Annotated in this window: 47 protein-coding genes and 2 pseudogenes (1 of these 49 running past the window's edge); 26 read left to right on the top strand and 23 right to left on the bottom strand. The window is 67.8% G+C overall.

Annotation, left to right across the window (positions count from 1 at the left end):
* Positions 1–344, bottom strand: partial view of an ABC transporter ATP-binding protein gene (locus TSH64_RS00580; RefSeq protein ID WP_146207962.1) — the beginning only. Its footprint begins 1510 nt before the window's first position; only the first 344 of its 1854 coding nucleotides appear in the window; it begins with the start codon at positions 342–344; its stop codon lies off the left edge, out of view.
* Positions 345–535: 191 nt separating this feature from the next.
* Between TSH64_RS00580 and TSH64_RS00575 the strand changes: the two genes are divergently transcribed.
* The 9 genes from TSH64_RS00575 to TSH64_RS00535 all read left to right on the top strand — a co-directional run bounded on the left by TSH64_RS00575 (position 536) and on the right by TSH64_RS00535 (position 11309).
* The gene (locus TSH64_RS00575; RefSeq protein ID WP_109095219.1) at positions 536–1204 is read left to right on the top strand and encodes a hypothetical protein; all 669 of its coding nucleotides are present in this window, start codon (positions 536–538) and stop codon (positions 1202–1204) included.
* Between the two features lie 106 nt (positions 1205–1310).
* A complete protein-coding gene (locus TSH64_RS00570; RefSeq protein WP_109095218.1) occupies positions 1311–2564 on the top strand; it encodes a glycosyltransferase family 4 protein in 1254 nt (417 codons plus the stop codon).
* 272 nt (positions 2565–2836) lie between these two features.
* A complete protein-coding gene (gene pseB / locus TSH64_RS00565) occupies positions 2837–3829 on the top strand; it encodes a UDP-N-acetylglucosamine 4,6-dehydratase (inverting) (RefSeq protein WP_348770315.1) in 993 nt (330 codons plus the stop codon).
* Entirely contained in the window at positions 3829–5076 is a 1248-nt protein-coding gene (locus tag TSH64_RS00560) for an aminotransferase class I/II-fold pyridoxal phosphate-dependent enzyme (protein WP_109095216.1), read from the top strand. The genes pseB and TSH64_RS00560 overlap by 1 nt, the downstream gene beginning before the upstream one ends.
* A gap of 220 nt (positions 5077–5296) precedes the next feature.
* Positions 5297–6862 (top strand): flippase, encoded by a 1566-nt coding sequence (locus TSH64_RS00555; protein WP_109095215.1) that lies wholly within the window; start codon positions 5297–5299, stop codon positions 6860–6862.
* Positions 6863–7003: 141 nt separating this feature from the next.
* On the top strand, positions 7004–7300 hold the full coding sequence (locus tag TSH64_RS00550; protein ID WP_109095214.1) for a hypothetical protein: 297 nt from the start codon (positions 7004–7006) through the stop codon (positions 7298–7300).
* A gap of 99 nt (positions 7301–7399) precedes the next feature.
* Positions 7400–9808 carry a calcium-binding protein gene (locus TSH64_RS00545; protein WP_109095213.1) on the top strand — a complete coding sequence of 803 codons (2409 nt, stop codon included), beginning with the start codon at positions 7400–7402 and terminating at the stop codon, positions 9806–9808.
* A gap of 16 nt (positions 9809–9824) precedes the next feature.
* The gene (locus TSH64_RS00540; RefSeq protein ID WP_109095212.1) at positions 9825–10418 is read left to right on the top strand and encodes a YigZ family protein; all 594 of its coding nucleotides are present in this window, start codon (positions 9825–9827) and stop codon (positions 10416–10418) included.
* A 165-nt stretch (positions 10419–10583) separates the two neighbouring features.
* Positions 10584–11309 (top strand): hypothetical protein, encoded by a 726-nt coding sequence (locus TSH64_RS00535; protein ID WP_109095211.1) that lies wholly within the window; start codon positions 10584–10586, stop codon positions 11307–11309.
* A 20-nt stretch (positions 11310–11329) separates the two neighbouring features.
* On the opposite strand, the gene TSH64_RS00530 is transcribed toward TSH64_RS00535, so the two are convergent.
* Complete coding sequence (locus tag TSH64_RS00530; protein WP_109095210.1) at positions 11330–11992, bottom strand: hypothetical protein; 663 nt, start codon at positions 11990–11992, stop codon at positions 11330–11332.
* A 571-nt stretch (positions 11993–12563) separates the two neighbouring features.
* Here TSH64_RS00530 and TSH64_RS35500 point away from each other — a divergent pair.
* The gene (locus tag TSH64_RS35500; protein WP_158285313.1) at positions 12564–17243 is read left to right on the top strand and encodes a DUF4347 domain-containing protein; all 4680 of its coding nucleotides are present in this window, start codon (positions 12564–12566) and stop codon (positions 17241–17243) included.
* A 237-nt stretch (positions 17244–17480) separates the two neighbouring features.
* Here TSH64_RS35500 and TSH64_RS00520 read toward each other — a convergent pair whose 3' ends face one another.
* The 3 genes from TSH64_RS00520 to TSH64_RS00510 all read right to left on the bottom strand — a co-directional run bounded on the left by TSH64_RS00520 (position 17481) and on the right by TSH64_RS00510 (position 21356).
* On the bottom strand, positions 17481–18719 hold the full coding sequence (locus TSH64_RS00520) for a glycosyltransferase (protein WP_109095209.1): 1239 nt from the start codon (positions 18717–18719) through the stop codon (positions 17481–17483).
* A 179-nt stretch (positions 18720–18898) separates the two neighbouring features.
* A complete protein-coding gene (locus TSH64_RS00515) occupies positions 18899–20155 on the bottom strand; it encodes an arabinose transporter (RefSeq protein ID WP_109095208.1) in 1257 nt (418 codons plus the stop codon).
* A gap of 223 nt (positions 20156–20378) precedes the next feature.
* Positions 20379–21356: a hypothetical protein gene (locus TSH64_RS00510; RefSeq protein WP_109095207.1), complete on the bottom strand. Its 978-nt coding sequence runs from the start codon at positions 21354–21356 to the stop codon at positions 20379–20381.
* 288 nt (positions 21357–21644) lie between these two features.
* On the opposite strand from TSH64_RS00510, the gene TSH64_RS00505 reads away from it, so the two are divergent.
* Both TSH64_RS00505 and TSH64_RS00500 read left to right on the top strand, forming a co-directional pair.
* Positions 21645–23936, top strand: coding sequence for a type I secretion system permease/ATPase (locus TSH64_RS00505; RefSeq protein WP_247872681.1), 2292 nt, complete (start codon positions 21645–21647; stop codon positions 23934–23936).
* 16 nt (positions 23937–23952) lie between these two features.
* Positions 23953–25467: an HlyD family type I secretion periplasmic adaptor subunit gene (locus TSH64_RS00500; protein WP_109095277.1), complete on the top strand. Its 1515-nt coding sequence runs from the start codon at positions 23953–23955 to the stop codon at positions 25465–25467.
* A gap of 68 nt (positions 25468–25535) precedes the next feature.
* Here TSH64_RS00500 and TSH64_RS36715 read toward each other — a convergent pair whose 3' ends face one another.
* The 3 genes from TSH64_RS36715 to TSH64_RS00485 all read right to left on the bottom strand — a co-directional run bounded on the left by TSH64_RS36715 (position 25536) and on the right by TSH64_RS00485 (position 27737).
* A complete protein-coding gene (locus TSH64_RS36715; RefSeq protein ID WP_348770314.1) occupies positions 25536–26975 on the bottom strand; it encodes a carbohydrate-binding domain-containing protein in 1440 nt (479 codons plus the stop codon).
* 146 nt (positions 26976–27121) lie between these two features.
* A complete protein-coding gene (locus tag TSH64_RS00490) occupies positions 27122–27490 on the bottom strand; it encodes a helix-turn-helix transcriptional regulator (protein WP_109095206.1) in 369 nt (122 codons plus the stop codon).
* Positions 27483–27737, bottom strand: coding sequence for a type II toxin-antitoxin system RelE/ParE family toxin (locus tag TSH64_RS00485; RefSeq protein WP_109095205.1), 255 nt, complete (start codon positions 27735–27737; stop codon positions 27483–27485). Before TSH64_RS00485 ends, TSH64_RS00490 begins: the two co-directional genes overlap by 8 nt.
* A gap of 128 nt (positions 27738–27865) precedes the next feature.
* Between TSH64_RS00485 and TSH64_RS00480 the strand changes: the two genes are divergently transcribed.
* Both TSH64_RS00480 and TSH64_RS00475 read left to right on the top strand, forming a co-directional pair.
* On the top strand, positions 27866–28918 hold the full coding sequence (locus TSH64_RS00480) for a M23 family metallopeptidase (RefSeq protein WP_109095204.1): 1053 nt from the start codon (positions 27866–27868) through the stop codon (positions 28916–28918).
* A 189-nt stretch (positions 28919–29107) separates the two neighbouring features.
* On the top strand, positions 29108–31714 hold the full coding sequence (locus tag TSH64_RS00475; protein ID WP_109095203.1) for a right-handed parallel beta-helix repeat-containing protein: 2607 nt from the start codon (positions 29108–29110) through the stop codon (positions 31712–31714).
* A 95-nt stretch (positions 31715–31809) separates the two neighbouring features.
* Here the strand turns inward: TSH64_RS00475 and TSH64_RS35180 are convergent, their stop codons facing one another.
* Entirely contained in the window at positions 31810–32163 is a 354-nt protein-coding gene (locus tag TSH64_RS35180; RefSeq protein WP_146207961.1) for a hypothetical protein, read from the bottom strand.
* On the opposite strand from TSH64_RS35180, the gene TSH64_RS00470 reads away from it, so the two are divergent.
* The 3 genes from TSH64_RS00470 (at position 32162) to TSH64_RS00460 (ending at position 35655) form a co-directional block, all read left to right on the top strand.
* The gene (locus TSH64_RS00470) at positions 32162–32818 is read left to right on the top strand and encodes a hypothetical protein (RefSeq protein ID WP_247872680.1); all 657 of its coding nucleotides are present in this window, start codon (positions 32162–32164) and stop codon (positions 32816–32818) included. The two genes, TSH64_RS35180 and TSH64_RS00470, sit on opposite strands and share 2 nt — an antisense overlap.
* A 129-nt stretch (positions 32819–32947) precedes the next feature.
* Positions 32948–34114, top strand: coding sequence for a lysylphosphatidylglycerol synthase transmembrane domain-containing protein (locus TSH64_RS00465; RefSeq protein WP_109095274.1), 1167 nt, complete (start codon positions 32948–32950; stop codon positions 34112–34114).
* Entirely contained in the window at positions 34111–35655 is a 1545-nt protein-coding gene (locus TSH64_RS00460) for a glycosyltransferase (protein ID WP_109095202.1), read from the top strand. Before TSH64_RS00465 ends, TSH64_RS00460 begins: the two co-directional genes overlap by 4 nt.
* A 4-nt stretch (positions 35656–35659) precedes the next feature.
* Here the strand turns inward: TSH64_RS00460 and TSH64_RS00455 are convergent, their stop codons facing one another.
* From TSH64_RS00455 to TSH64_RS00435, 5 genes are all read right to left on the bottom strand, one after another.
* Entirely contained in the window at positions 35660–35893 is a 234-nt protein-coding gene (locus tag TSH64_RS00455; RefSeq protein ID WP_109095201.1) for a hypothetical protein, read from the bottom strand.
* A 58-nt stretch (positions 35894–35951) separates the two neighbouring features.
* A complete protein-coding gene (locus tag TSH64_RS00450; protein WP_109095200.1) occupies positions 35952–36176 on the bottom strand; it encodes a hypothetical protein in 225 nt (74 codons plus the stop codon).
* 277 nt (positions 36177–36453) lie between these two features.
* Positions 36454–38382, bottom strand: coding sequence for an alkaline phosphatase PhoX (locus tag TSH64_RS00445; RefSeq protein WP_109095199.1), 1929 nt, complete (start codon positions 38380–38382; stop codon positions 36454–36456).
* A 136-nt stretch (positions 38383–38518) separates the two neighbouring features.
* Positions 38519–38812, bottom strand: coding sequence for a hypothetical protein (locus tag TSH64_RS00440; RefSeq protein ID WP_109095198.1), 294 nt, complete (start codon positions 38810–38812; stop codon positions 38519–38521).
* Between the two features lie 6 nt (positions 38813–38818).
* Positions 38819–39433 carry an NUDIX hydrolase gene (locus tag TSH64_RS00435; protein ID WP_109095197.1) on the bottom strand — a complete coding sequence of 205 codons (615 nt, stop codon included), beginning with the start codon at positions 39431–39433 and terminating at the stop codon, positions 38819–38821.
* Between the two features lie 295 nt (positions 39434–39728).
* Here TSH64_RS00435 and TSH64_RS00430 point away from each other — a divergent pair, with 295 nt between their 5' ends.
* From TSH64_RS00430 to TSH64_RS00415, 4 genes are all read left to right on the top strand, one after another.
* A complete protein-coding gene (locus TSH64_RS00430) occupies positions 39729–40880 on the top strand; it encodes a sialidase family protein (protein WP_247872679.1) in 1152 nt (383 codons plus the stop codon).
* 70 nt (positions 40881–40950) lie between these two features.
* Entirely contained in the window at positions 40951–42069 is a 1119-nt protein-coding gene (locus tag TSH64_RS00425) for an SRPBCC family protein (RefSeq protein WP_109095195.1), read from the top strand.
* Between the two features lie 111 nt (positions 42070–42180).
* On the top strand, positions 42181–43785 hold the full coding sequence (locus TSH64_RS00420; RefSeq protein ID WP_247872678.1) for a DUF1800 domain-containing protein: 1605 nt from the start codon (positions 42181–42183) through the stop codon (positions 43783–43785).
* A gap of 14 nt (positions 43786–43799) precedes the next feature.
* Positions 43800–45083: a DUF1501 domain-containing protein gene (locus TSH64_RS00415; protein ID WP_109095193.1), complete on the top strand. Its 1284-nt coding sequence runs from the start codon at positions 43800–43802 to the stop codon at positions 45081–45083.
* A gap of 139 nt (positions 45084–45222) precedes the next feature.
* Here the strand turns inward: TSH64_RS00415 and TSH64_RS00410 are convergent, their stop codons facing one another.
* The 6 genes from TSH64_RS00410 to TSH64_RS00385 all read right to left on the bottom strand — a co-directional run bounded on the left by TSH64_RS00410 (position 45223) and on the right by TSH64_RS00385 (position 48949).
* The gene (locus TSH64_RS00410; RefSeq protein WP_109095192.1) at positions 45223–45642 is read right to left on the bottom strand and encodes a type II toxin-antitoxin system VapC family toxin; all 420 of its coding nucleotides are present in this window, start codon (positions 45640–45642) and stop codon (positions 45223–45225) included.
* Positions 45642–45887, bottom strand: coding sequence for a plasmid stabilization protein (locus TSH64_RS00405; RefSeq protein WP_109095191.1), 246 nt, complete (start codon positions 45885–45887; stop codon positions 45642–45644). Before TSH64_RS00405 ends, TSH64_RS00410 begins: the two co-directional genes overlap by 1 nt.
* A gap of 73 nt (positions 45888–45960) precedes the next feature.
* Positions 45961–46524: a GNAT family protein gene (locus TSH64_RS00400; RefSeq protein WP_109095190.1), complete on the bottom strand. Its 564-nt coding sequence runs from the start codon at positions 46522–46524 to the stop codon at positions 45961–45963.
* Complete coding sequence (locus TSH64_RS00395; protein WP_109095189.1) at positions 46521–47510, bottom strand: RHO alpha subunit C-terminal catalytic domain-containing protein; 990 nt, start codon at positions 47508–47510, stop codon at positions 46521–46523. Before TSH64_RS00395 ends, TSH64_RS00400 begins: the two co-directional genes overlap by 4 nt.
* Positions 47507–48175: a Rieske 2Fe-2S domain-containing protein gene (locus TSH64_RS00390; RefSeq protein WP_109095188.1), complete on the bottom strand. Its 669-nt coding sequence runs from the start codon at positions 48173–48175 to the stop codon at positions 47507–47509. Before TSH64_RS00390 ends, TSH64_RS00395 begins: the two co-directional genes overlap by 4 nt.
* A 9-nt stretch (positions 48176–48184) precedes the next feature.
* Complete coding sequence (locus TSH64_RS00385; RefSeq protein WP_109095187.1) at positions 48185–48949, bottom strand: SDR family NAD(P)-dependent oxidoreductase; 765 nt, start codon at positions 48947–48949, stop codon at positions 48185–48187.
* A gap of 261 nt (positions 48950–49210) precedes the next feature.
* Here TSH64_RS00385 and TSH64_RS00380 point away from each other — a divergent pair, with 261 nt between their 5' ends.
* Positions 49211–50317 carry a ketoacyl-ACP synthase III gene (locus tag TSH64_RS00380; protein WP_109095186.1) on the top strand — a complete coding sequence of 369 codons (1107 nt, stop codon included), beginning with the start codon at positions 49211–49213 and terminating at the stop codon, positions 50315–50317.
* A gap of 70 nt (positions 50318–50387) precedes the next feature.
* On the opposite strand, the gene TSH64_RS00375 is transcribed toward TSH64_RS00380, so the two are convergent.
* Together TSH64_RS00375 and TSH64_RS00365 are read right to left on the bottom strand one after the other, a co-directional pair.
* Positions 50388–51533 carry an FkbM family methyltransferase gene (locus TSH64_RS00375; protein ID WP_109095185.1) on the bottom strand — a complete coding sequence of 382 codons (1146 nt, stop codon included), beginning with the start codon at positions 51531–51533 and terminating at the stop codon, positions 50388–50390.
* 276 nt (positions 51534–51809) lie between these two features.
* Positions 51810–52079 (bottom strand): annotated as a pseudogene (locus TSH64_RS00365) (transposase); the annotation flags it as partial.
* A gap of 70 nt (positions 52080–52149) precedes the next feature.
* Here TSH64_RS00365 and TSH64_RS00360 point away from each other — a divergent pair.
* Positions 52150–52907, top strand: a protein-coding gene (locus TSH64_RS00360) for an IS5 family transposase (protein WP_109095184.1) whose coding sequence is annotated in 2 segments (ribosomal slippage) — positions 52150–52483 and positions 52483–52907 — 759 coding nt in all. Because the reading frame shifts where the segments join, the coding sequence is not laid out codon by codon here.
* Positions 52908–53094: 187 nt separating this feature from the next.
* Here TSH64_RS00360 and TSH64_RS00350 read toward each other — a convergent pair.
* Positions 53095–53550: pseudogene (locus tag TSH64_RS00350) on the bottom strand (transposase); the annotation flags it as partial.
* A gap of 289 nt (positions 53551–53839) precedes the next feature.
* Between TSH64_RS00350 and TSH64_RS00345 the strand changes: the two are divergent.
* The 3 genes from TSH64_RS00345 to TSH64_RS00335 all read left to right on the top strand — a co-directional run bounded on the left by TSH64_RS00345 (position 53840) and on the right by TSH64_RS00335 (position 57400).
* Positions 53840–55057: a tetratricopeptide repeat protein gene (locus TSH64_RS00345; protein WP_109095182.1), complete on the top strand. Its 1218-nt coding sequence runs from the start codon at positions 53840–53842 to the stop codon at positions 55055–55057.
* Positions 55058–55373: 316 nt separating this feature from the next.
* Positions 55374–56849 (top strand): GSCFA domain-containing protein, encoded by a 1476-nt coding sequence (locus TSH64_RS00340; RefSeq protein ID WP_109095181.1) that lies wholly within the window; start codon positions 55374–55376, stop codon positions 56847–56849.
* Between the two features lie 164 nt (positions 56850–57013).
* Positions 57014–57400 carry an IS630 transposase-related protein gene (locus TSH64_RS00335; RefSeq protein WP_109095180.1) on the top strand — a complete coding sequence of 129 codons (387 nt, stop codon included), beginning with the start codon at positions 57014–57016 and terminating at the stop codon, positions 57398–57400.
* The last annotated feature ends 271 nt before the right edge of the window (positions 57401–57671 follow it).

The raw sequence follows: 57671 nt of genomic DNA, 5'->3' as shown, positions 1-57671 counted from the left end.
TGGATGGCATGGCGCAAGGCCGGCGAGGTGTGCAGGTCGACCAGTTCGCGCAGGCGGTTGAACAGGGCCGACGCGATCCACAGCCCGCCCAGCAGCAGGAACCAGCGCATCACCTCCGCCGTCCAGGCGGGGGAGCCGGAGGGCTGGCTCCCCGCCCCCGATAGTCCGGTGAGCGCATCGACCAGACCGCGCATCGCCACCGGCTCCATCCCCATCAGCCCGATCCCGCCGGCGGCGGCGAGGTTCAGCAGGATGGCGCGGCCGAGGAAACCGTTGCGCACGAACATCCACAGGAAACGCCAGGGCGAGGAGGGCAGGGAGGACGAGGGTCGGGAAGAGGGCAAGGGGCGTCGGCGCTCCGTCGCGCGATGGGCCGGGCAGCGCCGGCGGACAAGAGGACCTTATAGGCGCAAGGCGGCAGGGGGGAAACGGGTCCTTCCGGCGGACCCTGCTCCGGACGGTCCCTCTCCGGCCATTTCACGGCCTGTGTCTATGCCCTTGAGGCGGGTTGCCGGGTTCGCCTGTTGACGGTGGAATGGAAACCCTCGAACGCCTCAAGGCCCTGCAGGCGGTCCTCCGTCAGTCGTTGAAACGAAGGCGGTACCTGCTGGACCAGAGCCGTGAACGCCTGCGCCTGACCGAAAGGGCGCTGACGGCGTCCCATCGCCTGATGGAGGGTAAGCAGCATGCCCCGAATACACCTCCCCCCGGACCAGTCCCCCCAGGCCAGTCACCCCTGGAGCAAGCCGAGGGCCGGCGGACCGATGCCGAAGACTGGCGGCGGCGCAGCGAAACGCGCCGCAACAGGGGCGAGGAGGCCCGCTGTGCCGCCGAGCTGAGGCGCGAGAAGGCCGAAGAGGAGCGCAGTGCGGCGTTCGACCACCACATGGAGGCCGAGGGCGCCCGTCTGATGGTCGAGGAAGGGCGGATCACCGGCGAAGCGCAACGGCAGGAAGCCGAGGACTGGCGGATCGAGGACGAGGAGAGGCGGCGCTCGGGAGAGCAGGCGAGGTGTGAGGCGGAAGAGGCGCGCCAGGCCGAGGAGCGGGCGCGGCGCCTCCAGGAGGAGGCCCGTCTCTATGCCGAGCAGGCGCGGACCGAGGCGGAGCGGGCACGGGCGGCGGCCGAAGAGCAGCGCCTGCTGCTGGAGGAGATGCGGGAGACCGTCCGGCGCTATGAGGCCCTGCTGGTCCGCAGCCGTTAAGAAGGCGAAGCGCCCTGACTAAGCGGATGGTCTTAGCCATCGACAGCGGCGACGGATGGTTGCAGGCTGTCGCCCCGTTCCTCCGTTTTCCGGGCATTGTCTTTCCATGCGGATCCTGTTCGTCCACCAGAACACCCCCGGCCAGTACAAGCATCTCGTCCGCCATTTCGCGGCGGATCCGGCCCACCAGGTCGCCTTCATCGGCAAGGTCCGGCGCGAGTTGCCGGGCGGCGTGCAGATGGCGCTCTACCGGCCGACGCGCGAGGCGGGAGAAAACACCCACCCCTATATCCGCATGTTCGAGGGGCAGGTCCTGCATGGGCAGGGCGCCGTGCGCGCCGGGCTTGCCCTGCAGAAGGAGGGCTTCACCCCCGACGTGATCTGCGCCCATCCCGGCTGGGGCGAGGCCCTGTTCCTGAAGGACCTGTTCCCGGACGCCCGGCTGCTGCTCTATTGCGAGTTCTTCTACCGGGCCGACGGGTCGGATGTCGGCTTCGACCCGGAAAAGCCGGTGACGCTGGAGACCCGCTGCCGCATCCGCACCAAGAACGCCTCGCTGCTGACCGGGCTGGACGCGATGGACTGGGGCGTCAGCCCGACCCTGTGGCAGCGCCAGCAGCATCCCGAGCCCTTCCGCCCACGCATCTCGGTGATCCATGACGGGGTCGACACCGCGGTCTGCCGGCCGGATCCGGCCGCCACCGTCACCCTGCCCGACGGCCGCACCCTGTCGCGCGGGGACGAGGTGGTGACCTATGTCGCCCGCAACCTGGAACCCTACCGCGGCTTTCCCACCTTCATGCGGGCGGCGGCGGAGTTGCTGCGGCGCCGGCCGAAGCTGCACATCCTGATGGTGGGCGGCGACGAGGTCAGCTATGGCGCGGCGCCGGAAGGCGGCGGCACTTGGCGCGAGACGATGTGGCGGGAGACGATGCTGGACGCCTCCGGCACTCCCAGGCCGGAATCGTCGCGGCTGCATGTGCTGGGCAAGCTGCCCTATGACAGCTACCTGTCGGTGCTGCGCATCTCGCGCGCCCACATCTACCTGACCTTCCCCTTCGTCCTGTCCTGGTCGATGCTGGAGGCGATGTCCTGCGGCGCCGTCATCGTCGGGTCCGACACGCCGCCGGTCGCCGAGGTGATCGAGGACGGGGTAAACGGGCTGCTGACCGGTTTCCACGATCCCATGGCGCTCGCCGACCGGGTGGAGACGGCGCTGGACGATCCGGAACTGCGTGCCGCCCTGTCGACCGCCGCAAGGAGGACGGCGGTGGAGCGGTTCGACCTCGCCACCGTCTGCCTGCCGGCGCAGATCCGTCTGCTGGAGGATTTGCAGGCGGGACGGATGCCGCCGGCCTGATCCGCGTCCCAACAGACCTTGCGCCGGGGGACATCCTGAATTAACCCGATCATCAGAAAGCACCGGTTACGGTCGGGGTTCATTTCGATCCCGACGCAGCACCCGCTCCGGATCGGGCCGGTGGGCACCGGGTGCGGCGGCTTCGGGCGATGCGGCTTTAAAGGACGGAACCGGCGGTGACGATACATTCCAGCAAGGCGGGCGCGACGAAGCCGGGGATCCCTGCGGATGGGGCCGACATGCCGGGCACCGGGCTCGAGGCGGGCTTGCGCATGCTGGACGGCCGGTCGGTGCTGGTGACGGGGGGAACCGGCTCCTTCGGGCGCCGCTTCGTCGAGACGGTGATGCGCCACGCCCGGCCGCGCCGGGTCATCATCTTCTCCCGCGACGAGTTCAAGCAGTACGAGATGCAGCAGCGCATGCCGGCGGAGTGGGCGCCGACGCTGCGCTATTTCATCGGCGACGTGCGCGACCGCGAGCGGCTGGAGCTGGCGATGCGCGGCGTCGATTTCTGCGTCCATGCCGCGGCGCTGAAGCATGTGCCGGCCGCCGAATACAACCCGATGGAATGCATCCACACCAACGTCTACGGGGCGGAGAACGTGGTGCGGGCGGCGCTGTCGATGGGGGTGCGGCGCGTTGTCGCGCTGTCGACCGACAAGGCGGCCAACCCGATCAACCTCTATGGCGCCAGCAAGCTGGCGTCGGACAAGATCTTCATCGCTGCCAACAACCTGTCGGGCGCGCTCGACACCCGCTTCGCGGTGGTGCGCTACGGCAATGTGGTGGGGTCGCGCGGCAGCGTCGTGCCGCTGTTCCGCAAGATGATCGCCGAGGGCGCCGACCATCTGCCGGTCACCGACGAGCGGATGACCCGCTTCTGGATCACGTTGCAGCACGGCGTCGACTTCGTGCTGTCCTGCTTCGCCATGATGCAGGGCGGCGAGATCTTCGTGCCGAAGATCCCCAGCCTGCGCATCGCCGACCTCGCCCGCGCCATGGCGCCGGACCTGCCGCAGAAGATCGTCGGCATCCGGCCGGGCGAGAAGCTGCACGAGGTGATGATCACCGAGGACGATTCCCGCCAGACCTACGAGCTGGCCGACCGCTATGTCATCGAGCCGGCCTTCACCTTCTGGCAGCATGCGCCGTACGAGCGGCTGAATGCCCGCCCGGTGGCCGACGGCTTCCGCTATGCCAGCGACGGCAACGACGACTGGCTCGATGGCGAGCGGCTGCGCGACCTGCTGGCGGAAGCGCCCTGATGGCGGATCTGCCGTTCCTCCCCTATGGCCGCCAGTCGGTGGAGGAGGAGGACGTCGCCGCCGTGACGGCGGTGCTGCGCGGCGACTGGCTGACCCAGGGGCCGGCGGTCGCCGGGTTCGAGCGGGCGCTCGCCGCGAGGGTGGGGGCGGCAGACGCCGTGTCCTGCGCCAACGGCACCGCGGCGCTGCGGCTGGCCTATGCGGCGCTGGGCATCGGGCCGGGCGACGCGGTGGTTGTGCCGTCCAACACCTTCCTCGCCACGGCGTCGGCCGCCCGCCATGCCGGGGCCGAGGTCGCCTTCGCCGACGTCGATCCCGACAGCGGCCTGATGGGCGTCGCCGAGGCCGAGGCCGCCATCGCCCGCGCCCGCAACGCCGGCTGGCGCGTCCGTGCGCTTGCCCCCGTCCATTATGCCGGACAGACCGCGCCGATGGATGGGCTGGCGGCGCTCGCGCAGGCGGAGGGGCTGGCGCTGGTCGAGGATGCCTGCCACGCCATCGGCACGGCCTATTCATCAGGGGGCGATCTGTCGGAGGGAGCCGAGAGGCCGGTGGGCGCCGGGTGGCCGGAGGTCGAGGTGGGATCGCTGACCGTCTTCTCCTTCCATCCGGTCAAGACCATCGCGGCCGGGGAGGGCGGGGCGGTCACCGGCAACGACCCGGCGCTGATGGCGCGGGTGCGGCGCCTGTGCAACCACGGCATGATGCGCGAGCCCGGGCCGGGGGAGGGCTTCGCCGATCCCGACGCCGCCCTGGACGCGGAGGGGAACGCCAACCCCTGGTACTATGAGATGGCGGAGCCGGGCTTCAACCACCGCCTGTCCGACATCCACGCGGCATTGGTGCTGAGCCAGCTCGGCCGGCTCGACCGCTTCGTCGAGCGGCGGGCGCGGCTGATGGCGCTCTATGCCGAACGGCTGGGGCCGCTGGCCCCGCTGGTGCGGCCGCCGGCCCTGGTGCCCTGGTGCCGGCCGGCCTGGCACCTGTGCGCCGCGCGCATCGATTTCGCAGCGGCCGGGCGGACCCGTTCGGCCGTGATGGCGGCCTTGCGCGCCCTGGGCGTCGGCACCCAGGTGCACTATATCCCGGTCCATCGCCAACCCTACTGGCGCCGCCGCTACGGCGACCTCGCCCTGCCCGGCGCCATGAGCCATTACGCCCAGACGCTGTCGCTGCCGCTGTTCCCGGCCATGGCCGACGGCGACGTCGACCGGGTCGCCGCGGCGCTGGAGCGGGTCCTGTCCTGACGGGTGCCCAGCCCGGAACGCGTGCGGCCGTTCAGGTGGCCGTTCAGAGTCATGACCATTTCGCCCAAGCGATTCCGTTAGCGTTTTGGACGGGATGGACCGATAACAATGGCGTCGTCAGGAGGGCATAGACCTAGGTCGAACGGCTGGAGAGCCGGATGGCCGGGGTCGGGTCGTCCCGAATGCCGTTTCACAGTGTTTCGCGTACGGACCTCCGAATTTGCTTCGCAACACGCTCTGGAATCTGCTCGGCGAGGGGCTGCCCATGGCGGCGGCCCTGCTGTCGATTCCGTGGCTCATCTCCGCCGTCGGGATGGAGCGCTTCGGCGCGCTGACCCTGATCTGGGCGCTGCTCGGCTATCTGGGCGTGCTGGACCTCGGGCTGGGACGGTCGCTGGTGCAGGTCGTCGCCGACCGGATCGGCCATGCCGGTGGGCAGGGGGACGGGCAGGGGGAGGGCTCTGCGAACACGGCAGGGATCGCCGGGCCGGCCATCGCCCTGATGGGGGCCATCGGCCTCCTGACCGGCGGGGTGGTCGCGCTGGGCGCCGGGCTGCTGGCCGACCGTTTCCAGCTGGAGACCGGCACCTCGCCGGACGAGATCCGGTTCAGCCTGCTGGTGGCGGCGGCCATCGTGCCCATCGCCCTGGTCTCCGCCGGCCTGCGCGGCGTGCTGGAGGCGCACCAGCGCTTCCGCCCGATCAGCCTGGTGCGGATGACGGTGGGGGTGCTGAACTATCTGAGCCCGCTCTTCGTGCTGCCCTTCAGCCAGAGCCTGGTGCCGGTGATCGCCGCCATCGCGGTCGGGCGCTTCATCGGGCTGGTCGGCTATGGCGTGCTGGCGGTGGGCCAAGTGCCGGATCTGCTGCGCCCCGGCCGCTGGGGCCGCCCGTCCTTGCGCGGGCTGTTCACCATGAGCGCCTGGATGATGCTGAACAATCTGGTCGGCCCGGCGATGCTCTATGCCGACCGCTTCATCCTGCTCAGCCTGGTGCCGGCGGCGATGGTCGCCTTCTACACCACCCCGTTCGAGCTGCTGTCGCGGCTGATGGTGATCCCCGGCGCCCTGTCGCTGGCGCTGTTCCCGCTGGCCTCCAGCCTGTTCCGGCGCGATCCGCCGGCGCTGGGCCGCATCCTGGACGCCGGCGGCCACCTGACGCTCGCGGTGTTCCTGGCGATGCAGGCCGCCACCATCGTCGGCGGCGAGACGGCGCTGGAGCTGTGGCTGGGGCCGGCCTTCGCCGCCAACAGCGCCTCGGTGCTGTCGATCCTGATGCTGGGCGTCTTCTTCAACGCCACCGCCTATGTGCCCAACACGCTGATCCAGAGCGTCGGCCGCGTCGACGTGACGGCGCGCCTGCAGCTGGCCGAGCTGCCGGTCTATCTCGGCGTGCTGTGGCTGCTGGCCGAGCGCTATGGCGCGGTCGGCGCCGCCGCGGCCTGGAGCCTGCGCACGGCGGTCGATTGCGGGCTGCTGCTGGTGCTGCTGCCGCGCGTGGCGCCGGGGACGGGCACGGTGGCGCTGACCATCGGCCTGCGCGCCCTGCTGGCCGGGGTCGCCGGGCTGGCCGGCCTCCTGGTCGGCGGGCCGGTGGGAGCGGCGATCAGCCTGGCCGGCCTGCTGGCGGTCGGGCTGGGGGTCGCCGGCCGGCTGCTGCGCACCCGGTCCTGGGAGAAGCTGGCGGCACCGCTGCGCAAGAACCGGGCGGTCCCGCTGCCCGCCGCGCTGCCGGCCCCCCGCATGAACGGGCAGGCCATCGACGGAGCGGCGGCGGACCGCCCGTAACATCCCGGTCGGGGCATGGCCGTCTATCCGGACGGGGTCCGGCCATGCCCGGCCGCTGCGGCGCGCAGGTGGTTCCTTTGCCGCCGAAAATGCGCTATGTGAGCGGAAACTCTGTGCAACGCTGGTTGGAGTTCGAAGGCCATGGCCGAGGGTACTGTGGACTATTACGCGATGGTCGAAGAGGCTTGGCAGCTCAGCGACACCGCGCGCGATTACGTGAAGAACGCCGGCCGCGAGGTGGACAACACCGAGCTGTGGGACAAGGTGTTCGCCTCGTCGGCGCTGATCGACCTGGAGCGCACCCGCGCCGAGGGCGGCCAGCCGCTGCAGAAGATCTTCTTCAAGAACCCCTACGGCCTGCAGTACCGCGCCGACCACAAGGACTGGATCCCGTTCCGCCACGGCGCGCTCGACCCGGCCTATCTCCAGGTCATCTGATCAGAGGTCATCTGATCTCAGTCATCCGGTTGACGTTGCCCGATCAGCCCTGACCCGGCGGCCGGTGCCGTCCTGCGGTAGGGGTTTGGGGGAGCGTGCATGGCACGGCTGGTGGCGGGGCAGGGCTTCGCCCTCGATCTGGATGAGGCCCGGCTGGCGAACGGTTTCGTTGCCGATGCCTTCACCACCGTGCCGGATGCCTCCTCCATCGCCGCCGGCGCCGGCAGCTTGGCCGTCACCCGCACGGTCGCCGGCCGGGCGCATGCCGCCACGCTCGACTATGCCGCCGCCGGCAGCGGGGCGGCGGCATCCGTCCGTTTCACCGGCCTGACCGACCGCGATGCGGCCGGGCTCTTGCGCTACCGCATCGACGGGCTGGATGTCGCCCTGACCGGCGGGACGCTCGACCGGCTCGGCGCCCGCATCTTCCAGCAGATCGACGGCTTCGTCGGGGCGGACGGCAACGACAGCGTCTATCTGGGGATTCCCGGCGGGCGCAGCTTCGATGGCGGTGCCGGCACCGACCGCGCCATCTACACCGCCGACCCGCGCCGCTATGCCGCCCAGGGCGGCAGCTACCGCGCGGAGACGCCGGTGGTGGTGGCGCTGGACAGCCGGCGCTATGCCGTGGTGTCGAGCCTCGCCACGGATACCCTGACCGATGTCGAGCTGCTGACCGTCGACGGACGCACCGCCGCCCCGGCGGCCTTCGCCTTCGATGCGCGCAGCTATCTGGCGGCCAATCGCGACCTTGCCGCCGCCTTCGGCGACAACGCGATCGCCGCGGCTGCCCATTACGCCTGGAACGGCCGGAACGAGGGGCGCAGCCTGAGCGGCTTCGACGCGCTGGGCTATCTGGCGGCCAATCCGGACGTGCTGGCGGCGGTCGGTCTCGATGCCGGGGCCGCCATCCGGCATTATCTGGCCTATGGCGCCCGCGAAGGGCGGACAGCCGGCTTCGACGCGCTGGGCTATCTCGCCTCCAACCCGGACGTGCTGGCCGCTGTCGGCATCGATCCGGCGGCGGCGGTGGTCCATTACGCCCGCTTCGGCCGGAGCGAGGGGCGCGGCGTCACCTTCGATGCCGCCGCCTATCTGGCGGCCAACACCGACGTGGCGGCGGCCACCGGCGGCGACGCCACCGCGGCCAAGCTCCATTACCTCTCCTTCGGCCGCAGCGAGGGCCGGCCGCTACGGGCGGCGCCCGGCCGGTCGGTGACGGCTGCCGCCGAAGGGCTGGCCATGGCGCAGGCCGCTCCCGCCTGGGCGGCGGACCTGCTGTTTCCGCAAGCGGCGCCGGTGGTGGTGACCGGCACGACCGGCAACGACACGCTGAGCGGCAGCGCCGCCTATGACGCGCTGGGCAACCCGATCAGCGATGCGGTGGATGGGCTTGCCGGGATCGACAGCTTCGTGCTGACCGGGGCGCTCGCCTCCTACAGCCTGTCCTTCGACGGCAGCGGCACCCTGCAGATCAGCGGTCCCGACGGCACCGACACGCTGACCGGCATCGAGCTGTTGCAGGCCACCGACGGGGTCTATCCGCTGGGGTCGCTGGTCGGTTTCTCCCAGCCCTCGCTGAGCGGTCTGACCGTCTCGGCCGCGGCCACCACCGGCAACGACTATCTGGTGGGCGGCCTCCAGAACGACGCCATCGGCGGCGGCGCCGGGAACGACACCATCGCCGGACTGGCCGGCAACGACACGCTGTTCGGCAATGCCGGCAACGACGTCCTGCTGGGGGGCGATGGCGCCGACCAGCTGGAGGGCGGGGCCGGCAACGACCTGATGTTCGGCGGTGCCGGGGACGACCTGATGCGCGGCGACGTGATCGACGTCGTCGGCAACGACACCCTGCTGGGCGAGGACGGCAACGACTGGCTCGACGCCGGGGCCGGCAATGACTGGCTGGACGGCGGCGCCGGCAACGACACGCTCTATGGCGGGCTGGGCAGCGACGTGCTGCGCGGCGGCAGCGGCGACGACGTGCTGTTCGGCGACGTCTATTCCGACCGCAGCCACGAGATCTCGGTCAACCCCAACGACACCGTCACCGGCTATGAGGACGTGCTGCTGGGCGGCAACGGCAACGACACGCTGATCGGCGGCTACGCCGCCGACCTGCTGGACGGCGGTGCCGGGGCGGATGTCTTCTCCATCCGCAACCTGAACGAATCGACCCTCGCCGCCCCCGACGTGATCGTCAATTTCAACGGTGCCGTCGTGGCGGCGGCGGCGCTGAAGGGGCTGGCGAGCTATGCCACCGCCGGCGCCGAGGGCGACCGCATCGACCTGTCGGAGATCGACGCCATCGCCGGCACCACCGCGAACGACGCCTTCACCTTCATCGGCACCGCCGCCTTCAGCGCGGCGGGCCAGCTGCGCTACCAGTCCTCCGGTTCGGTGACGCTGATCGAGGGCGATGTGAACGGCGACCGGACGGCCGATTTCCGCATCCAGGTCAACATCGCCAACTACAGCTTCTCCGCCTTCGACTTCGTGCTGTAGGCCGGCGGTCACCCTCATGATGTTCACCCTCGTCAGGACCGAACGGTTCGAGCAGGAGATCAAGAAAAGCCGCTTCCTGGCCCAGGCCGCCCCGGCCGGCAGCGAGGAGGAGGCGCGCCGCTTCATCGCCGCGTGCAGCTTGCCGGATGCCGGCCATAATTGCTGGGCCTTGCGGGTCGGCGACGTCTATCGCTTCAGCGACGACGGCGAACCGGGCGGGACCGCTGGGCGGCCGATCCTCCAGGCCATCGAAGGGCAGGGAATGGACCGGGTGGCGGTGGTGGTCAGCCGCTGGTTCGGCGGCATCCTGCTGGGGGCGGGCGGGCTGGTGCGCGCCTATGGCGGCACGGCGGCAAGCTGCCTGAAAGCGGCGGAGCGCGAGCCCATCGTCGCCTATGCCACCCTGTCGGTCGCCTGCGGATTCGCCGAGGAGGCGCGCATCCGCTCCAGCCTCGGCAGCTTCCCCGGCACGCGGGTGGAGACCACCGGCTTCACCGCCGACGGGGTCCAGCTTCTGGTCACGCTTCCCCAGGACCGGGCGGATGCCTTCGTCCGGCTGGTCACCGACATTTCCCGCGGGCAGGCGGTGGTCGAGCGCGGCGGGGAATGAGCGGCTGACGTATATTTTTCCATAAGCATTCTTATGTGTTTTTCTCCTGCCTGGAAGGCAGGGGGCCGCAATTCCGTCCTTCTGCGTGCATGACGTGGCGGGGCGGGTGCGTTGCCCGCCCAAGCATGGGTTGCTATTGTTTCCCCGGTAGTATCCGGAGGATGAATGACCGCCGCTGCATTGCACGCTCTGAACCGCTTGTCCGATACGGCGATCAGCACCGATCCTTTCCCCCATCTGGTCGTGCCGGATTTCCTGCCCGCCGACCTCTATGCCCGGGCCTGCGCCCAATGGCCGGATGCCGCTGCCTTCGGCGTCCTTCAACCCGATGAGCTGCCGTCGCGCCATCAGGTGCCGCTGACCGAAGGTTGGCTGGCCCGGTGCGGCGTGGAGCGGGCGGCGGTCTGGCGCGACGTGCGCGACTGCCTGTTCAATCCCGACATCGTCGCAGCGATGGCCGAGCGCTTTCCCCAGGTCCGCGACAAGCTGGGCTGGGTCGACGCGCCGCCGGTGTTGAACATGCGCATCATCGAGGACCATACCGGCCACGCCATGCTGCCGCACACGGACATCGAGGCGACGATGTTCTCGATGCTGCTCTACATGCCGGCGGACGGCGGCCCGTCCAACCCGCAGGCATCGTCCCTGGGTACGGCGCTGTACCGGCCCCGCGATCCCGATTTCCGCGGACGGGGGGTGGAGCGCTACCGGCGCGCGGATTTCGAGCTGGTGGCCCAGGCTCCCTACCGCCCCAACCATCTGCTGGCCTATGCGCCGTCCGACCGCTCGTTCCATGGGGTGGAGCCGGTTGCGGCTCCCTGTGAGCGGCGGTTGCTGATCGCCTTCGCGGTGGTGGAGACCCGCCGGCCGTCACGGCGCGGCGCGGTCTGAGAATCGTCCGCCATGTCCGTTCACCGGGCCTCCAGGCCGTTGATCGCCTCGGCCCAGGCATAGGCGCCCTGGATCGGATGCAGATGGTGGTCGCGTGGGTTGGGGCTGCGGTAGGCGTCGGCGATCAGCCCGGTTCCGGCATCGAGGACATGCGCTGAAATGTCGGTATAGGGAAGCCGCCGCCGGGCCGCTTCCGCCGCAAGCAGCCGGTTGTAGCGCATCGTCAGCTCGGTGCGGTCGCGCAGGCTTGCGGTCACCATGTGGCGGGCGCGCGCCACGGCACCTTGGCGATGACCGTCGGGAATGGTGGGGGGGACGGCTCCGGTCACCACGACCCGGCTGTAGCCGGCATCGATCAGCGTGTCGATGAAACGGGCGTAAGCCTCTATGGACGCCGCCAATTGTGTTTCCACCGACTCGCCCAGCGTTTGCGCCCGCCACCAGATGACGAAGCCGCAATCGACCTCGCCGAGCTGGATGACCGGCACGACGTCCGGCAGGGCGGGCAGCAGCGCCTCCCGGAAATGGGCGATAGCCTGGGTGTGGCTTTCAGGATTGCGCAGGCCGACGGCCGTGGCGCCGGGGACGATCAGGAACCGGGACGGGCGGCGGAGCAGACCGAGCGTGGCGGCAATTTCGAAGGCCTGAACATGACTGTCACCGACGAAATACCAGCTGTGCATCGCCCGCCTCTGCCCGCCTCGCCGCCCACCATACCGGTATCCCGGCGGAAGCCAACGATCCGGGTTGCGGATCGGAGGCCAGGGCCGGCGATGTGATGTGGGGGAGAGTCGCCTGCGCAACCCCCGATGGGGTTGGGGCCGGACATTGCGCCGCTGAACTTTGGAGCCTTGTCGCGGCCCTCTCTTTGTTTCGGTTCCTCTTGTCGCGGTCCGCCTTGTGACGGTTCCGGGCCAGGCCTCCGGCCGGAGCCGCCCTACCACTTTTTCGTGTGGGAAAAAAGGTTCCCTATCAGAAGGCGGATTTTTTGGAATATCTCTGGGTGGTATGGAGAAAAGACGAAATACCCGCCTGCGTATGAGGCAGCCTTCTTTTTATTTAACTGCAAGTCTCCCCCATTCTTGCCGGAGATACTCCGCTTTATTGAGTTGTTAGTGGCGTCTTCCTCCTCACATTTGGGTGAATACGGCCGATTGGCCTCAATAATCATCACCGGAGTGCGGTGTGGACCGACGGCCGATGGACTGCCCTGTCCCAGCTCCTCTGCCCTGCCGCCATCAAGGAGGATCATCCGTGCGCGACGTACTGATTGCGGACGCCAGCCTCGACGATCTCGATCTGCTGCTCGACCGTTGCCGGCCCGATGTCCGGATCGTCCGGGTCGCGGCCGATGAGGATGGCGGGGCGGCTCTCGCCGCCGCACTCGCCGACCGTCCCGCCGCCATCCATCTGCTGGCCCATGGCGAGCCGGGCGCGGTCCGGCTGGGTGCAGGCCGGCTCGACATCGCGGCGCTGTCCGGCCGTGAGGCGGATGGACGGTCCTGGCCGCAGGCCCCGGACACCGAGATCCTGATCCATGCCTGCGACACCGGCGCCGACGGCGGCCGGTTCGCCCAGGCGCTCGCCCAGGCGACCGGCGCCCGCGTCGCCGCCGCCAGCCATCCGGTCGGCCATCCGTCGCTCGGCGCCTCCTGGGACCTCGACGTGACCACCGGGCCCATCGCCGCGGCCCTGCCCGTCTCCGACACCGGCGCCTGGGTCCAGCGGCTGGCCTACACCGGCACGCCGAGCGACGGCGACGACACGCTGATCGGCGACGACACCGGCAACACCATCAATGGCGGGGCCGGCAACGACAGCATCGTCGGCGGCACCGGCAACGACAGCCTGATCGGCGGGGCGGGCGACGACACGCTGGTCGGCGGCGGCAACAGCGGCCAGTCGGCCGGCGACACGCTGAACGGCGGGCTGGGCGCCGACCATTATGTCGGCGGCAACGGCTTCACCATCGTCACCTACGAGAACGCCACCACCGGCATCACGCTGGACCTGACCAACGGTGCCAACAACACCGGCGAGGCCGCCGGCGACACCTTCGTCGACATCCAGCGCTGGGTCGGGTCGGAGCATGACGACAGCCTGACCGCCGGCGACACCGCCGTGTGGTTCTGGGGCCATGGCGGCAACGACCTGGAGCATGGCGGGGCCGGCAACGACACGCTGGAGGCCGGCGACGGCAACGACACCGTGTTCGGCGGCGGCGGCAACGACCTGATCTATGGCCGCGCCGACAATGACGAGCTGCACGGCGACGCCGGCGACGACACGGTGGCCGGCGGCGGCGGTGCCGACCTGATCTATGGCGGGGCCGGCAACGACCTGCTGAAGGGCGACTGGGAACGCGACACCATCCATGGCGGCGACGGCGACGACACCATCCTCGCCGGCATCGTCAGCGCCGGCAGCTATGGCCAACTCCAGGCCGATCAGATCTTCGGCGAGGCCGGCAACGACCGCTACATCGTGGTCAGCCAGTACGATGCCGGCACCGTCAGCTTCGACGGCGGCGAAGGCACCGACACGCTGGAGATCCACTCCGACGACCTGAGCAGCTACAACGGCTACGACCTGGAATATTACACCGCCGTCGCCTCCCCCGCGATCGACCTGACGGGGATGACGCTGACCGGGGTGGAGCGGCTGGAGCTGACCGGCAGCAAGGCGCATGACGTCACCCTGACCGGCGCGCAGGCGGCCGGCTTCGAGGTCATCGCCGGCAGTGCCGCGTCCGACACCCTGCGCATCGCCGGCAGCGCCGACCTGTCCGGGGTGGCGATGTCGGGCATCGAGGCCATCGAGGTGACCGGCAGCAACGCCACCCTGACGCTCGCCGCTTCGCAGCTGGCCGGGCTGGCCCTGACCAGCACGGGCACCGGCACCGGCAACGCGCTCGCCGTGACGGCGTCCGGGACCGGGGCCTCGGTGGATCTGTCCGGCGCCACCGGCTTCGACCGGGTCGCCCTGACCGGTACCGCCGGGGCCGACGACCTGACCGTCGGGGCCGGGGCGACCGTCACCGGCAATGGCGGCAACGACGTCATCCGCATCGCCGCCGGGACCACCGGTTCCGTCACCATCGCCGATGCCGCCGTCGGCGACCGGCTGGTGATGACGGGCGCCGATCTGACCGCCATGCAGGTCGAGACGGGCGCCACCTCCACCACTCTGCGGGTCGGCACCGATCTGGCGGTGACGCTGACCGGCAGCTTCGCCGCCAGCCAGTTCCAGGTCGGCACTGGCGGCAGCGTCACCATCGTCCAGGCCAACAACGCGCCGGTGGCGGAAGCCGGCAAGACGGTGATGGCCCAGGCCGGCGCCCCGGTCGCTCTCGGCATCGCCGCGCCGACCGACGCCGACGGCGACGCCCTGACCGTGACGGTCACCGGCCTGCCGTCCGGCGGCGCCATCCAGCTGGCCGACGGCACGGCCGTCACCGCCAACCAGAGCCTGACGCTCGCCCAGCTGTCGGCCCTGACCTTCACCGCCGCCGCCGGCACGGCCGGCGACGCCGGCTCCTTCGCCTACACCGTCACCGACGGCCATGGCGGCACCGCCGGCCAGACCGTCGCGTTGACGGTGAACGCCGCTCCGGTGGCGGAGGCCGACAAGACGGTGACGGCGCAGGCCGGCTCCCCGGTCGCTCTGGGCATCGCCGCCCCGACCGACGCCAACAACGACACGCTGACCGTGACGGTCACCGGCCTGCCGACCGGCGGCACGCTGGCGCTCGCCGACGGCACGGCGGTGACGGCGAACCAGAGCCTGACCGCAGCCCAGCTCGCAGGATTGACCTTCACCGCGGCGGCCGGCACGGTCGGCGACGCCGGCTCCTTCGCCTACAGCGTCGCCGACGGCCATGGCGGCACGGCGGCCCAGACCGTGGCGTTGACGGTGAACGCCGCCCCGGTGGCGGAGGCCGACAAGACGGTGACGGCGCAGGCCGGCTTCCCGGTCGGGCTCGGCATCGCCGCTCCGACCGACGCCAACAACGACACGCTGACCGTCACGGTGACCGGCCTGCCGACCGGCGGCACGCTGGCGCTCGCCGACGGCACGGCGGTGACGGCGAACCAGAGCCTGACCACCGCCCAGCTCGCCACTTTGACCTTCACCGCGGCGGCCGGCACGGTCGGTGACGCCGGCTCCTTCGCCTACAGCGTCGCCGACGGCCATGGCGGCACGGCGGCCCAGAGCGTGGCGCTGACGGTGAACGCCGCCCCGGTGGCGGAGGCCGACAAGACGATGACGGCCCAGGCCGGCGGCACGGTCGGGCTTGGCATCGCCGCTCCGACCGACGACAACAACGACGCCCTGACCGTGACGGTGACCGGCCTGCCGGCCGGCGGCACCGTCCGGCTGGCCGACGGCACGGCGGTGACGGCGAACCAGAGCCTGACCATCGCCCAGCTCGCGGCCCTGACCTTCACCGCGGCGGCCGGGACGGTCGGCGACGCCGGCTCCTTCGCCTACAGCGTCGCCGACGGCCATGGCGGCACGGCGGCCCAGAGCGTCGCCCTGACGGTGGAGGCCGCGCCGGTCGTCTCGCCGCCCCCGCCTCCTCCTCCTCCCCCGCCGCCGCCCGTCACCTCCTCGCCGGATCCCGTCGTGGATCCCGTTGTGGAGCCGGCCGTCAACCATGCTCCGACGGTGCAGGCCGACAAGACGGTGAGTGCCCAGGACCGGACGGCGGTGTCGCTCGGCATCGCGGCCCCCGCCGACATCGACGGCGACGCGCTGACGGTGACGGTGGCCGGCCTGCCCGGTGGCGGCATCGTGCGGATGGCCGACGGCAGCACCGTGACGGCGAACCAGACCCTGACGGCGGCCGACCTGCCGGGGCTGACCTTCCTGGCCGCCGCCGGTGCTGCCGGCGATGCCGGGTCCTTCTCCTACATCGTCGCCGACGGCCATGGCGGCGTCGCGGCGCAGAGCATCGCCCTGCAGGTGGTGCCGGCGGCCGATCCCGCCTCCACCACCCCGCCGGCCGCCGGCGGGCTGCCGGCCGGCTTCAACGCCCTCGCCTACATCGCCTCCTATCCGGATCTGATCGCCGCCTTCGGCACCAACACCGCCGCCGCGACCCAGCATTACCTCCAGGCCGGGCAGGCGGAGGGGCGGACGGTGAGCTTCAACCCGCTGGCCTACACCGCCTCCTATCCCGAGTTGATCTCGGCCTTCGGCACCAACACGGACGCCGCCGCCCGCCATTACATCGAGCACGGCTATGCCGAGGGCCGGCACCCCAACTTCAGCGGGCTCGCCTACATCGCCTCCTACCCGGACCTGTCGGCGGCCTTCGGCGCCAACGCCGATGCCGGCACCCGGCATTACATCGAGAGCGGCTATGCCGAGGGTCGGAGCACGACCTTCGACGGCTACAATTACCTCGCGGCCAACCGCGACCTGGCGGTCGCCTTCGGCACCAACGCGGATGCCGCCGCCCGCCACTACATCGAGCATGGCCAGGCCGAGGGCCGGCCGGCCCAGGGCTTCGACGCGCTGCGCTACATCGCCAGCAACCCGGACCTGATCCAGGCCTTCGGTCCCGACGTCCAGGCGGCCGAGATCCACTATGTCCAGAGCGGCTATGCCGAGAACCGGTCGCTGACCGCCTTCGACCCGGCGGCCTATCTGGCGAGCAATCCGGAGATCGCCGCGGAGTTCGGCACCAGCGCCGCCGCGGTCGAGCTGGCCTACATCAAGCGCAGCACCTCCACCGCGGCGGAGGCCGTGGCAGCGGCCAACGCAGAGGCGCCCATCGCCGTCACCATGCTGGCGGCCGGGATGACCGGGTCGCAGTCGCTGGGGATAGACGGCGGCTTCCACGATGCCTCGTCGGGCACGGCGTCCGGCCTGCTGGCGGCGGGCGACGGCGGGCTGTCCAACCGGCAGCGGACGGAGCTTCCCGCGTAACCTCCCTCCCGCCTGTCCGCCGGCAGCCCATGGTCGCCGGCGGACAAGGGATGGACCCATCGGGGTGGAACCATGGAGGGCGGCGGCAAGCCGCCCTTCTTTTTGGGAGGCTTCCGTCTCAGTCGATGCGGGTGCGCGATTGCTTCAGTGCTTCCCGTCCGGGCGGAAAAGAACCGGCATAACCGGGACTTACAATCATTATTTTATATCATGATTTAATGAATTAATAATGGCCGCCTAGCCCCGCCCGTCCGCCAGCTCATCGATCCAGGCGAACTGGCGCGGCAGGCAGACGCTGTGCAGATCGTGGTTGGCGCGGATGGAGGCGCGGGCCTCGGCGCCCAGCCGGTCGCGTGCTGCCCGGTCCGCCAGCAGATCGGCCACGCTGTCGGCCAGTCCGCGATGGTCGAAGAAGTCCACCAGCCGCCCCGTCCGGTCATGCTCGACGATCTCGCGGATCGGAGCGGTATCGCCGGCGACCACGGCGGCGCCCGCGCTCATCGCCTCCATCAGGCTCCAGCTCAGCACGAAGGGGTAGGAGAGATAGACGTGGACGGAGGAAAGCTGGAGCAGAGGAATGAAGTGGTCGTAGGGGAGGTTGCCCAGGAAGAACACCCGTGCCCAGTCGGCGTCCGGAATGGAGCCGCGCACCTCCTCAATGAAGATGTCCCGCCAGCTTCCCGACGGCGGCGGCACCCCATAGGAGGTGCCGGCCCCGCCGACGATCAGCACATGGGCCCGGGGGCGCTGGGCCAGCAGCCGCGGCAGGGCACGCATGAAGCTGTGATAGCCGCGATAGGGCTCCAGGCTCCGGTTGACGAAGGTCACCACCTCGTCCGCCCGCGTCAGCGTGAGGGTGCCGTTCAGGATGGCCTGGGCATCGGGGTTCGGGGCCACCGTCCCGGTGTCGATGCCGTCATGCACCACGGTGATGCGGTCGCGGAAAATACGGGGAAAGCTGTCCGCCTGCCAGCGGGTGGGAGACAGGCCGGCGTCGGCGGTCTCGAACTGGAGCAGGTTTATGGCGTTTCTCAGGCGCAGGCGGCACGGCTCGCCGACATCCTGCGACGGGAATTCGGGATCGAAGCCGACATCCGCGCCCTCCATCCGGTAATAGAATTCGCAATAGATGCCGAGCCGGGCCTGCGGCCAGACGTCCTTCACGAACAGGCTGTCGCCCCAGCCGGGATGGGCGACGATCACGTCGGGACCATAGCCCTCCGCCTTCATCGTCAGCGCCCGTTGGAACAGGGCCTCGCCATGGATCGTGTTGATTTCGAATTCGGTGGCCCAGGGATGGACGCCAAAGGCCGGCGCCCGTGACGGTGCGTAAGCGGCCACGGTGATCCCGCCCCAGCCGGACGGCACCTCCATCGTCCGGCTCAGGGCATGCACCGTGTGTCCGCGCCGCACCAGGCTCGGGGCCAGAGCCTTGAATTGGCCGGGAAAGCTGGGATGGATGAACAGGATCTTCATGGAGGGCGTCACGGTCCTGCGGAAAAGGCTGCGAAGGGGGCGATCATGCCACGGCGCAACGGCAAGTCCCCGCCGGAATTTCCCGCATTCGATGTGAAGTGCTGGAAAATTCCGCCTCCCACGCTTCTGGATGGATCCGGTTTCGCGCGACCAGACACGGCCTTTTCAAGCCGGCGTTTTCAGGCCGGCGGGGGGCCGGCGGCGACCAGGGTCCGGCGCATATGGAGCGCGGTCAGGAAGCCGACCGCCGCCGCGGCCCCGCCCAGCAGGAAGACGCTGCCGTAGCCGGCCCGGTCGGCGAGCAGCCCGGCCACCGGGCCGGTCAGGCCATAGGCCACGTCCTGGAAGGCGGCGAAGGCGCCGAGCGCCGTCGCCCGCAGATGCGGCTGCACCAGATGCACCACCTCCCGGCCCATGGCGGGAAAGACCAGGGAGCAGCCGAGCCCGGTCAGGAAGGCGCCGACCAGGGCCAGCGTGGGGTCGCCGGCGCTCCAGACCAGCAGCTGGCCGAACGCCTCGACCGCCAGCGATCCCATCGCCACCGGCAGGCCGCCGATGCGGTCCGGCAGATGGCCGAAGGCGAAGCGGACAAGGACGAAGCCGACCCCGAAGGCGGTCAGGCCGAGCCCGGCGAACGGCCAGGATTCATGGACGAAGTGCAGCGAGAAGAAGGCGCCGATGGCGGCGAAGCCGATGCCTTGCAGGCTGACGACGGCGCCGTGCAGCCAGATCCGGCCGAGCACGCTGCGGAAGGGCGGGCGCTTCGCGCCGGGATGCGCCGCGACCCCCGTCATCGGGCGGAGCGCCAGCAGCCCCAGCGCCGGCAGCAGGGCGCCGATCGCCATGGTGCCGGCGAAGCCGATGCCGTCCAGCAGCAGGAGACCCAGCGGCCCGCCCGCTGCGAAGGCGCCATAGAGCGCCGCCCCGACCAGGGCCAGCACCTTGCCCGAGCGCTGCGGCCCGACGATGCCGATCCCCCAGGCGATCACGCCGACGCCGACGAGGCTCTCGCCCAGCCCGATCAGCAGGCGCCCGGCCACCAGCACGGCGAACGCCGTCCAGGGGCCGGCCCAAGGCAGGTGCGGCAGCATGCCGGCGCCGAGCGAGACCAGCCCGCCGGCGATGTAGAGCGCCAGTCCGCGGGCGACCGCCGGCTTGGCGCCGCCGCCGTCCACGAGATTGCCGGCGAAGCTGCGGGTGAGGATGGTGGCGAGGAAGGCGCTGCCGACGCCCAGCCCGGCCCAGAAATTGCCCAGTCCCAGGGTCTGGGTCACGAACAGCGGCGTCACCGGAAGGGAAATGGCGACGCAGAGATAGGAGACGAACAGGATGGCGGCCAGGACGAACAGGCGGGCCTGGGACCGGTCCGGCGATGTGTTGTGCGAGGGATTTTGCGGCTGGCCGCGTGCCGGATCGTATGTCGGCTGGGGACGCATGGTGTGCTCCACACTGGTCCGCGGTCGACGCGCGTTCCGGACAAGCGAACGCACTCCGACCGCTGGGGATCGTTGAGTGCGTTGGTTGACGTTGAACGCTTACGGCCAGTGTGACTGACGACTGACAGACAGCTAACCGATCCGGTCAAGCAGCACAACCCCGAAGGCAATGGGGGTATGGCCGCGGCCAAGCGCCATCGGCACAGCCCGCCCAGCGGGTGTTTCAGCGGCTCTTGCTGTCGGCCTTCGCCGTGGAGGGCAGCATCAGATCGATCACCAGACGGTGGCCTCGGTCCTTGTCGGGGGCCAGGGTGGAGACGGCGAGAAGCCGGACCGCTTCGCCCTTGCCATCCCCCCTGCCATCTCCCCTGCCGTCGCTTCCGCCATCCTCGTCGCTGAACAGCAGGCGGGTGCCGCTGCCGGTGCGCTCCGCCCGGTAGCCCAGCGCCGTCGCCGGCAGGCGGCCCGCCGCCGGGGCCTGCCACTGGGTGCCGGGAAGCGTCAGCTCCAGCCGGCCGTCGGGGCGGCGCACCGGCGTTTCGAAGCGCGGTTCCTGGTCGAAATCCATCACGACGCGCAGCCCGTCGCCGCCGTTGGCGGTGCGGATGCGCTCCACGGTGCGGGGGGCCGCGGTGCTTGCCACGGTCTGGATGCCGGCTGGCCGGGCCGGCGCGTCGGGGACCGGCTTGACGCCGGGACGCAGAAACTCTACCGCCGGTTCCGTCCGTGGGGCGGGGTCCTGCGGTCCGGGCTTCGCCGCCGGCAGCGGGGCAGCCGGGACGGAGGCGGGGGACGGAGCCGTCTGGACCGGAGTTTCCGGGCCGGGAGGAGCCTGGACGGGAGCAGGTTGTACCGGAGCCGGCTGGCTTGCGGCGGGCTGCGCCTCCGCCGGCTTCCTGACCTGCTCCACGAAGCCGCCGCGGCGGCCTTCCGCGCGGCCCTGCTGGACATAGTGGGCGTAGCCGCTGGAGAGCTGCCCGCTGCGGACGGCGGCGGCGACGTCGGGATTGGCGGCCAGATAGGCGCGTTCCCGCCAGCCGGTCGGCTGCGCCGTGGCGGTGTCCACGTCCGCGGGGCGGCGCCAGCTGGACAGCAGCGACGGCATCGACCCGTACAGGCCCAGCCCCTCCACCGCCAGCGACAGCCAGAAGGGCGTCAGCAGCAGGATCAGAAGGCGCAGGAGCTGGGGAATCGGCGACAAGGCGGCTTTTGTCCGGTGTAGGGAAAACGGCGCCGGTCCCGCTGGCCCGGCTGTCCTGCATGCCTACTCCCAAGCACCGCACCGGGTCTAGAAAAAGCAGCCTGTCGAGGCGGACCATCGGGGAAACCCCGGAAGAGCGCCCGGCCGCCCTTCGGCTCCCTCCCTTCGGACACCGACGATGCGGGGTACCCCATCGTTCGGGTGGCCGCGCGGGGACGCGATCCTCACCTTCGGTTGGCCGCAGCCGTCCGGCGGCACCCCTTAGAGTTTCGGAACCGGGAAGCCTTCATGGAACAGATGCGAGACGGGTCGCCGGCCGATCCGGCGCGGGACCCCTCCTCCCCTCCTCCCCCTGGAGCCCAGGCAGGTCCAAGCCCCGGTCTCAATACCGGCCCCAACCCCGGCTCCAACCCTGGGCCCCGTCTCGATCCCGGCATTGCCGGGCTGGTGTCGGCGCTGCGCATCCTGGGCATTCCGGCCGATTACGACGGCGTGCGCCATGCCTGCGGCGGCGAATCCCCCGACCTGACCGGGCTGGTCCGCCAGGCCCACCGGCTGGGCGCCAAGGCCCGGGTGGTGAAGACCAAATGGGAACGGCTGGAGCGCACGCCGCTGCCGGCGCTGGTCCCCGGCCCGGACGGCGGCTTCCTGGTGCTGGCCAAGGCCGGCGGCGACCGCGTGCTGGTGCATGACGCGGCGACCAACCAGACCCGCATCCTCGACCGCGAGGGGTTCGAGCCGCTGTGGACCGGCCGGCTGATCTGCCTGGGCCGCAAGGGCACGATGGGCATGGGCCAGCCGCGTTTCGACGCCCGCTGGTTCGGCGCGGTCGCCTGGAAATACCGCGGCATCCTGGGCGAGGTTCTGCTCGCCTCCTTCTTCATCCAGCTGTTCGCGCTGGTGACGCCGCTGTTCTTCCAGGTGGTGGTCGACAAGGTGGTGGTGCACCGCAGCCTGGGCACGCTCGACGTGCTGATGGCCGGCATGCTGGCCGTCATCCTGTTCGAGGCGGTGCTGGGCGGCCTGCGCACCTACACCTTCGCCCACACCGCCAACCGGCTGGACGTGGAGCTGGGGGCCAAGCTGTACCAGCGGCTGCTGTCGCTCCCCATGGGCTATTTCGCCTCGCGCCGGGTCGGCGACAGCGTCGCCCGGGTGCGCGAGCTGGAGACGATCCGCAACTTCATGACCAGCTCCACCATCACGCTGGTGCTGGACCTGCTGTTCACCGTGGTCTTCCTGGGCGTCATGCTGGTCTACAGCCCGATGCTGACGGCGATCGTCGCGGCCTCCTTCCCCGTCTATGTCGCCATCAGCCTGGTGGCGACGCCGATCCTGCGCCGCCGGCTGGACGAGAAGTTCGCCCGCGGCGCCGAGAACCATAGCTTCCTGGTCGAGACGGTGTCGAGCATCGAAACGGTCAAGGCCATGGCGGTCGAGCCGCGCATGCAGCGCCGCTGGGAGGACCAGCTCTCGGGCTATGTCCGCGCCGGTTTCCGCGCCGGCAACCTGAACAACGTCGCCAGCCAGTCGGTGCAGTTCGTCTCCAAGATCTCGACCATGCTGGTGCTGTGGCTGGGGGCGAAGCTGGTGATCGAGGGCAGCCTGACGGTGGGCGAGCTGGTGGCCTTCAACATGTTCGCCGGCCGCGTCGTCCAACCGGTGCTGCGCATCGCCCAGCTCTGGCAGGACTTCCAGCAGGTGCGGCTGTCGATGCACCGCATCGGCGACATCCTGAACACCGCACCCGAACCGCTGCAGAGCGCCGGCCGCGCCGCCATGCCGGCGATCAAGGGCGACCTCAGCTTCGACCACGTCACCTTCCGCTACCGCCATGACGGGCCGGAGACGCTGAGCGACGTGTCGCTGCATGTCCCGGCGGGGCAGGTGGTCGGCATCGTCGGTACGTCCGGCTCGGGCAAGAGCACGCTGGCCAAGCTGCTCCAGCGCTTCCATGTGCCGGAGCGCGGGCGGGTGATGGTCGACGGCACGGATCTGTCCACCGCCGACGCGGTGTGGCTGCGCCGGCAGATCGGCGTCGTCCTCCAGGACAATGTCCTGTTCTCGGGCACCATCCGCGAGAACATCGCGCTGACCGATCCGACCATGGACATGGCCCGCGTCGTCGCCGCGGCCAAGCTGGCCGGCGCCCACGACTTCGTCGTCGAGCTGCCCGACGGCTATGACACGGTGGTGGGGGAGCGCGGTGCCAGCCTGTCCGGCGGGCAGCGGCAGCGCATCGCCATCGCCCGCGCGCTCGTCACCAACCCGCGCATCCTGATCTTCGACGAGGCGACCTCGGCGCTCGACCATGAATCCGAACGCATCATCCAGGCCAACATGCGCCGCATCTGCGCCGGCCGCACCGTGCTGATCATCGCCCACCGCCTGTCCACCGTCGCCATCGCCGACCGCATCGTCACGGTAGAGCGCGGCCGCATCGTCGAGGACGGCGCGCCCGACGAGCTTCTGCGCCGCGGCGGGCGTTACGCCACGCTGTTCCGCGGCCAGATGGGGCAGCTGTCGGGTGCGAACCCGCCGCCCGCCGACGGGCTGATCGAACAGCGTGCCGCGGGCTAACGGGGGAATGAACGCCATGAGCAAGACGACCGCCGCGGTGCAGACCACCCCTGCCGGAACAGCCCCTCTTTCCACCCCTCCCGGCATCAAGCCGCCCGCCAACGCGCCGGGCACGCCCGGCGGCCCGCGTCCGCCGACCAAACCCCAGGGCCGGCTGCAGAAGCGCCGCCGCGACGAGATGGATTTCCTGCCCGACGCGCTGGAGATCCTGGAGCGTCCGCCCTCCCCCACCGCGCGCACCTTCACCGCGGTGATCATGCTGGCCTTCACCGCCGCCTGCGCCTGGGCCTGGTTCGGCCATGTCGACGTGGTGGCGGTGGCGCAGGGCCGGGTGGTGCCGAGCGGCCGGACCAAGACCATCCAGCCGATGCAGACCGGCGTCGTCCGCGCCATCGCCGTGGAGGACGGCCAGCTGGTCAAGGCCGGCCAGACCCTGATCGAACTCGACCCGACCGAGGCGGTGGCCGACCGGGGCCGCATCCGCTCCGACCTGTCGGCGGCGCGGGCCGAGGCGGCGCGGCTGCGGGCGGCGCTGGAGGTGGTGAACGGCAACCCAAACGCCGAATTCGCCGCCCCGGCCGGCCTGTCGCCTGAACTGGCGCGGATGCAGGGCCAGCTCCTCGCCAGCCAGATCGCCGAGCAGCGCGCCAAGCTGGCCGCACTCGACCGCGAGCAGGCCCGGCGCGAGGCCGACCGCGCCACCGTGGTGCAGACCATCGCCAAGCTGAACGCCACCCTGCCGCTGATCCGCGAGCGGGCGGAGGCGCTGTACGACCTGTCGAAGCGCGGCACCTCGTCCCGCTTCCAGTATCTCCAGCTCCAGCAGGATCTGGTCGGGCAGGAGCAGGAGCTTCTGGTCCAGAAGATCAAGCTGACGGAGTCCGACGCCTCCATCGCCGCCACCGCCGAGCAGCGCCGCCAGACCGAGGCCGAGTTCCGCCGCCAGCTCTACACCAACCTCGCCGAGGCCGAGCGCAAGGCCGCCTCGCTGGAGCAGGAGCTGGCCAAGGCCGAGCAGCAGGTCGACCTCCTGCGGCTGACGGCACCGGTGGACGGCTATGTCCAGCAGCTGGCCGTGCACACGGTGGGCGGTGTCGTGACCACCGCCCAGCCGGTGATGGTCATCGTGCCGGAGGACAGCCGGCTGGAGGTCGAGGCCTTCATCCCCAACAAGGACATCGGCTTCGTCCAGACCGGACAGGTGGCCGAGGTGAAGGTGGAGGCCTTCTCCTTCACCAAATACGGGCTGATCCCCGGCCGCGTCGCCTCGCTGTCCAGCGACGCCGTGCAACAGCAGCAGCAGGCCGACAAGGGGACGGACAAGAGCACGGCGAAGACGCCGGAAGCGGGATCGGTCTATGCCGCCCGCATCGCGCTGGACCGCGACACGCTGGAGGTGGACGGCAAGCAGACGCGGCTGCAACCCGGCATGACGGTCAGCGCCGAGATCAAGACCGGCCGCCGCCGCATCGCCGACTATCTGCTCTCCCCCCTGTCGCGCAGCGCCCAGGAGGCCATGCACGAGCGGTGAGATGTGTGCCTTCTCGGGGATCCCCCTCTCCCTCCCGGGGAGAGGGGATACGCTCCGGTCTCGGCTCCTTACACCGCCATGTCGTGCGTGTCGTACCAGGCGTGCAGGCCGTGGCCGGCATACTCGAAGGCCGGGAGCAGCTCCGGCGTCCAGCCGGCGCCGTCGGCTGCCACCGGCGAGGCCGCATCGGCCGACACGGCGTGACCCAGCAGGTCGCCGGCCTGAAGCTCCGCCACCTGCGCCTGCGCGGGGGCCTGCACCCCGAACAGGCTCTTGTCGGCGGCGACCACCAGCGTGCCGTTCCACCACATCCCGCTCTGGCCCTTGACCACGTCGTGCCCGTCGAGCGCGCCCTTGTCGTAGGTCACCGCGGCGTCGGTGGCGGCATAGCCGTGGCCGTTGACGCTGACGCTGTTGACGAACAGGTTGCGGTCCTGGCCGCCGGAGAAGCCGTCATTGTCGTACTGGATCTGCACCGTGTGGGCGCTGTCGGCCGACACGGTGGCGGTGAAGGCGTAGTTCTTGGCCGCAGCACCCACCGTGGCGCTGCCGACCGCATGGCCGTCGACCAGCAGGGTGAAATGGGCGTTCACGCCGGCCGCCGCGGTGCCCTTGGCGTTGACCAGGATGGCGGCCGTGGTGGTGGCGGGGGCGCCGGTTCCGGGATCCGGTACCGTCGGCGTCGCCGTCGTGCCATAGAGCTGGCCGATCTTCGCCAGCAGCGCCTGGGTGTTGAGGTCGGTGTAGCCGGTGCCGGCGATCGGCGTGCCGGTCTGCTTCGCCAGCGACAGGAACTCGTCCTGGGTCAGGGCGCTGCCGCGCAGCGCGATGGCCTCCTGCTGGGCGAGCGCCACCGCGGCGGTCACCGAAGGGGCCGAGAAGGAGGAGCCGTTGGCCGTCACCGTCCGCCCGGCCAGATCGGTCAGCCGGATGTCGGTGCCGTCGGCGCAGAGGTCGGTGATGCCCGGATTGCGCTGGGCCCAGCCCGGCATGGTGCCGTCGCCGCCCGACGCGCTGACGCAGATCGTGTTGTGGTCGGCGGCGAAATAGGACACGTCGGTCGCCGTCCCGTTCTGCCCGGCATTGCCGGCGGCGGCCGACACCAGCACCCGCTTGGCGGCGAGGCTCGCCAGCTCGTCCGACAGCAGGGTCGTCATCTCCGACGCGGCGGAGCCGCCGGCCAGGGACAGGTTGACGCCGACGACGTTGTAGTCCGACGCATGGGCCACGACCCATTGCAGCGCCTGCTCGATCGCCGCCCCCGACGCGGTTGAGGTGCCGTCCGGGATCACCTTCAGCGCGACGATGTTGAGGTCCGGCGCCTGCGACAGGATGTTGGAGGTCACCAGGGCGCCATGGGTGTCGGCGTTGGGGTTGCGCGCATCGGCGTCGTTGTTGGCGTAGTCGTGCTGATAGACGATGCGCGACGCGGATTCCCAGGTCGGCGACCAGCCGCTGTCGATGACGACGACCGTCTCGCCCCGGCCGGTATAGGTGCTGTTCGCCATGCTGTCGGTCCCCGTCCTGCTGCCGTCGTCGATGAAGATGCAGGGTGGAGTATGCCGTCTGGCGATGTGGCTTTCGGATGATAAGGACGGGGCGGATTTCGGACGTGGTGCCCCTTATGCGACGGCGCATAGGGGGCGCATGGAGATCAGGTCAGGTCGTCCAACTCCACGCGCAGCGCTTCGGCGATGCGCTTCAAGGCGTCTACCGAGCCCTTCCGCGTGCCGGCCTCGATCTGCGAGACGTAGGACTGCTTGAGGCCGGCGGCTTCGGCGAGTTGGGTCTGCGTCAGGCCGCGGTGGTCGCGGAACACTTTCACAGGGTGCTCTCCCTCGAGCAGTCGTTCCGCGACCTCGTCGGGAAAAGTTTCCGGTGAGGAATGCCGGTAGGCATCGTAAGCCTGGATCGCGGCGGCTTCGTCGGCGGCCTCCAGCAGGCGTTCATATTCGGCAATCGGCAGCACGGCGAAGGCGGCTTTGCCGTTGCCGTCGCGGATGATCTGCGCCGGGCTAGTCATAGATGCCTCCTCTCGGTCCAACATCGATCACGATCAACACCAGAACCCCATCCTCGATGTCGTAGACGACCCGCCAGTCTCCGACGCGCAGCCGGTAGCCGTCGCGGCCCTTGAGCTTCTTCACGTTTCGGGCTGTCGCTGGGTCCGCCGCCACGTCCTGCACTTTTTGACGGATCAGATCCGCGACGTTGCGCGGTATCCGGCGCAAAGCCTTCAAGGCCGCGGCAGTGTATCTGATCGTGTGCATGGCAGAATTATTGCTTTTTGTAATGTACATTGCAATGGCAAGCCGGCAGAGATTGGCCCATGTCCTCAGGCATCCCACCTGTTGGGGACGATCAAGCAAGCTGGAGCTGTATGGTGCGAGGGGTTTGGATGAGGGTGCCGGTCCATTACCGCTGGGGTCTTGCCGCCCTGGCCTTGCTGCCATCGGCGGCCTTCGCCGATTCTCCCGCCGCCCTTTCCGCCGGGGCTCCGGCGCTGGAGGTGCCGGTGCGCTGCCGGATCGGGGCGGACTGCTTTGTCCAGAATTACGTCGATGCCGATCCGGGGCCGGGGATGCGGGACTTCGCCTGCGGGCGGCTGACCTATGACGGGCACAAGGGGACCGATTTCCGGCTGCCCGATCTGGAGGCGATGCGGCGCGGGGTGGCGGTGGTGGCTGCCGCTCCCGGAACGGTGGCGCGCGTGCGCGACGGGATGGACGACGTCAGCATCCGCCAGAGCGGCGGCGCGCCGGCCGGGCGCGAGGCTGGCAATGCGGTGGTGGTCGACCACGGCAATGGCTGGGAGACCCAGTACAGCCACCTGAAACGCGGCAGCATCGCGGTCAAGCCGGGCGACCGGGTGGAGGCCGGCACGCCGCTGGCCCAGGTCGGGCTGTCCGGCAACACCGAATTCCCCCATGTCGATTTCGGCATCCGCCACGACGGCCGTACCCTCGACCCCTATACCGGCAAGGAGGTCGGGGCCGCGGAGGCGCCGGCCTGCACCGCCGATCAGGGCGCCGCGCCGGTGCCGTCGGGCACGCTGTGGAGCGCCGAGGCGCGCCGGACGCTCGCCTACCGGTCGAGTGCCGTGCTCGGCGCCGGTCTGGCGCCCGAGGCGCCGAAGGCGGAGGTGGCCCGGAACGGCGGTTATGGCGGCAAGCCTGTGCCGGCGGACACGCCGGTGCTGGGTGTGTGGACGGAGCTGATGGGCGGGCGGCAGGGCGACCGGGTGACGCTGGAGGTGACCGGCCCAGACGGCCGCCGCCTGTTCCGCAAAGAGGGCGCGGTGCCGCGTCCGCTGGCCGTCCTCTTCTTCGGCACCGAGGTGAAGAAACCCGCCCCTGCCCCCTGGGCGACCGGCTCCTACCGGGTGACGGTGACGCTGAGCCATGGCGAAGAAACGGTGCTGCGGGAGGAGCGGAGGGTCGAGCTGCGCTGACCGGGTTGAGTAAAGTCCGGCGCAGACACCGAAAAAGACAAGGCAAGTGACAACTGCGGCGGCGCGGCCATTTGTCACGAAATGAACACCGCGTTTTCGTACGAAAGAGTATCTCCGAAAGGATGAGGCTACCTCCTTATTAAGTGTTTCTGCCGTGAGATTGCCCGGTATCGGCAAGGCAATCCGGCAATGACAGACACTCAGCAGGCTTTCTACGTCGCGACCAACGGCAACGATTCCTGGTCGGGGCGTTTGGCGGCCCCCAACGCCGACGGCACCGACGGTCCCTTCGCCACGCTGGAACGCGCGCAGGGCGCGATGCGGGCGACCGGCATCCGCGACACCTATGTGCGCGGCGGCACCTATGCCATGGCCCGCACGGTGACGCTGACCGCGGCCGACAACGGCGTGCGCATCATGGCCTTTCCGGGCGAAACGCCGGTGTTCAGCGGCGGCGAGCGGGTCGGCGGCTTCACCGCCATCGGCGGTGGCCTCTATGCCGCGGCGACCTCTGCGACGGGGCTGGACCTCTCCATCGGCGGCATCCGGCAGAAGGTGGCGCAGACCGGCGACTGGAATGCCGGCGATGCCAAGTCCGGCTGGTCGGTGCTGGAGGCGGCGGCCGGCGGCGCCAGCAAAACCAGCCTGCGCATCGGCGCCGGCGACGGGGCGATGGCGGCGGTGCTGGCCGCCGGCGTGCAGCCCGGCACGATGGTCCAGACCTTCGACACAGAGCGGCTGTCCGACAACATCGTCGGCGTCGCCTCCATCGATGCCGGCAGCCGGACCGTCAATTTCACGCAAGCGGCGAAATACGCCCTGCGCAGCGGCGGCACCTACCGCCTGCTGAACGACGACGCCTTCATCCGCGATACCGGCGAATTCGCCTGGAGCGCCGAGACCGGCCGGCTGGTGGTGAAGCCGCAGGACCCCGGCGCCCTGCTGAGCCAGGGTGCCGTGGTGGCGCGGCTGGGAACGCTCATCTCGCTGAACGGGGCGAGCGGCGTCACCCTCCAGGGGCTGACCTTCGCCGACACGACGTGGGACGGCTCGGCCCTGACGCTGACCAACGCGTCTGGCAACAGCATCGCCGGCAACCGCTTCGTCAATGTCGGCACCGGGATGACGCTGACCGGATCGTCGGCCAACGCCATCGAAGCCAACCGGATGGAGCATCTGGGAGCCAGCGGCATCAAGGTCACCTACGGCAGCAACGGCAACCGCATCGGCGCCAACAGCATGGATGGCATCGGCGAGGTGCTGAAGGACGTCGCCGGCATCCAGCTCTACGGCACCAGCGGCACGCTGATCTCCGGCAACGACATCCGCAACAGCACGCGCTACGGCATCTCGATCAAGAACTGGGACGGCGCCACCGTCAACACCGACACGGTGGTGGAGTACAACCGCCTCTACAACACGATGACCGAGACCGCCGACGGCGGCGCCATCGAGATGCTGGGCCGGTCCAACGTCGACACCCGCACGGTCATCCGCGGCAACGACATCCGCAACGTCGGCGGGCTTGCGACCGACGGGTCGGGTTGGCTCGACCGCCAGAAGAGCTTCGGCATCTATCTGGACGACATGGCCAACGGCGTCACCGTCCAGGACAATTTCATCCAGAACACCGGCTGGGCCAGCGTCTTCATCCATGGCGGCGATTCCAACACCGTCACCAACAACTTCGCCACCCTGTCCAACCCGCGCGAACGCTTCATCCGGCTGGAATGGGTGCCGAGCGCCGGCACCATCGGGCTGCTCAGCAACAACCGGGTGACCGGCAACGTCATCTCCTCCTCCACCGGGACGGATTACTGGGAGTTCTGGACCCCCGGCTCCTACACCGTCAGCGGCAACCTGCTGCAGGGCATCCGCGGGCTGAACGGCGGCGACACCCTGTCGTCGGGACTGTTCGCCAACCCGGCGGCCGGCGATTTCCGGCTGGGCAGCGGTGCTGCGGCAGCGCTGGGCATCCATGACCTGGATTGGGGCCGGATGGGCTTCGCTCCCCTGACGGTGCCGGGGATCCCCAGCCCCGGCGCCGGTGGAGGATCGGGAAGCGGGACCGCCCCGGCGACCGGCACGGGCAACACCCCCGCCGCCGCGGCCGGGCCGGCCTTCTCGCCGCTGGCCTACATCGCCTCCTATGCCGACCTGTCGGCCGCCTTCGGCGCCAACGCCGCCGCCGGTGCGGCGCATTACGCGGCCAGCGGCCGGGCGGAAGGCCGGAGCGTGAGTTTCGACCCGCTGGCCTACATCGCCTCCTACGGCGACCTGTCGGCGATTTTCGGTGCCAACGGCGATGCCGGAGCCGCCCATTACATCGGCAGCGGCCGGGCGGAGGGGCGAGCCGTGAGTTTCGATCCGCTGGCCTATATCGCCTCCTATGGCGACCTGACGGCCGCCCTCGGCACCGACCGGACGGCGGCGGCGATGCATTACATCGGCAGCGGCCGGGCGGAGGGGCGGACGGTCAGCTTCAACCCGCTGTCCTATCTGGCGGCCAATGCCGACCTCGCCGCCGCCTTCGGCACCGACACCACCCGGGCCGACCTGCATTACCTGGGCAGCGGCCGGACGGAGGGGCGGAGCACCGGTTTCAATGCCTCGGCCTATCTGGCGGCCAACGCCGACGTGGCGGCGGCCACCGGCGGCGACCTGACGGCGGCGATGCGGCACTACATCCTGAACGGCCGGCTGGAAGGCCGGGCGCTGAGCCCCGCCCCCGCGCGCGCGGGGGCGGCGGGCCTGTTGCCGGACAGCGCCATGCTGGCCGCCGCCGGAATGGGGTGAGCATGCACGGCATCATCGATCCGGGGCGCCCTTCGACCGAGAGGGGCGTTTACCGCAGATTGCAGGAATTAATAAATTTTTAGCCGATAACGACGTTATCCTTCCACGGATACATCCTTTCGTGGGGGGGATAACATGGTTGCCAAGGTTATACCGGAAGGCGCCATGTCGCCGCTCTCGTTGCTGACGAAGCTGAAGTCGGCACCGCCTTCCGCGCCTCCTCCTGCTCCATCCTCCTCTCCCGCATCCTCCAAGACCGCGTCGCCAGCCTCGCCCCAGACCAAGACTGCGGGCGATACGGTGTCGTTGTCGGCACAGGCGATCTCGAAGATGACCGGGGCAGCCGACGCTCCGGGAGGTCCGTCCGCACCGCCGGTCCAGCTGAAGATCGAAGGCGAGCTCAGTTTCGCGGATTTCAAGGCGATGAGTGCGCGCATGGAGAAGGTCATGGATTATCACCTGGCGAGAGGAGAATTCATCCGACAAAGCATGCAGTCGCTGCGCAGCCAGTTCGGCTTCGAGGCGGAGGGCGAAAGCACCGGCAACGTCTTGCTGAGTGGCGAGATCGGCAAGGTCGTGGAGCGGCAGGCGGTGTCGAGGGGCATCGCCATGCCGGAAAAATCCCAGGAGGTGAAGGACTGGGAAGCCAAACGTCAATCGGGAGCGTCGGTACCGCCGGAAGGCTGGGACAAATCCTCCCTGATCACGCTGTTCCTGCCGGGATCCCAGGGAACCGACGACAAGCAGGTGGAGATCTGGCTGGACAACCGGGCCTTCGACAAGCTGGGCAAGATGTCGGCCGACGAGGTCAAGGCCGGTCTGGTCGACATGCTGAACGGTCCCGATGCCGCGGCGTCGCAGGCGGCGGTGGACAATGGTGCGTTCGGTGCCGCGATGCGGGCTGACAGCGAGCACCATTCGGAATTCCAGAAGTCCAAGGCTCGGCTCGGCTTCTTCGATCCCGAGCAGGGGACGAGCGCCCAGCCCTGGCTGATGATCCAGTCGAGAAGCGAACCGGGCTATGTCCAGGAGAATGCCGGCAAGCTGGTCGATACGGTCATGTCGATCCTCAAGGAAGGGGCGGCCGGGCGCACGGCAGGCTGATTCCCCTTCCGCCAGCCCCCCTGCCCGCCAGCCCCCTCTCCCGCCTGACCGGGTGACAAGCCGGGCGTGAGCCGTTACAACGGCCCGTTCGGCGCCGCTGTCCCGCGGCACCCGGATTTCCATGCGGGAATGATGGCCCAGGCTCTGCTCGACACCCCCTTCGCCCAATCGGCGAAGCCCGGTTCCGGCCCGGCTCCCGGTCCGGGGCAACCCAGCCCAGGCCAACCGGATCCGGAGAAGCCGGCCGGACGGCGGTGGCCGGTGCTGGTCAAGCTGGCGGTGACGGTCGCGGTGCTGGGCGCGCTCGCCGCCGGAGCCGACTGGTCCGGCATCGCCGCGCGCCTGTCGGCCGCCGATCCCCTGCTGTTCGCCGCCGGTTTCGCCGTGAAGGCGCTGACCCTCCCCTTCGCCTCGCAGCGGTGGCGGTCGGTCGGCCGCGCCGCCGGATTCTCGCTGACCCGCTGGACCGCCTTCCGCCTGCAGATGGCCAGCGGATTCCTCGGCCAGATCCTGCCGGGATCGGTTGGGGCCGACCTGCTGCGCGGCTGGTTCACCTGGCGGCTCGGCCATCCCGCAGGCCCGGTGATGCTGGCCCTGCTGGTCGACCGGCTGATGGCCCTGCTGGGCGTCGTGCTGATCGGGCTGGTCGGGCTGCCGCATCTGGCCGCGGTGGCACCGCCCGCCGTCGCCGCCACCGTGCTGGCCGGGGCGCTGGTGCTGGCGGTGGCCATGGGGCTTCTGCTGCTGGCCGGGCGCATCCCGCGCGACCGGCTGCCGATCCCGAAGCGGCTGCGCGACGGGGCGCTGGGGCGGACGGTGTGGACCGCCGTGGCGCAGCTGCGCGCCATGGGCGGCAACCCGGCCGCCTGGGCGGCGCTGGGCCACAGCATCGGTGTCCACCTCGCCACCATCGGCGCCACCATCCTGTTCGCCCGCTCCGTCGGCCTGCCGGTCGGCTGGCTCGATGGGCTGGCCATCGTGCCGGCCGCCATCGTCGCCGCAGCATTGCCCGTCTCGCTCGGCGGCTGGGGCGTGCGCGAGGGCGCGATGGTCGCCGGCTTCGCGCTGCTCGGCTTCAATGCCGACGCGGCCCTTCTGGTCTCGCTGCTGATCGGACTGTCGATTGCCGTCCTGTCGCTGCCCGGCGGCGTCTTCTGGCTGCTGCTGCGCAACGAGACCGCCATCCAGCCAGACCACCGGACACCGGCCCAGACACCGTCCCAAACGGCCGACCAAACGTCCCTTCAGACCGCTCCCGGCGGGGCTGAGGCCTTTCCCACGGATTTTTCGCGATGACCGACCAGCCGACCTCGACGCTTTCCCAGCCCGTCACCGTGACGGCTGCCATGCCGGATGCCACGCCCCACGCCGCTGCCGGGACGCGCGGCCTCTCCCCGCGCCAGCAGCGCATCCGTTCGCTGTTCGACGCCATGGCTCCCCTGCGCGACCGCTGGGCCGAGCGCAACCGCGCCTTCCATGACGCCGACCGCGCCTATCTGCGCTTCCTGATTCCGGAAGGGGCGACGGTGCTGGAGATCGGCTGCGGCGTCGGCGACACGCTGGCGGCGCTGAAGCCGGCGCGCGGCGTCGGCATCGACCTCAGCCCGGCGACCATCGCCGAGGCCAAGGCCCGCCATCCGCAGCTGGAGCTGATCGCCGCCGATGCCGAGGATCCGGCGACCATCGACAGCATAGCGGCCATTGGAGGGCCGTTCAGCCACATCCTGCTGTCGGGCACCATCGGCTTCCTGGACGACATCGAGGAGACGCTGCGCCTGCTGCGCCGGGTCGCGACGCCGAAGACCCGCATCATCGTCAGCTACCATTCGCGCGTCTGGGAACCGATTCTGTGGGCGGCGGAGAAGCTCGGGATGCGCATGCCGCAGGGCAAGCAGAACTGGCTGTCGACCAGCGACATCGTCAACCTGCTGGATCTGGCCGGCTGGGAGCCGGTGCGCCGCGAATGGCGCCAGCTGATCCCGAAGCGGCTGCTCGGGCTCGGCACGCTGGTCAACCGCTACATCGCCCCCCTGCCCGGCATCCGCCGGCTGTGCGTGCGCAACTATGTCGTCGCCCGGCCGCAACCCACCGTCGAGGCGGTGACGGTCGACGGCAAGCCGGCTTCGGTCACCGTGCTGATCCCCTGCCGCAACGAGCGCGGCAACATCGAGAACGCCATCCGCCGGCTGCCCCGCTTCGCTCCCGACGTCGAGGTGATCTATGTCGAGGGCAACAGCCAGGACAACACCTACGAGGAATGCCTGCGAGTCCGCGACGCCTATCCCGACTGGGACATCAAGGTCATGAAGCAGCCCGGCAAGGGCAAGGGCGACGCGGTGCGCGCCGGCTTCAATGTGGCGCGCGGCGACATCCTGATCATCCTCGACGCCGACCTGACGGTGCCGCCGGAGACGATGGGGAAATTCTACCAGGCGATGGTGTCGGGGCGCGGCGAATTCGTGAACGGCACGCGGCTCGTCTACCCGATGGCGCCGGAGGCGATGCGTTTCCTGAACTTCCTGGCCAACCGGGCCTTCGCGCGCATCTTCTCCTTCCTGCTGAACCAGCGCTTCACCGACACGCTGTGCGGCACCAAGGTGCTGTGGCGCAAGGATTACGAGACCATCGTCGCCAACCGCCATTACTTCGGCGACTTCGACCCGTTCGGCGACTTCGACCTGATCTTCGGCGCTGCCAAGCAGAACCTGAAGATCGTCGAGGTGCCGGTGCGCTACGCCGACCGCAGCTATGGCGAAACCCAGATCTCCCGCTTCACCCACGGCTGGCTCTTGGCCCGCATGGTGGTGTTCGCCTGGAAGAAGCTGAAGGCTTTCTGAGCCTTCACACCGGTTCGGCGGCGGCGAGCGGCAGGAAGGCCTGATAGCCGTCGCGCTGTTCGGTCAGGTTCAGCAGCAGGTCGGTCAGGCTGTCGCGGGCGAAAATGTCGGTGGTCGAGGCCAGCCGGCGGCGGACGACGGCGATGAACTCCTCCAGCACGTCCAGGTGCAGGGTGGCTGAGGCGAGAACGTCCTGAGCGATGGGAGCGGCGGTGGGAGCAGCGTTCTGGGCGGTCATGATGGCGGTCTTTCGCGGAAGGAAGAGGGGGCGGCGGGAGCGGGCCGGAGCGGCCGGATCAGGCGGCGAGCGCGGTGACGATGGGGTCGGCGGCGGCGAGAACGGAGCGGTAGGTCTCGCGCTGCTCGGTCAGGCCGGCGAGCAGGTCGGCCAGGCTGTCGCGGGTGAAATCGCTGGTGCTGCCGTCCAGCTTCGACTGGGTGATCGCGATGAACTCATCGACCACATCCAGGTGCAGGGAAGCAGAAGCGAAGATGCCGGCGGCGCATTCGATCTTGGACATGGTGGCGATCCCTGTATTCGAGGTGGAGGCTCTTGCCCGTTCTGATGAGCTTATTGAGCCATTCCGCCAGTTAACGAGGTGTTAAGATCACCGATTGGTCCTAGGTCGATTGGTGATTACCTCTTCCAAGAAAAACGCAGCTGCGCGATTTGGCGGTAGTGTTACTTCTTTCGATGCGGCCATGAACGATGCAGGCATGAAAAAACGCGGCCGGTTGCCCGGCCGCGTTCTTCCCTGCCCTTCCAGCCCCCGCAGAGACCCTGCCCGGCTGTGTTTCTCAGACCGCCTGCGGCAGCCCGTGGATGTAGCCGACGCCGCCGCTGCGGCGGTTGCGGTAGGCATCGTCGATCAGGCCGGCGACGCTGTCCTTGACCTTGTCGTGCAGGCCCTTCTCCCAGTCGCCGGGGTGCTGGAAGTTGCTCATGATGTAGGAGAAGCCGTTGACGTCGTCGACCGCCTGCAGGCCGGTCGACTCCGCGCCCGCCGGGCAGGACAGCAGGCGGGACAGCTGCTTGGTGTCGACGTTGTAGGCCCACAGGAAGTTGTTGACGTGGGCGCCGCTGTCCTCGCCGATCAGCAGCGTGCGCAGCTTCTCGGAGAATTTCAGGTTGTCGGGGTTGGCGATGCGGTCGGCGTCGGCGGTGTTGCCGATGGCGTCCGGGGTGGCGAGGTCACGGCCAACCAGGGCCGGGACGGCGCTGAAATGCACCGGCACCCACTCGCTGTCGATGGCCGCACCGGCCATGTCGGTCTGGCCGGCCTTCATCGGCAGCTGATAGACGGCGCCGGCGTTGATGGCGTCGACCTTGATGCCGCTCTTGCCGTCGCTCATCGACTTGTACATGTAGGACACCGCCATGTAGGCGGTCTTGTCCTTGGCGTTGACGGTGACGCCCTCCAGCTTGGTGAGCGCCAGCGTGGCGCCGACGGTGGGGGCGTAGCGGTGGGTCTCCAGGAAGGCGGCGGCCTTCTCCATGCCCGGCTTGAACTTGACCCATTGGGTCTTGCCGCTGAAGGGGATGAGGGTGAAGGACGGGTCCTTTGGATCCTCCTTCTTCACCTCGACGATGTCGGCGGCCTTCAGGCTGTCGGCCAGCTTTTCGATCTCGGCGCTGGTGGCATGGCCCAGCTTGACCCACTTCAGGCCGAAGGCGCCGCCCTTGTCGAGATCCTTGCCGGCCTCCTGCTCCATCTTCGCGGCATAGAGGGTGCCGGCGGAGAGGTCCTTGGCCTTGTCGGCGATGAACATGAACAGGCCGCCGTTGGTGGCGTCGTCGCCCATCAGCACGGTGCGCTCGTCCGGCATCACCTGCACCAGCTCGTGCGAGATGCGGCCGAGGCAATAGTGCTTCTTGATGCTGCCGGTGCCGTCCAGGTTCACCGTCACTTCCGGCAGGTGGCCGTAATGGTACGGGTTGGCCTTGGTCTCGTCGCCGAACAGGTTCTTGCTGTAGGCGCGGAACTGGTCGTCGAGCGCGGCCGCGTCCGGCTCGTACTCCTCGCTCGACAGGTGGGTGTTCCAGGGCGACAGGCTGGCGCCGCAGGTGATCCACAGGCCGTGCACGCCGCTGGTGTCGACATTGTGGTACTGCACCAGCTTGAGCGCGCCCGTCTCCTTGTTCTGGTCCAGCGTCAGGACGGCGATCGGCGACGGCAGCTTGCCGTACATCGAGGCGTCCTTGGAATCGCGGGTGGTGTATTCGAACTGGACGACGGCGAACAGCGTGTTGCCGGTGACGCCGGCCACCTTGGCGCCGGGGATCGGGGCCAGCAGGTTGCAGCCGTCCGGGCAGTCGGAGAAGAACTGCGACGGGGTCGCCAGCGAGGCGTCCAGGATCGGCTTGCCGGCGATGTCGACGTAGCCGCCGGCCAGGATGGTGCCGCCCTTGCCGTCCGGAACGTGATCGCCGGTGATGAACAGCGGCTGGTAGCCGAGCGCGAAGCTCTGCTTGGAACCGTCGGCCCAGGTCACGACCATGCTGGATTCGACCGTGGTCTTCGCCTGCGCCGCGGCGGCGGTGGGGGCGGCCATGCCGACGAACTCGACGGCGACCGGCGCACCCTTGGCGGCGGCGGCCTCGGCGCCCGAGGCGAACAGCAGCTCGCCGGCGCCGATGCCGGCGACCGGCAGCAGCGGCAGCCCGGCGAGGGCGCGGAGCACCGAACGGCGCGACGTTTCAGGCAGATGGACGGACAGATCGGTCATGGCGGATGTCTCCCGAACCCTCATCAGGGCAAGCGGCTGGCATGCGGCGCGCCGCCGGGCCATGGGAGCCCGTTCGGCGCAGCCTTGTTCTTGGCGAGCGTCGGGAAGCTACCGCGGGGATGTTACAGTTTGACGGTCAGCGGGCGCTGAGCATGCAGGTGCGGTCCGACGGCATCGGCAGCGCCACCGGCTTGCCGTCCGCCCCGGTGCCGCGCACCACGCGTCCGCCGGCTTTCCCGCCGGCTGCCGGCTGTTCTGCGATCTCCGGGTCGGTGACCTGGCCGGCGACCGTCCATTGCCGGGTCTGCGGGTCCTGGCAGCGCAGCTCGTAGCGGCCCTTCATCGGCTCGGCGGCGGCGGGCGAGGCGGTCGGGAGGGCGGCGGCCAGGAGCAGGGCGGCCATCAGGGGCATATGGGGAGAGCGGATCATCCGGCTTTATCCTTGGCTGCTTGTGTCCGGTGACTGGGGACGGGAGACCGCCCGGGCGATCTCGGCCTGCCAGACCATGCTGACCAGGGCGATCTGGGTCAGCAGATGCATCTCGCCGCGGCCGATGGCCTCCTGCAGCTCCGTCCGCGTCAGGAACAGGATCTCGGTGTCCTCCAGATCGTCGGAGACCGGATCGGCGACCCGGCGGCAGCCGGTGGCATGGAACATGTGCGACCAGGCCCCGCCCTGGTTGGCGTTGACGATATAGGCGCCGAGGTCGGTCCAGGCCTCCGCTTCCATCCCCGTCTCCTCCATCAGTTCGCGCCTGGCGGCGGCCAGCGGATCCTCGCCGGGCGACAGATGCCCGCCTGGAAACACCAGCCCGACCTTGCGCGGGCCGTGGCGGTATTGGCGGTAGGTGACGATCCGCCCGTCCGCCGTCTCGGCGAAGATGCAGGCGAAGGAGGGCTGGTCGAACTGGTAGTAATCGTCGATCCGCCGCCCGTCCGGCAGCTCCACCGTCTCGACCCGGACCTTCAGGAACGGATCGGCGTCCAGCAGCTCGCGGCTGCCCAGCACGGTCCAGGGTCGGTGCAGGCGGTAGGGGCGGTGTCCGGGCATAGGCTGGGCTGTTCTGTGTCAGGTGCGGTTGGCCCTATCGCCTATCAGCCCCCGCCCACCGGCGTCCAGTCCCCCTCATGGGGAAGGACCGGGATGGGGCTTCAGGCCGCCGCGGAGAGCCGGTTCACGAAGGGGCCAGCCCGTCCGCCGAAACTCCCGCCGCCTCCAGCCCCTGCGGGCCGTCGGGCCGGAACCGTCGGCCTTCGCCTTGCCGCTCTGCTGCCGAGGCGCGGCGTTACGGGTTATAAGCCTTGCGGTCTTGTGAGGACTGAAGAAGGCAGGGAATCCGATGGCCATGACCGGTGTCGAGCATCGCGTGCTGTACCGCGACCCGCGTTTCTATGCGTCCTTCCCGTCGCTGGCCCCGACCGTGCCGGGACAGGAGGGAACGATGCTGCTGGCCTTCCGGCGGGCCCGCGACCATCGCTGGCTGCGCGGGGCAGAATACCGGGCGGGAGAGACCGGGTTCAACCATGTCGACCATCTCGATTCCCGCTCCCATACCGTCCTGCTGCGGCTCGGCCCCGATGCGGAGCCGCTGGGAGAGGAAACGGCCCTGCCCGCCGATCCGCAGGCGGCCGACCAGGACGCCAGCCTGCTCATTCTTCGCGACGGCCGCATCCTGCTGACCGGATTCCGCTGGTATCCGGTGCCGTCGTCCCAGGGGGACGCGCTGCGCGCGCTGGGGATCGGGCTGACCGGCAACCCGCAGAAGACCGGCGACCTCTACATCTTCTGGGGCGGCTACAGCCGGCACAGCGACGATGGCGGGCGGAGCTGGACCGCGCACCGCGACCTGCCCCCGCTGCCCGGCCATCCCGACATCGTGCCGGGCCGGCGGCCCTTCCATGGCGGGGCGGTGCGCGGCCGGGCGGTGGAGGCGCCGGACGGCACGATCCTGCAGACCGGCTACACCCACCACCCCTCCACCGGCACCTATGCCAGCCATCTCTTCGCCTCCACCGACCGGGGGGAAAGCTGGGGGCACCGGGCGGTCATCGCCATCGATCCCGAGGCCAGGGCCGGCTTCTGCGAGACGGCGCTGCATCTGGACGCCGACGGCGTGCTGCACGCCTTCCACCGCACCACCGGGCTGGACGACCATCTGGCGACCTCGCGCTCCACCGACATGGGCCACAGCTGGGAGCCCTGGCGGCGCCATGCGGTGGTCGGCCATCCCTATGACGCCTGCCCGCTGCCGGATGGCCGGCTGCTGCTCGCCGGCGGCTACCGCCATGCGCCCTATGGAGTCCGCGCCCGCCTCTACGACCCGCGCCGCCAGCAGCCGGACGAGGGGACGGAGTTGGTGCTGCGCGACGACGGGCCGGCACCGGATCTGGGATATCCCTGGGCGGCGGTGCTGCCGGACGGCCGTGCCATGGTCGCCTATTACATCTGCGACGCCACGGGGCTGCGCGGGATCGAGGCGACGCTGTTCCGGCCGTGAGGGGAGAGAGTGCCTGCGACCCGCTGTGCCCTGGACCGGCCGGCGGGGCGCAGGCTACCCTTCCTGCATCATGGAAAGCCCCCTCCCCTTCTTCGCCGCCAAGGCCGTTCCCGGCATCGCCCCCGCCGCCTACCACGACCCGGAGATCTTCCGGGCGGAGGAGGAGCGGGTCTTCCGCCGGTCCTGGGTTTTCGCCGGCTTCACCGACGACCTCGCCCGGCCCAACGACTATCTGACCCGGCGCATCGGCGGGCTGGATGTGCTGGTGCAGAATTTCGAGGGGGAACTGCGGGGCTTCCGCAATGTCTGCACCCACCGCTTCGCCCTGATCCACCGGGCGCAGCGCGGCAACGGCATGCTGCGCTGCGGCTATCATGGCTGGACCTTCGACCGCGACGGCGTGCCCTATGGCATCCCCGGCAACGAGGCGAATTTCGGTCTCGACCGGGAGGGCCGCTGCGGCCGCTCCCTGACCCCGGTGGCGGTGGGGGTGTGCGGGCGCTTCGTCTTCCTGCGGGTGGCGGCGGAGGGGCCGGATCTCGACGACTGGCTGGGCGTCACTGCCGACGTGCTGCGCCATGCCTCGGAGATCTTCGTCCGCTCCTTCGACGAGCAATCGATGGAGTGGGCCGCCAACTGGAAGATGGGGGTGGAAAGCGTGCTGGAGGTCTATCACGCCGACCTCACCCACCCGACCACCTTCCGCAAGCTGGTGAAGGGCGACTGGCGCTGCGACTATGACGGCGCCCATTCCCGCGGCGTCACGTCGGTGTCGGACAGGAGTGCCCGCTGGTGGGACGGCGTGTCGGACCGGCTGGGCTTCCGCCCCAGCCCGGTTTTGCGCGAGTACGACCACCTGCACATCTTCCCCAACCTGGAGATCGGCTTCACCCGCGGTGCTGTGATGAGCGTCCAGACCTACGATCCGCGGGGGCCCGACCGCTGCGCGCTGAGCCTCCGCCTGTTCCTGGCCGATCCGGACGGCGATGCCGGCAGGGGCGGTCCCGCCGCCCGCCGCCTGATCGAGGAGGGTGCCCGCGACCTCAACGTCGCCCTGCTGCGCGAGGACCAAGAGGCGTCGGAGCTGGCCTTCCGGGGGTGCCGCCAGACGGACCGCCCGGCGATGCTCGGCCTGAACGAGGAGCGCATCCAGCAGTTCCACGCGGTGTGGCGGGGAATGATGGGCTGACGCCGTCTCCCCCCTGCCGCCGCTTTTTTGTCGCTGTCCGGGGAACTGGGGGTCTGTCATCATCGGGCAGGGGGCTTGGTCGTCGGAGGTTCATCCACCATGGGCGGCACCATGACGATTCCCCCTGCCGTCGTTTTCGGCCGGCTTGCCTTCGGTCCACGAACCGCGGAAATCGGCGCCGGTGATATCGATACCGGCCGGCCCGACTGGCTGGCCCGCTGGCTCGACCGGCAGCTGTCTCCCGATCTTTCCTCCGATGGTCATGACGACCCCGAGGTCGAGCGCCATCTCGCAGCTGCCAGGCTGCGCATCCGCTATCCCGCCGGGGACGGCTGGGAAGCGGTGGACGAGGACCGGCCGCTGGCCTGCCTGAGCCAACCCATCGAGGCGCTGTGGCCGCTGGCCGCCAACCGTCCGGCGGTCGCCGGTCCGGAGCGGCAGAGGCCGCGGCTGGAGACCGCAGCCGCCACCCTGATCCGCGCCGTCCACAGCCGCTGGCAGCTGCGCGAGGTGCTGGTCGATTTCTGGCACAACCATTTCAACGTCAACGCGGCGGGCGAGCCGGCGGTGGCCGCCGCCCTCCCCGTCTATGACCGCGACGTGATCCGCCGCCATGCGCTGGGCAATTTCCGCGCCTTCCTGGAGGCGGTGGCGACCAGCAGCGCCATGCAGGTCTATCTGAACAACCGCTCGTCCCGTGCCGGCGCCGCCAACGAGAACTACGCCCGCGAACTGTTCGAGCTGCACGGGCTGGGGCGCGACGCCTATCTGAACGCGCTCTACAACCGCTGGCGCGACGTGCCGGGGGCGCTGCGCGGCGCCCCCGACGGCTACATCGACCAGGATGTCTACGAGGCCGCCCGCGCCTTCACCGGCTGGACGCTGGAGGACGGCGCCGGGCTGGGCGGCGATGCCAGGCTGCCGGTGACCGGCCGCTTCACCTATGTCGAGGGCTGGCACGACAGTTACCAGAAGCGGGTGCTGGGGCGGGAGTTCGACCCCTTCCAGTCGCCGATGGACGACGGGCGCCGCGTGCTCGACCTCGTCGCCGACCATCCGGCGACAGCGCGCAACCTCTGCACCGCGCTGTGCCGCCGGCTGGTCGCCGACGATCCGCCGGCCGGGCTGGTCGCCCTGGCGGCGCGGGTGTGGACGGAGAGCCGCAGCAAGCCGGACCAGATCGCCCGCGTCGTCCGCGCCATCGCGCTGTCCCCCGACTTCGCCCGGATCCGCGATGCCAAGGTGAAGCGCCCGCTGGAGCTGGTGGCGTCCTTCGCCCGCGGCGCCGGCATCGATCTCGTCCCCACCAACGCCCTGCTGGGCGAGCTGGACGGCAGCGGCCAGCGGCTGTTCGGCTGGCCCGCCCCGGTCGGCCATCCCGACCGGATGGAGGCATGGCTGGGAGCCGCCGCCATGCGCCGGCGCTGGTCGCTGCTGCTCGGGCTGGCGGAGAACCGCTGGGAGACCGGGGCCATCGACCTCGCTGCCCGTTTCCCGGCCCCGCTGTCGGCCGCGGCGGCGGTGGACCGCTGGCAGGAGATCCTGCATGGCGGCGAGCCGGAGCGGGCGACCACCGCCGCCATCCTGTCCGGCATGGGGCTGGCGGCCGACGCGATTCTGACGCCCGGCACGACGGCGGGCGCCAAGACCGACGATGGCCGGCTGCGGCGGGTCGCCGCCTTCGTGGCGATGGCGCCACGCTTCAACCAGCGTTGAGGGAGGCTTGAGCCATGACGATTTCACGCCGCGGTGTGATGCAGGGCGGCTTGGCGGCCGGTCTCGGGCTGGCCGGGAGCGTGCTGACGGGGCTGCCCGGCGTCCGCAGCCTCGCCTTTGCCGCCGATGGATTTTCTACCGAAGCGCCGGCCGGCACGCTGGTGGTGGTGTTCCTGCGCGGTGGGGCGGACATGCTGGCACTGGTGGCGCCGGCCGACGACCCCGACTATCGCGCCGCGCGGACGCCGGAGTTGCGGGTGATGGCGGAGGGGCCGAAGGCCGGCATCCGGCTGGACCAGACGCTGGCCCCTTCCCTCGACTTCCGCCTGCATCCCGACGCCGCCCCGCTGGCGGAGCTGTATGCCGCCCGCCGGCTCGCCATCGTCCATGCGGTGGGGCTGACCGACGGCACCCGCAGCCATTTCGTCGCCCAGGACCTGATGGAGCGCGGCATCGCCCGCGAGGAGGACCTTGCCCGCACCGGCAGCGGCTGGGTCGCCCGCTGGCTTGGCGAGGGCGGGCATGGTGAGGGGTTGCAAGGACGCGTTCCGGCCATCGGCACCGCCGCTGCTCCGGCCGCCGCCCTGGCCGGTATGGGCGGCGCGCTTGCCGTGCCCGACCTGCGCGGCGGGCTGGCCCCTCCCGGCGGGCCGCAGGCGGCGGCGGTGCTGGCGGCGCTCTGCCGGCAGGGCGACGGCGCCTATGAGCGGGCGGCTCGGGCGGCGCTCGACGGGCTGTCGGCGGTCGATGGCCGGCTGCCTCGGGAGGCTGGCGGCAAGGTCGCCGCTTATGACGCGGAGGGCGGGGCCGTCTATGAGGAGACCGAGGCCGGGCGGGCGTTGCAGACGGTGGCCCGCATGCTGAAGATGGACATCGGCCTGCGGGCGGCCTGCGTCGATGTCGGCGGATGGGACACCCACGAGAACCAGCAGGGGCGCTTCGCCAGTGCCGCCGGTCAGCTGTCGCGCGCGCTTGCCGCCTTCCATGCCGATACCCTGCGTTATGAGCGCGACCTGACGGTGGTGGTGATGAGCGAGTTCGGCCGGCGCCTGCGCGGCAACCGCAGCCAGGGCACCGACCACGGCCATGGCGGCGCCATGCTGGTGCTGGGCGGCCGGGTGGCGGGCGGGCGCATGCTGGGCCGCTGGCCGGGGCTGGCCAGCCACCAGCTGGACCGCGGCGTCGATCTGGCGGTCACCACCGATTACCGGACGGTGCTGTCGGAACTGATCGGCGCACCGGCGGCGCGCGGCTTTCCAGGATTCCAGGGGGCGCCGCTGGGGGTGCTGCGGGGGTAAGGCGGTCAGTCCGCCGACATTGGTGTGAAGAGCCGCGGATCGACGGGAACATTCTGGATGTCGGCGCTGCGCCGCTTCTCCGCATCCGGGGGCAGCGAGTTGAGGGGAAAATGGTCGCGGTCTGGCAGGGCGGCTGACTTTAACTTTCCCACGGATTGATGATTGGCACCCCGCAATCCAGAAAATCCGCCACGTTCCTGGTTGCCAAGGAAGCGCCACGGAATGCAGCGATAGCAGCGATCTGCGCATCGAAGGCCCCGGTTGGCCGGCCTTGTTGCCGTCGTCCCGCAGCGATGGGCGCGAAGGCTTTTGCCGCCATGCTGTCGAAGGGCAGCACCCGGCCGGCGAAGTCCTCGGCAAACATCTGCTCCGCCGCCATCAGCAGGTCGCTTCGCCGCCGCCCCTCCGGCAGCAGGGCGAGACCGAAGAGAATTTCCGCTTGGGTGATCGTCGTCGTGAACAGGGTGGTGGCGGGGTGTCCGGCGAACCAGCGAAGTACGGCTTCGGACGGGGCCGGGCGCATCAGTTCCGAAAGCACGTTCGTGTCGAGGACGATCATCAGTCGAAGCTGGGCGGAGGTCGCAGGGCTTCCCGTCTTGCCTCCGTTACCTCGACGCCGCCGAGCCGCGCGAAGCGCCGGTGGATTGCTGCACCGAGATCCGGAACCGGCTGCCGCTCTTCCGTAAGTGCTGCACGCAGAATGTGGCGGGCCTCATCCTCCATGGAACGCCCGTGATGGGCGGCACGGATCCGCAGCCGGGCTTTCAACGGATCCTCCAAGTTCCGAATCGTGAGGCTGGCCATCCTGTGCTCCTCGGCATGTTGGGAAGAAGGTTAGGTCGTGATTGCATCGATTTCAATGATAGCGTTCTCTCCCTCACCGCCACTCCCGCCCGTCCATGTCCTGATAGACCCTGAACCGGTCGCGCACCGCCAGCCAGTCCTCGGCCAGCATTTCGAAGATGTGCAGGTCGATCTCCTGCCCGTCCTTCACCACCTGGCGCTTCAGCACGCCGACCGGGCGGTAGCCGATCATCGGCTGGCCCTTCAGCAGGCGGGGGCTGTTGGTGCCCAGGATGTGGTTCACCACCTTGCGCAGCCCCAGCGTGAAGAAGACGTGGTTCAGCATGTAGGCGAAGTTCAGCGGGGCCGCCCCCGTCCGCCCTGCCCGCTCGCCCATCAGCACGCCGATGGTGGCGATCCGCCACTCCGGTTCGGTGATGGTGATGGAGACATGGCCGGCCGGCACGCCGTCGACGCAGAGGATGCGGTGGACATAGTCGTCCCGTTCCGCACAGCGCCGCAGCCATGCCTTCTGGCGCTCCACGTCATAGGGTACGACGCTCAGCATCTGGCCGGCGATGTCGGGCCGGGTGCGCCAGTCGAGCATAAGTTGGGCGTGGTCCTCCGTCGGCTCGATGAAGGTGAGGGTTCCGCTCATGCAGCCTCTCCCAACTGGCGCAGCATCGCCTGATGGAAGTCGAGAATGCGGCGCTCGCGCCGGCCGTAGATGCCGGTGATGTGGGGAAGGTCCGCGATGCCCGGGCGGCCCTGCTGCACCGCCTCGCAGACCGGGCGGTCCTCGGCGATCACAGTGCTGGCGGATTCGATCAGATAAGCGGCGGTGGAGCGGTGGAAGGCCTGCTCGCGCGCCGTTTCCAGCCGGGTGGTGGGCAGGAACAGCTGCCACCGCAGGACCGCGGAATCGGGAGCGACCGGATCGACCCGGTGCGGGATCACCGTGGCACCGTAGAAGGTCGCCAGATAGAAGTTCGGGAAGATGAAAATGTGGCGGTAGACGGGCTCTTCGGCGAAGCGGCGCATACGCAGCTTGGCGTCCAGCTTCGCCCACCAGCCGGCGGTGCCGTCGGCCAGCAGCCAGCGGGAGTCGCTGTTGGCGCCATGGCGTTCGGTGACGAGCCCGTTCTGCCAGTCGGGATGCACGGCGGGATGGATGGTGTCGGGATGCACGGTGGAGCCGTGGAAATCGTCCATCGTGTTCTCGACCAGCGCCTTCCAGTTGGCCTGGAACGCGATGCCGACCGGGGCCTGCGGGTTGAGGCAGTTGGCCGACATCGTCGCCAGCCGCTCGCCATAGGGCGCCAGATGTTCAGCCAGGGTGGGACCGTTGTCCTGTGCGATGCGGGCGAAGACCAGGGCGCCGCAGCGGTCGATCTGCAGGGGCCGCACCCGATCCCCGTCGCGGCAGACGCCGTCCATGGCCTCGCCTTGGCGCCGCAGTTCAAAGCACAGCCCGGCCATCTCGGCGGTCAGGACATTCGTGGCGTCGAACACGCCCATGTAGAGCCAGCAGCGGCCGAAGAGCCGCTCACGCTCCTGTGCGAAGGCTTCCTCTGTCCAGAAATGGCTGTGGGGCAGGAAGGCGCCGTTTTCGGGGACGATGCTGTGGACGGAATGCGCGCTCATGCCGGCAGCTCCGCATCGGCGGTTGTTGGGGCGGTTGTGAGGGCGGTGGCGGGATAAAGGGTGACGGTGCGGGAGAAGCGGCTGTCTGCACCGTCTGGCGCGGCGCTGTGCAGCACCAGAGCACCGTCCGGCGCCCGATGGATGCGCAGGTTGGCGGCTTCGATGCGTTCCCAACCGTCCGCCGGCTCCAACGCGACGCCGCGGTGGGGGAAGGCGTCGGACAAAGCGGCCAGCCGGGCGAAGAGGTCGGCGCCCAACTCCTCTTCCAGCGACGGACCGTCGAGGGCCACCCGGACGAAGACCAGCCGGCCGCAGCGAGCCAGGGAGGCCGGGTGCAGGGCCAGGCGCCGGCGCCCCTCCGCCTCCAGCTGGAAGTCGGTCGGGTTGAAGGGCAGCCCGACCGGCAGGCCGTCGGCGTCGAAGCTCCAGCCGTGATAGGGACAGCGCAGCGGGCCGCAGCCCGCCGGCTCGCCATGGATCACGGCGAAGCGGTGGGTGCAGACGTTGCGGAAGGCGACCACCCGCCCCTTGATGTTCTGCACCACCAGCGGCACCGCCCCCACCCGCGTGGTGACGAAGGCGTTGGGGCTGGCGAGGTTGTCCGCCAGGCAGAGGTGGAACCAGCGGGTTTCGGGCCGGCGGCTTTCGGGAGCTTCGTTCGGCATCGCGGGGCCTCAGGCGGTGCGGCCGCCGTCCACCGTGACGATGGACCCGGTCATCCAGCGGCTGGTGTCGGCGAGCAAATAGGCGATCATGTGGGCGATGTCGTCGGGATGGCCGAAGCCCAGCGGCTGGAGCGTGCGCAGATGCTCGTACTGCTCGGCGGTCAGCTTCTGCTTGCCGCGCTCGATCAGCTCGGTCTCGACGATGGAGGGAACGACGCAGTTGACGCGGATGCCGTCGCTCAGCAGCTCCACCGCCAGCCCCTTGGTGGCGGCGATGATGCCGCCCTTGCTGGCGGCATAGACGACGTTGCCGGGCGAGGCCGCCGTGGCGGCGGTGGAGGAGATCAGCGCGATTGCCGCCCGCTCGGCATGGCAGCCCTTCTGCCGCAGCCCGCGGGCGAGTGCCAAGGCGCTGCCCAGATTGGCCCGCATCACCTCGTCGAAGAAGGCGGCGGAGAAGATGCGGATCGGCCGCAGCGCCTGGATGCCGGCGCAGTGCGCGATGCCGTCGAGGGGAGCGTCGTCGGCGCACAGCCCCTTTACCCAGCCGGGCACGGCTTCGAGGTCCGACAGGTCGAAGGGGGCGATGGCGTGGTCGTCTCCTTCCAGACGGTCGGCGGTCTCTGCCAGCCGCTCCTCGTCGCGGCCGTTCAGCACCAGCCGGGCGCCCAGCTTCGCCAGCACCACCGCCGTCGCCCGGCCGATCCCGGCCGACGCCCCGGTCACCAGGATACGGCGGCCGGTCAGGTCCATGGGGTTGTAGGCGGCTGTCATGGTGAGGAAATCCAGGGTGGTGGCGGATCGGGATGCGGACCATAGCACGACGGGCGGCCGACATCAGCGCGTCCGGGGCTGCGGCCTTTTGGTGCCGGGCGCCATGCCCCTTTCCCGATCGGCAGCAGCGGTTACGGCGGAGCCATGCGGCGCAATCAATCTTTCGGAAACCAATCCGGCGTCACTGTGCGCTATGGTGCCGGACACCGGCCGAGACAAGCGCCCCTGCCGGGCTGCGAAGACGCGAAGGACAGGACAGCCATGAAAGCCATCATCGACGGCATCCGGATCGCCGGCCTGCGCGCGGTGGTGCCGCCCCAGCGCCATTCCTTCGTCGAGGACCCCGGCATGTTCACGGTGGAGGAGGCGAAGAAGCTGGCCGCCACCATCGGCGTCCAGGAACGCCGCGTGCTGCAGCATCCCTATTGCGCGTCGGATCTCTGCCTCGCCGCGGCTGAAGGGCTGATGGAGCAGCTGGGCTGGGAACCGGCGACGGTGGAGGTGCTGGTCTTCGTCTCGCAGGACGCCGATTACGTGCTGCCGGCCACCGCCTGCATCATGCAGCACCGGCTGGGGCTGCCGACCAGTGCGGCGGCCTTCGACGTGCCGCTGGGCTGCTCGGGCTATGTCTACGGCCTGTGGATCGCGGCAAAGCTGCTGGGCGGATCGACAGCCAAGCGGGCGCTGGTTCTGTGCGGTGACAACCCGACCCGCCACCTGCACCCGGAGGACCGCGCCACCCTGCCGCTGTTCGGCGATGCCGGATCGGCCACCGCGCTGGAGGTGGACCCGGCAGCGTCCCCCATCCCGGTGGTGATCGGCACCGACGGCGCCGGCGCGCCGCACATCTTCGTCAAGTCTGGCGGCAAGCGCCATAGCCTGATCCCGCCGGTCGGCACAGCCGGTCGAATCACTGACACGGAGGCAGCCGCTCAGCTGGAGCGCGACTCGCGCCTGACGCTGAACGGGGCGGAGGTGTTCTCCTTCACGCTGCGCGCCGTGCCGCCGCTGCTGCGCGAGGCGATGGAGCATGCCGGCACCGACGTGGACGGCATCGACCGCTTCGTCCTTCACCAGGCCAACGCATTCATGCTGGAGCATCTGCGCAAGCGCATCAAGGCGCCGGCCGACCGGTTCGTCATCGACATGCAGGGCTTCGGCAACACCAGCTCCGCCTCCATCCCGCTGGCGATCTGCCACAGCATGGGGGGGGTGCTGGCGGTTGGGCCGGTGAAGACACTGATGGCCGGATTCGGGGTTGGCTGGTCCTGGGGCGCGATGGTGGCGGAGCTAGGGCCGATGCCGGAGCCGCAGGTAATGGATTTGCCGGAGGGGTATCCGGTGCTGGGTATAGCAGCGCCAAAATGAGAGCGCGGATCAAAGCAGCATTAACAAGATATCTGCGCCTTGACCCGCTAACCACGATTAGAAAGGATTTTCACCCTGAAATTTTGGTTCCATTCGGAGCGACGCAGTACAGGACGGTTTCCAAAGGGCTCCAATGATGGTGTCGAATATAAATTTGATAATCGGAGTACAGGCTCTTGACCAACATTGGCAGTTTCCAAAGATCATCACCCTTGTGATACGCGCTGATGGCCAAAGTTGGTTGATATTCTGAGATCAAGAAACGCGCACCCTGCAAAGCTTCCGATTCTGCCCCTTCGACATCAAGCTTGATGAAATTTGGGGGTTCTGTGGACAGAATGGCATCGAGAGATACAACAGCAATATCTGACCCATCGCTCTTTTTTCCAACTATAGCAGCAGACTCTACGCCTTCATTTGCCAAGCGGAGAAATTCATTTCCAGACCAGACACCGCAAGAATATGCAAAAAATTTCGTCTGAGGATATAGGTGCTTTAGATCCTTAAACGTCTGTAGCAGCCTCAAAAATGAAGTGGGTGATGGCTCAAATGAAGCCACGTAATCAACAGGAACCTTAGAAAGCTTTAAAGCGTTTTTTGCTGTAATACCGTTGAAAGCGCCGCAGTCGGCGAACCTTAGCCGCTTAATTCCTCTAAATATATCAATAGATTTAGGGAAATAATGAGTTAACTGGTCTGGAAGATTAAGCAATGGGCCTTCATACATTTCTTTCCTATGGCGAATAAGTTTTCCCATTAATTCAATGCTTTTCTGGTCGCTCAGAATGGACTTTATTTCAGAAATCTCTTTATCGTTTGGAATATTTTCTGAGAATTTTCGCAAGCCATTCTGGCGTTCATAGCAAAATTTTTGATAATCAACGGTATTATAGCATTTTTCGTTAAATTCTTTGATTTCGTGATATATTTCTGCAATGCCGCTCCAGGTAATGATTTCTCTTACCCCGCTATCGCGAAGATAATCTATTGCTTTTTTTTCACAATTATGCACGTCTTCTTGATCTTCACTAATGGTAAAATAAACTGTTAAGTTTGTTTTTTCCTGGATATCTGATACCCTTATAATGGGTATGCCGTCGATTTCACGGATAGAGATAAGCTCATCAATGAAAAAATCAACAGTTCCTCCATTGCTTCGTACGACATCAAGCAAAAGGCGGCCACCTTTTCCAGCGCCGTAAATTGCCAAAGTCATTCTCTAAGCTCCATCTATATGAGACCGTATACCAGGATGATTATCATCTAACAGGCTGCTGAAAAACCCCCTTCTTCGGTTTTTGCTTACCGAGCTGGCTGAAGGCATGGGTAGTGTCTGACGGACAGAGCCTGCGCAGCGACCGGCGGATTATGGTGAGTTTGATCCAGGCCAGGAAGTTGAGAGCGAGCTTGTCGGAGCGGCTGGCGAGATTACGGCAGTGCTTGAGCCAGCCGACGCAGCGGTCGACTACGTTGCGCCGCCGGTAGAGCTGCCGGTTGACTCCCGTGTCGACATGCCCCGCGCGTACATCGACACGATCTTCTCGTCGAAGCCGGGGAAGCGGCGCTGGTACTTGCCGATCAGCGCCGGATCGAACGTTCCCGTCCGGTCGCGGGGAATGGACAGGCCCACCGAGCCACCCTCGGTCAGCACCGTCTTCTGGCCGTAGCCGTTGCGACGGTTGCCGCTCTCGTCACCGGCCAGGTGATGATCCAGCTCCGCCTTCAGAGCACGCTCCGTCAGCGCTTTCTTCAGCTGGTCTAGGGCTGGGACCCATAAAGGGATTCCCAAGGGTTCGGGGTTGTGATTCAAGGTCTCCGGAAGGAGACCGCTGTTGGACCGAGACTATTTTTGGCTGACCGACACGCAGTTTGCGCGGCTTGAACCACATCTGCCGACGGACACCCGTGGCAAGCCCCGGGTCGATGATCGCCGGGTCATCAGCGGTATCGTGCATGTCCTGATCTCCGGCTGCCGGTGGAAGGATGCCCCTGCGGTCTACGGGCCGCGCAAGACGCTGTACAACCGCTTCCAGCGCTGGGCGGCCAAGGGTGTCTGGTCGAACCTGTTTCACGCTCTGGCCACCGCCGGAGGACCGCCCGCGGAGGTTTTGATCGATTCCTCCGCCGTAAAGGCGCATCGCTGCGCCTCGGGCGGAAAAGGGGGGAGCGGAACCAAGCGATCGGTCGCTCGCGCGGCGGTCGCACCACCAAAATCCACGCCCTGACCGACCGGAACTGCCGCCCCATCGCCTTCCTACTCACCGGCGGGCAGGTCGCGGATTGCGTCGCTGCCGACACCCTGCTCGACAAAGTCGCCGCCGCAGATCTGATCCATGGCGACAAGGGCTATGACACCAACGCCGTGCGCCGGAAGATCGAGGCGATTGGAGCCGCGCCAAACATCCCGCCCAAGATCAACCGCATCTGGAAAAACTGTTTCTCGCCATACCTTTATCGAAACCGCAACGCCATCGAGCGCATGTTCAATCGGCTCAAGGATTTCCGACGTGTCGCCACCCGTTACGACCGGCTGGCCACAAACTTCCATGCCGCCGTCTGCATCGCCGCTGCCGTCTGCTACTGGTTATGAGTCCCAGCCCTAGCAAGCCGTTCTGGTCGAATGCCGTCTTGGCGTCAGCTCCAGCCAGCAGTTGGTCGAGGATCGCGTCCGGAATAACGGGCTCTTTGCGTCGGGCCATGTCGGGTCTCCTTCAGTTCTAGGATAACCCCGCCAAGCACGGAATTCCTGACACTCCCAAACCATGCCAGCTACGCCCCTCACCGCTGCTATCCTTGGGCCGGAAGCTCTTCACCGAGGCCCAGGCTTCGATCAGCGTGCCGTCCACCGAAAAATGCTCGTCCGACAGCAGCGCCTTCACCTTCGGCTGGCCCAGCACGGTGGCCAGGAACTTGGCCGCCACATCTCCGGCCAGTAGACGCTCCCGGCCCTTGGTGAACACCGTCACGTCCCACACCGGAGCGTCCATCGACAAGCCGACGAACCAGCGGAACAGTAGGTTGTAGTCGAGCTGCTCTATCAACTGCCGTTCCGAGCGCACCGAGTAGAAGGCCTGGAGCAGCAACACCCGCAGCAGCTTCTCCGGTGGGATCGAAGGCTGCCCGATCTTGGGGTACAGACCCTCAAAGGTCGTGACATCACCTCCAGCGCTTCGTCCACGATGCCGGATCGCCCACAATGGATGGGTCGCCGGAACCCGCGCCTCGCAGCTCACTTAGCTGAAAAGACCCTCGCTACGTTCGTCCAAGCCCCGCATCATTCCCTCGCCCATCACCTTTTCCCTCACAGGAGGGAATCACGACACGAGAGCCGTGCACAGCCCTTTTTCCGCGCCCTGATAAGCCAACCTTTCTCGTGATGCAGTATCAGCCATTGTCCGCGCAGGACGAGACAGCGGTGCTGATTCGTGACAGTCTCTGGTTTGATGTATCCCTTATTGCTATGGTGAGGTGGCTTACGGTCGGAGCTGCCTCGGTCGTTTCCGCGCACCAAAGGGTACATACATGTTTTCTCATAAAGCATCAGCCATTGATTTATCTCCGAAAGCAATTGAGCAATGGCGTCAAAATATCCGTGTGTCTACATTTGCCAATTATTGTTTGGAAATGGGCATTGCGCTTGAGCGAGAGGGAAGCATAGCCAATGCGCTTTCTTCTTACAGTAGAGCGGTTGATCTGCAGCCTCATCGGCTAGAGGGTCAGGTTCGTCTGATCCGTTTGCTTCAAGCCGTTGGGCAGGATAGCACCGTTGCTGAACAAGCAGCGTTGCGGGTGTCACCCAATTATTTTGCCTTGGGCTTGGTCGTTATTGCGATCCGCCAACTAAAGGATGGAGATTGTGATGGAGCGTTGCGGCTCGCATCAGAAGCGATGCAAGCAGGAAGCGATCTCCCATGGGTCCAGTCAGTAATGACCATAGCTCTCAGCTTCTCGGGGCGAATCGAGGAGGCCCGTAGGTTGGCCAGTAAGATTCGACCATCACCGTCTGACATTCCGGACAACTTTTCGGACCACATCGCCGAAGTGCTGCACAATTTGATTGTGCAGCAGCAATGGTCGTGTGCTTTGCCCTGTCTGGAAGCACTGGCATCCGTGGATCCAGACAACATGACCATGATGGATCAATTGGCTTGGGCTTATCTGGTCGCGGGTGAGTGGCCTGCCGCTGAAAAAGCTTTGCGTCACCATTTGGCGCATCACCCTGATGACAGCGCGAGAACAATCGACCTTGCTCAAGTGTTGCATGCTCAAGGTGACCTCGTCGAATCCAAAACCCACTATCAACGAGAGGCTGCTAGATCAAACAGCCCTTACCAACTGCGAGGACGAGTTGGTTTGGGGCTAATCTCTATTGCTGAGGGCCAGCCTGAAAAGGCTGTTGAGTTGCTGAAAATGCCGCTGGGTGATGCGGAAAGCGACTGGTGTCAGAAAGATCCAATGGCAGCTAGTACCATGAGCTTAGCTTTGCTCCAAATTGGAGACATGGGCAATGCGGAGCAATGGATGAATGCCGCCCTTCATCTTGCGGAAGACAATCATTGGGTTCTTTCTTCCATGGCAGTGCTGCGCTTGCGTCAAGGAAATCGCAAGGAAGCTGTAGAGTTGCTGCAAAAGACGGGTCTAACTCCTCAGTTGTCTAGGTTTACAGCCTGTCTGAGACCTTGGGCTTTTGCAGAGTTAGCCTCTGCCTATGAAGAGGGAGGTATTCGGTTTCTTTCCTAGGGGGTATATCACGACTGGTCTGAAGCCAACCACAATCATTGGTTGAATGCGCCGGAGCGGGGTTTCGATAAGCACTTCAAGCTTCATCACTGTGCTCCATAGATGGCGGTGCTGATGTCTAGTGTGAGGTGTCATGGTATCTGTGGCGAAGCGATAGGGCTTGGGTGCAGTGGGAGGATGCTTGTGGCCCATCCTCAACGCATCGCATTGCTTCGCTTGGACAGTCTATGATCTTTGATCTGTGTCAGTACACTGGATTGGCGGCTCGGTACTCGAAATACAGGAATTCTTATCAGAATATGGACGGACGGTTGGGATGAACGGTGACAACTTGGCGCTTCTGCTCTCCAGACTGGACGGTGATCAGGAAGTGGCTGCAGCCTTAACCGACTATTTGCTGCTAAAACCAGACGATGCAGAGGCACGAGTTCTCTTGGCGGAATCTCTGCTGCGCCTGGGCCGATATCAAGAGGGCCTCGATGCTCTTGAGTCTGTCAAACCCTGCCCAAAGGCCTGCGAGTTGCGGGCAGAAATTTTCTATTTCCAGCGCCGTTTGAGGGAAATGGCCAATCAATTGATGTTGGCAGCGGTCCTAAGGCCAGGTGCTGTCCACTCCCAGGTGCGGGCGGCCAAATGTTTAATGAGCCTCGGCATTCCAGCGAAAAACCGTGAGGCTTTTCGTTTGGCGAGATGGGCGGTTCGGCTGGCATCCCACTGGACGGAAGCGTGGCGAGTTTTGGCTACGGTATCGATGTATGTGGATGAATGGGCCCAAGCAAGGGTAGCATATGAGCGGTTGCTAGAGCTTGATCCAAATGATAGGGAGGCGCAACACGATCTTGGAAGTCTGCTGGCGCGGATGGGAGAGCCTTTGGAGACTGTTGTCGCGGCAGGTCTTCCTGTTTCCTCGACTGTCGTCGTCAATCACCCAAAAGCCAGGAGCAGAAGAAAATCGTTTGCTCGTTATCCGCTACAAAAAGATCTTGAAGAAAATTTTGTCAATGTCATTCGAAAGCATGTGGCTAACGAGTTCTTCCACTCTCCTCCAATACTTGGACGGGAGGCACATTTCGTGACTTTTGGTTCCTGCTTTGCTGGTAATGTCGCGGCAGAGTTAAAGCGTCATGGCCGATCGGTCTGGCATCTGCCGATTGGAGAAGATATCAACAACACTTTTACAAATCGCATTTTTTTTGAATGGGCCTCTGGGACCATAAATTTAGATGAGAAATCTTCTGAAAATCTGAAAAGTCTTCTAGGTCTATCTCAAGCACAAACTATAGAACAACTAAAAAAGGCTGATTGCTTTATATATACCTTGGGATTAGGAGCGGCATTCTTTGACGCAGAATTTGGAGGGAACGCCGTTATTCCGAATTCAACCTGGGTTGGGAGTCGGATTCTATCAGAATCCTATACATTTAGAACGACCGGAGTGGATGAGAATGTCCAAAATATAATGGAAATTATCAGATTGATTCGCATTATCAATCCAGATGTCAAAATTGTCCTTACTCTTTCTCCGATTCCTCTTCTTGTCAGCTTTGAGCGAGCTTCTGCGGTCCTGGCCGATTGTGTGAGCAAATCTATATTGCGGGTGGCGGTCCATGAAGTGATGAAGAAGAACCTTCAGAATGTATATTATTGGCCGAGTTTCGAGGTTGTACGCTGGATATATCCTCATATTGGCCAAGTTTACGGTAACGACGATGGTGTTTCACGCCATGTGTCATCAGAAGTTATCAGTTCCATTATAGATGTTTTCTTGGAAATGATCAGTCATAATGTATAATGAGTAATGCTGATCTAATTGTGTAGCCTATCGTAATTGTAGCATCTGGCCCGGCTACCGATGGCGGAACATCTAGAGCGGATTGACGTGCATGTGAATCGGGTGATTCCCGTGAGGTCGGAAATGTGATTCAAGATTCGGGCTGGTGAAGGAGGCTGGCCCGCATGTCCAAGGCGCTTTCCGTCGATCTGCGTCAGCGCGTTGTCGATGCCGTTCATGCCGGGTCTTCCTGTCGGGCGGCGGCGGCGCGCTTCGGTGTTGGCGTATCGTCTGCGATCCGCTGGGTGGCACGGGCGCGCACGCGGGGTGACCTGACACCGGACAAGCGCGGCGGGAACGTGCGCTCGCGCCGGATCGATGAGCACCGGGAGTTCCTCCTGGCTCTGATCACGGCGGAGCCGGACCTGACCCTGGCGGAGGTAGCCGAGCGTCTGGACGCGGCAACGGGCTATCGCCCCTTGCCCAGCATCGTGTGCCGGTTCTTCCAGCGCCACGGCGTGACGCGGAAAAAAAGACGGCGCATGCCGCCGAACAGAACCGGCCGGACATAGCAGAACAGCGCGAAGCCTGGTTCGACGGCCAACCGGACCTCGATCCGGAGCGTCTGGTGTTCATCGACGAGTGCGGCACCTCCACGAAGATGGCCCGGATGTACGGCCGCGCGCCAAGGGGCGAGCGATGCCGCGCTCCGGTCCCGCATGGCCACTGGAACACGACCACCTTCGTCGGCGCGCTCCGGCTGTCCGTACGCATCCGGTGAGTGACGCGGGTGCGGATCGAATCGTTCAGCGTGCTGCTCGGTGGATTTGGATGAGTTCCTTG

Origin of the sequence: Azospirillum sp. TSH64 (genome assembly GCF_003116035.1) — a bacterium.
Lineage (GTDB): Bacteria > Pseudomonadota > Alphaproteobacteria > Azospirillales > Azospirillaceae > Azospirillum.
This window is presented reverse-complemented; position numbering and strand designations above follow the sequence as displayed.

Coding starts and splice junctions, on each gene's coding strand:
- TSH64_RS00575 (WP_109095219.1), top strand. CDS start 536: ATGGAAACCCTCGAACGCCTCAAGGCCCTGCAGGCGGTCCTCCGTCAG.
- TSH64_RS00570 (WP_109095218.1), top strand. CDS start 1,311: ATGCGGATCCTGTTCGTCCACCAGAACACCCCCGGCCAGTACAAGCAT.
- pseB (WP_348770315.1), top strand. CDS start 2,837: ATGCTGGACGGCCGGTCGGTGCTGGTGACGGGGGGAACCGGCTCCTTC.
- TSH64_RS00560 (WP_109095216.1), top strand. CDS start 3,829: ATGGCGGATCTGCCGTTCCTCCCCTATGGCCGCCAGTCGGTGGAGGAG.
- TSH64_RS00550 (WP_109095214.1), top strand. CDS start 7,004: ATGGCCGAGGGTACTGTGGACTATTACGCGATGGTCGAAGAGGCTTGG.
- TSH64_RS00545 (WP_109095213.1), top strand. CDS start 7,400: ATGGCACGGCTGGTGGCGGGGCAGGGCTTCGCCCTCGATCTGGATGAG.
- TSH64_RS00540 (WP_109095212.1), top strand. CDS start 9,825: ATGATGTTCACCCTCGTCAGGACCGAACGGTTCGAGCAGGAGATCAAG.
- TSH64_RS00535 (WP_109095211.1), top strand. CDS start 10,584: ATGACCGCCGCTGCATTGCACGCTCTGAACCGCTTGTCCGATACGGCG.
- TSH64_RS00530 (WP_109095210.1), bottom strand. CDS start 11,992: ATGCACAGCTGGTATTTCGTCGGTGACAGTCATGTTCAGGCCTTCGAA.
- TSH64_RS00520 (WP_109095209.1), bottom strand. CDS start 18,719: ATGAAGATCCTGTTCATCCATCCCAGCTTTCCCGGCCAATTCAAGGCT.
- TSH64_RS00515 (WP_109095208.1), bottom strand. CDS start 20,155: ATGCGTCCCCAGCCGACATACGATCCGGCACGCGGCCAGCCGCAAAAT.
- TSH64_RS00505 (WP_247872681.1), top strand. CDS start 21,645: ATGGAACAGATGCGAGACGGGTCGCCGGCCGATCCGGCGCGGGACCCC.
- TSH64_RS00500 (WP_109095277.1), top strand. CDS start 23,953: ATGAGCAAGACGACCGCCGCGGTGCAGACCACCCCTGCCGGAACAGCC.
- TSH64_RS36715 (WP_348770314.1), bottom strand. CDS start 26,975: ATGGCGAACAGCACCTATACCGGCCGGGGCGAGACGGTCGTCGTCATC.
- TSH64_RS00490 (WP_109095206.1), bottom strand. CDS start 27,490: ATGACTAGCCCGGCGCAGATCATCCGCGACGGCAACGGCAAAGCCGCC.
- TSH64_RS00485 (WP_109095205.1), bottom strand. CDS start 27,737: ATGCACACGATCAGATACACTGCCGCGGCCTTGAAGGCTTTGCGCCGG.
- TSH64_RS00480 (WP_109095204.1), top strand. CDS start 27,866: ATGAGGGTGCCGGTCCATTACCGCTGGGGTCTTGCCGCCCTGGCCTTG.
- TSH64_RS00475 (WP_109095203.1), top strand. CDS start 29,108: ATGACAGACACTCAGCAGGCTTTCTACGTCGCGACCAACGGCAACGAT.
- TSH64_RS00470 (WP_247872680.1), top strand. CDS start 32,162: ATGGATTATCACCTGGCGAGAGGAGAATTCATCCGACAAAGCATGCAG.
- TSH64_RS35180 (WP_146207961.1), bottom strand. CDS start 32,163: ATGACCTTCTCCATGCGCGCACTCATCGCCTTGAAATCCGCGAAACTG.
- TSH64_RS00465 (WP_109095274.1), top strand. CDS start 32,948: ATGATGGCCCAGGCTCTGCTCGACACCCCCTTCGCCCAATCGGCGAAG.
- TSH64_RS00460 (WP_109095202.1), top strand. CDS start 34,111: ATGACCGACCAGCCGACCTCGACGCTTTCCCAGCCCGTCACCGTGACG.
- TSH64_RS00455 (WP_109095201.1), bottom strand. CDS start 35,893: ATGACCGCCCAGAACGCTGCTCCCACCGCCGCTCCCATCGCTCAGGAC.
- TSH64_RS00450 (WP_109095200.1), bottom strand. CDS start 36,176: ATGTCCAAGATCGAATGCGCCGCCGGCATCTTCGCTTCTGCTTCCCTG.
- TSH64_RS00445 (WP_109095199.1), bottom strand. CDS start 38,382: ATGACCGATCTGTCCGTCCATCTGCCTGAAACGTCGCGCCGTTCGGTG.
- TSH64_RS00440 (WP_109095198.1), bottom strand. CDS start 38,812: ATGATCCGCTCTCCCCATATGCCCCTGATGGCCGCCCTGCTCCTGGCC.
- TSH64_RS00435 (WP_109095197.1), bottom strand. CDS start 39,433: ATGCCCGGACACCGCCCCTACCGCCTGCACCGACCCTGGACCGTGCTG.
- TSH64_RS00430 (WP_247872679.1), top strand. CDS start 39,729: ATGACCGGTGTCGAGCATCGCGTGCTGTACCGCGACCCGCGTTTCTAT.
- TSH64_RS00425 (WP_109095195.1), top strand. CDS start 40,951: ATGGAAAGCCCCCTCCCCTTCTTCGCCGCCAAGGCCGTTCCCGGCATC.
- TSH64_RS00420 (WP_247872678.1), top strand. CDS start 42,181: ATGACGATTCCCCCTGCCGTCGTTTTCGGCCGGCTTGCCTTCGGTCCA.
- TSH64_RS00415 (WP_109095193.1), top strand. CDS start 43,800: ATGACGATTTCACGCCGCGGTGTGATGCAGGGCGGCTTGGCGGCCGGT.
- TSH64_RS00410 (WP_109095192.1), bottom strand. CDS start 45,642: ATGATCGTCCTCGACACGAACGTGCTTTCGGAACTGATGCGCCCGGCC.
- TSH64_RS00405 (WP_109095191.1), bottom strand. CDS start 45,887: ATGGCCAGCCTCACGATTCGGAACTTGGAGGATCCGTTGAAAGCCCGG.
- TSH64_RS00400 (WP_109095190.1), bottom strand. CDS start 46,524: ATGAGCGGAACCCTCACCTTCATCGAGCCGACGGAGGACCACGCCCAA.
- TSH64_RS00395 (WP_109095189.1), bottom strand. CDS start 47,510: ATGAGCGCGCATTCCGTCCACAGCATCGTCCCCGAAAACGGCGCCTTC.
- TSH64_RS00390 (WP_109095188.1), bottom strand. CDS start 48,175: ATGCCGAACGAAGCTCCCGAAAGCCGCCGGCCCGAAACCCGCTGGTTC.
- TSH64_RS00385 (WP_109095187.1), bottom strand. CDS start 48,949: ATGACAGCCGCCTACAACCCCATGGACCTGACCGGCCGCCGTATCCTG.
- TSH64_RS00380 (WP_109095186.1), top strand. CDS start 49,211: ATGAAAGCCATCATCGACGGCATCCGGATCGCCGGCCTGCGCGCGGTG.
- TSH64_RS00375 (WP_109095185.1), bottom strand. CDS start 51,533: ATGACTTTGGCAATTTACGGCGCTGGAAAAGGTGGCCGCCTTTTGCTT.
- TSH64_RS00345 (WP_109095182.1), top strand. CDS start 53,840: ATGTTTTCTCATAAAGCATCAGCCATTGATTTATCTCCGAAAGCAATT.
- TSH64_RS00340 (WP_109095181.1), top strand. CDS start 55,374: ATGAACGGTGACAACTTGGCGCTTCTGCTCTCCAGACTGGACGGTGAT.
- TSH64_RS00335 (WP_109095180.1), top strand. CDS start 57,014: ATGTCCAAGGCGCTTTCCGTCGATCTGCGTCAGCGCGTTGTCGATGCC.